General features: G+C 44.2%; 46 protein-coding genes and 2 pseudogenes (1 of these 48 cut by a window edge). 21 read left to right on the forward strand and 27 right to left on the reverse strand.

Annotated elements, in window-relative coordinates; genetic code table 11:
* Together AB4517_RS07505 and AB4517_RS07510 are read right to left on the reverse strand one after the other, a co-directional pair.
* On the reverse strand, positions 1–105 hold the 5' end (the start) of the coding sequence (locus AB4517_RS07505) for a hypothetical protein (RefSeq protein ID WP_017061753.1). 504 nt of this gene lie to the left of the window's left edge; only the first 105 of its 609 coding nucleotides appear in the window; the start codon lies at positions 103–105; the stop codon falls past the left edge of the window.
* Positions 98–931 carry an SURF1 family protein gene (locus AB4517_RS07510; protein WP_372148138.1) on the reverse strand — a complete coding sequence of 278 codons (834 nt, stop codon included), beginning with the start codon at positions 929–931 and terminating at the stop codon, positions 98–100. Before AB4517_RS07510 ends, AB4517_RS07505 begins: the two co-directional genes overlap by 8 nt.
* A 1-nt stretch (position 932) precedes the next feature.
* Between AB4517_RS07510 and AB4517_RS07515 the strand changes: the two genes are divergently transcribed.
* Positions 933–1163 carry a DUF2909 family protein gene (locus AB4517_RS07515; RefSeq protein WP_017066085.1) on the forward strand — a complete coding sequence of 77 codons (231 nt, stop codon included), beginning with the start codon at positions 933–935 and terminating at the stop codon, positions 1161–1163.
* Positions 1164–1182: 19 nt separating this feature from the next.
* Here the strand turns inward: AB4517_RS07515 and AB4517_RS07520 are convergent, their stop codons facing one another.
* From AB4517_RS07520 to coxB, 4 genes are read right to left on the reverse strand one after another with little or no spacing between them, the layout of a single operon-like run.
* Entirely contained in the window at positions 1183–2067 is an 885-nt protein-coding gene (locus AB4517_RS07520; RefSeq protein ID WP_009845661.1) for a cytochrome c oxidase subunit 3, read from the reverse strand.
* A 38-nt stretch (positions 2068–2105) separates the two neighbouring features.
* Positions 2106–2735, reverse strand: a complete 630-nt coding sequence (locus AB4517_RS07525) for a cytochrome c oxidase assembly protein (RefSeq protein ID WP_017064839.1) — start codon at positions 2733–2735, stop codon at positions 2106–2108.
* A gap of 11 nt (positions 2736–2746) precedes the next feature.
* Entirely contained in the window at positions 2747–4408 is a 1662-nt protein-coding gene (gene ctaD, locus AB4517_RS07530) for a cytochrome c oxidase subunit I (RefSeq protein WP_017061756.1), read from the reverse strand.
* The gene (gene coxB / locus AB4517_RS07535) at positions 4405–5607 is read right to left on the reverse strand and encodes a cytochrome c oxidase subunit II (RefSeq protein ID WP_372148139.1); all 1203 of its coding nucleotides are present in this window, start codon (positions 5605–5607) and stop codon (positions 4405–4407) included. The genes ctaD and coxB overlap by 4 nt, the downstream gene beginning before the upstream one ends.
* Before the next feature lie 454 nt (positions 5608–6061).
* On the opposite strand from coxB, the gene AB4517_RS07540 reads away from it, so the two are divergent.
* Entirely contained in the window at positions 6062–7768 is a 1707-nt protein-coding gene (locus AB4517_RS07540; protein ID WP_372148140.1) for a phospho-sugar mutase, read from the forward strand.
* 107 nt (positions 7769–7875) lie between these two features.
* Here the strand turns inward: AB4517_RS07540 and AB4517_RS07545 are convergent, their stop codons facing one another.
* The 4 genes from AB4517_RS07545 to yegD all read right to left on the reverse strand — a co-directional run bounded on the left by AB4517_RS07545 (position 7876) and on the right by yegD (position 12543).
* The gene (locus AB4517_RS07545; protein ID WP_136978026.1) at positions 7876–8508 is read right to left on the reverse strand and encodes a LysE family translocator; all 633 of its coding nucleotides are present in this window, start codon (positions 8506–8508) and stop codon (positions 7876–7878) included.
* A gap of 150 nt (positions 8509–8658) precedes the next feature.
* Positions 8659–9291, reverse strand: a complete 633-nt coding sequence (locus AB4517_RS07550; RefSeq protein ID WP_065585012.1) for a fumarylacetoacetate hydrolase family protein — start codon at positions 9289–9291, stop codon at positions 8659–8661.
* Positions 9292–9639: 348 nt separating this feature from the next.
* Positions 9640–10698 carry a porin gene (locus tag AB4517_RS07555; RefSeq protein ID WP_372148141.1) on the reverse strand — a complete coding sequence of 353 codons (1059 nt, stop codon included), beginning with the start codon at positions 10696–10698 and terminating at the stop codon, positions 9640–9642.
* A gap of 492 nt (positions 10699–11190) precedes the next feature.
* Entirely contained in the window at positions 11191–12543 is a 1353-nt protein-coding gene (gene yegD / locus AB4517_RS07560) for a molecular chaperone (protein ID WP_136973813.1), read from the reverse strand.
* Positions 12544–12703: 160 nt separating this feature from the next.
* Here yegD and AB4517_RS07565 point away from each other — a divergent pair, with 160 nt between their 5' ends.
* Positions 12704–13012, forward strand: coding sequence for a DUF1289 domain-containing protein (locus AB4517_RS07565; RefSeq protein WP_080582242.1), 309 nt, complete (start codon positions 12704–12706; stop codon positions 13010–13012).
* Positions 13013–13146: 134 nt separating this feature from the next.
* On the opposite strand, the gene AB4517_RS07570 is transcribed toward AB4517_RS07565, so the two are convergent.
* Positions 13147–13497, reverse strand: a complete 351-nt coding sequence (locus tag AB4517_RS07570) for a HopJ type III effector protein (protein WP_102397945.1) — start codon at positions 13495–13497, stop codon at positions 13147–13149.
* 194 nt (positions 13498–13691) lie between these two features.
* Here AB4517_RS07570 and AB4517_RS07575 point away from each other — a divergent pair, with 194 nt between their 5' ends.
* Positions 13692–14351: a PilZ domain-containing protein gene (locus tag AB4517_RS07575; RefSeq protein ID WP_017066093.1), complete on the forward strand. Its 660-nt coding sequence runs from the start codon at positions 13692–13694 to the stop codon at positions 14349–14351.
* Between the two features lie 59 nt (positions 14352–14410).
* Here the strand turns inward: AB4517_RS07575 and luxQ are convergent, their stop codons facing one another.
* From luxQ to AB4517_RS07600, 5 genes are all read right to left on the reverse strand, one after another.
* The gene (luxQ, locus tag AB4517_RS07580; protein ID WP_136973814.1) at positions 14411–16984 is read right to left on the reverse strand and encodes a quorum-sensing autoinducer 2 sensor kinase/phosphatase LuxQ; all 2574 of its coding nucleotides are present in this window, start codon (positions 16982–16984) and stop codon (positions 14411–14413) included.
* The gene (locus tag AB4517_RS07585) at positions 16984–18078 is read right to left on the reverse strand and encodes an autoinducer 2-binding periplasmic protein LuxP (RefSeq protein WP_372148142.1); all 1095 of its coding nucleotides are present in this window, start codon (positions 18076–18078) and stop codon (positions 16984–16986) included. Before AB4517_RS07585 ends, luxQ begins: the two co-directional genes overlap by 1 nt.
* Before the next feature lie 308 nt (positions 18079–18386).
* Complete coding sequence (locus AB4517_RS07590) at positions 18387–18701, reverse strand: GIY-YIG nuclease family protein (protein ID WP_136978689.1); 315 nt, start codon at positions 18699–18701, stop codon at positions 18387–18389.
* The gene (locus tag AB4517_RS07595; protein WP_017061769.1) at positions 18702–19358 is read right to left on the reverse strand and encodes a YceH family protein; all 657 of its coding nucleotides are present in this window, start codon (positions 19356–19358) and stop codon (positions 18702–18704) included.
* 56 nt (positions 19359–19414) lie between these two features.
* Positions 19415–19615 carry a hypothetical protein gene (locus AB4517_RS07600; protein ID WP_017068647.1) on the reverse strand — a complete coding sequence of 67 codons (201 nt, stop codon included), beginning with the start codon at positions 19613–19615 and terminating at the stop codon, positions 19415–19417.
* A gap of 195 nt (positions 19616–19810) precedes the next feature.
* Here AB4517_RS07600 and AB4517_RS07605 point away from each other — a divergent pair, with 195 nt between their 5' ends.
* The 3 genes from AB4517_RS07605 to AB4517_RS07615 all read left to right on the forward strand — a co-directional run bounded on the left by AB4517_RS07605 (position 19811) and on the right by AB4517_RS07615 (position 21352).
* Positions 19811–20125, forward strand: coding sequence for a DUF496 family protein (locus AB4517_RS07605; RefSeq protein WP_004742367.1), 315 nt, complete (start codon positions 19811–19813; stop codon positions 20123–20125).
* 197 nt (positions 20126–20322) lie between these two features.
* Positions 20323–20949: a D-Ala-D-Ala carboxypeptidase family metallohydrolase gene (locus AB4517_RS07610; RefSeq protein WP_017066096.1), complete on the forward strand. Its 627-nt coding sequence runs from the start codon at positions 20323–20325 to the stop codon at positions 20947–20949.
* 166 nt (positions 20950–21115) lie between these two features.
* Positions 21116–21352 (forward strand): hypothetical protein, encoded by a 237-nt coding sequence (locus tag AB4517_RS07615; RefSeq protein WP_017061772.1) that lies wholly within the window; start codon positions 21116–21118, stop codon positions 21350–21352.
* 31 nt (positions 21353–21383) lie between these two features.
* Here the strand turns inward: AB4517_RS07615 and AB4517_RS07620 are convergent, their stop codons facing one another.
* Positions 21384–23948, reverse strand: coding sequence for an ATP-binding protein (locus tag AB4517_RS07620; RefSeq protein WP_372148148.1), 2565 nt, complete (start codon positions 23946–23948; stop codon positions 21384–21386).
* An 893-nt stretch (positions 23949–24841) separates the two neighbouring features.
* On the opposite strand from AB4517_RS07620, the gene AB4517_RS07625 reads away from it, so the two are divergent.
* Positions 24842–26278, forward strand: coding sequence for a glyceraldehyde-3-phosphate dehydrogenase (locus AB4517_RS07625; protein WP_017061774.1), 1437 nt, complete (start codon positions 24842–24844; stop codon positions 26276–26278).
* Positions 26279–26517: 239 nt separating this feature from the next.
* Here AB4517_RS07625 and AB4517_RS07630 read toward each other — a convergent pair whose 3' ends face one another.
* Both AB4517_RS07630 and hcp read right to left on the reverse strand, forming a co-directional pair.
* The gene (locus AB4517_RS07630) at positions 26518–27579 is read right to left on the reverse strand and encodes a hybrid-cluster NAD(P)-dependent oxidoreductase (protein WP_017071646.1); all 1062 of its coding nucleotides are present in this window, start codon (positions 27577–27579) and stop codon (positions 26518–26520) included.
* 101 nt (positions 27580–27680) lie between these two features.
* Positions 27681–29342: a hydroxylamine reductase gene (gene hcp / locus AB4517_RS07635; protein ID WP_017068651.1), complete on the reverse strand. Its 1662-nt coding sequence runs from the start codon at positions 29340–29342 to the stop codon at positions 27681–27683.
* A 273-nt stretch (positions 29343–29615) separates the two neighbouring features.
* Here hcp and AB4517_RS07640 point away from each other — a divergent pair, with 273 nt between their 5' ends.
* Positions 29616–29846: a hypothetical protein gene (locus AB4517_RS07640; protein WP_017061777.1), complete on the forward strand. Its 231-nt coding sequence runs from the start codon at positions 29616–29618 to the stop codon at positions 29844–29846.
* Positions 29847–29899: 53 nt separating this feature from the next.
* Entirely contained in the window at positions 29900–31063 is a 1164-nt protein-coding gene (locus AB4517_RS07645) for a carboxylesterase (protein WP_017061778.1), read from the forward strand.
* Positions 31064–31167: 104 nt separating this feature from the next.
* Here AB4517_RS07645 and AB4517_RS07650 read toward each other — a convergent pair whose 3' ends face one another.
* From AB4517_RS07650 to AB4517_RS07660, 3 genes are all read right to left on the reverse strand, one after another.
* Complete coding sequence (locus AB4517_RS07650) at positions 31168–31782, reverse strand: LysE family translocator (RefSeq protein ID WP_017061779.1); 615 nt, start codon at positions 31780–31782, stop codon at positions 31168–31170.
* 127 nt (positions 31783–31909) lie between these two features.
* Positions 31910–32830, reverse strand: coding sequence for a LysR family transcriptional regulator (locus AB4517_RS07655; RefSeq protein WP_017061780.1), 921 nt, complete (start codon positions 32828–32830; stop codon positions 31910–31912).
* Complete coding sequence (locus AB4517_RS07660) at positions 32824–33285, reverse strand: Lrp/AsnC family transcriptional regulator (RefSeq protein WP_017061781.1); 462 nt, start codon at positions 33283–33285, stop codon at positions 32824–32826. Before AB4517_RS07660 ends, AB4517_RS07655 begins: the two co-directional genes overlap by 7 nt.
* A 254-nt stretch (positions 33286–33539) precedes the next feature.
* Between AB4517_RS07660 and yjeH the strand changes: the two genes are divergently transcribed.
* On the forward strand, positions 33540–34811 hold the full coding sequence (yjeH, locus tag AB4517_RS07665; protein ID WP_017066490.1) for an L-methionine/branched-chain amino acid transporter: 1272 nt from the start codon (positions 33540–33542) through the stop codon (positions 34809–34811).
* A gap of 46 nt (positions 34812–34857) precedes the next feature.
* Here the strand turns inward: yjeH and AB4517_RS07670 are convergent, their stop codons facing one another.
* A complete protein-coding gene (locus tag AB4517_RS07670) occupies positions 34858–36315 on the reverse strand; it encodes a PLP-dependent aminotransferase family protein (protein WP_372148143.1) in 1458 nt (485 codons plus the stop codon).
* A gap of 90 nt (positions 36316–36405) precedes the next feature.
* Between AB4517_RS07670 and AB4517_RS07675 the strand changes: the two genes are divergently transcribed.
* On the forward strand, positions 36406–37065 hold the full coding sequence (locus tag AB4517_RS07675) for a pyridoxamine 5'-phosphate oxidase family protein (protein WP_372148144.1): 660 nt from the start codon (positions 36406–36408) through the stop codon (positions 37063–37065).
* Positions 37066–37147: 82 nt separating this feature from the next.
* On the forward strand, positions 37148–38080 hold the full coding sequence (locus AB4517_RS07680; RefSeq protein WP_017064860.1) for an urea transporter: 933 nt from the start codon (positions 37148–37150) through the stop codon (positions 38078–38080).
* Positions 38081–38090: 10 nt separating this feature from the next.
* Here the strand turns inward: AB4517_RS07680 and AB4517_RS07685 are convergent.
* Positions 38091–38921, reverse strand: a pseudogene (locus tag AB4517_RS07685) (helix-turn-helix domain-containing protein); the annotation flags it as partial.
* Between AB4517_RS07685 and AB4517_RS07690 the strand changes: the two are divergent.
* From AB4517_RS07690 to AB4517_RS07710, 5 genes are all read left to right on the forward strand, one after another.
* Entirely contained in the window at positions 38920–39972 is a 1053-nt protein-coding gene (locus AB4517_RS07690) for an HlyD family secretion protein (protein ID WP_372148145.1), read from the forward strand. The pseudogene AB4517_RS07685 and the gene AB4517_RS07690 sit on opposite strands and share 2 nt — an antisense overlap.
* Positions 39973–40652: 680 nt before the next feature.
* On the forward strand, positions 40653–41891 hold the full coding sequence (codB, locus tag AB4517_RS07695; protein WP_032545811.1) for a cytosine permease: 1239 nt from the start codon (positions 40653–40655) through the stop codon (positions 41889–41891).
* A gap of 9 nt (positions 41892–41900) precedes the next feature.
* Complete coding sequence (locus tag AB4517_RS07700) at positions 41901–43178, forward strand: cytosine deaminase (RefSeq protein ID WP_372148146.1); 1278 nt, start codon at positions 41901–41903, stop codon at positions 43176–43178.
* Between the two features lie 359 nt (positions 43179–43537).
* Positions 43538–43750 carry a cold-shock protein gene (locus AB4517_RS07705; RefSeq protein WP_004740083.1) on the forward strand — a complete coding sequence of 71 codons (213 nt, stop codon included), beginning with the start codon at positions 43538–43540 and terminating at the stop codon, positions 43748–43750.
* A 457-nt stretch (positions 43751–44207) separates the two neighbouring features.
* Positions 44208–45224, forward strand: coding sequence for a GGDEF domain-containing protein (locus AB4517_RS07710; protein ID WP_017060611.1), 1017 nt, complete (start codon positions 44208–44210; stop codon positions 45222–45224).
* A gap of 131 nt (positions 45225–45355) precedes the next feature.
* Here the strand turns inward: AB4517_RS07710 and AB4517_RS07715 are convergent, their stop codons facing one another.
* Entirely contained in the window at positions 45356–45952 is a 597-nt protein-coding gene (locus AB4517_RS07715) for a malate synthase (RefSeq protein ID WP_048608941.1), read from the reverse strand.
* A gap of 169 nt (positions 45953–46121) precedes the next feature.
* Here AB4517_RS07715 and AB4517_RS07720 point away from each other — a divergent pair, with 169 nt between their 5' ends.
* A complete protein-coding gene (locus AB4517_RS07720) occupies positions 46122–47651 on the forward strand; it encodes a DUF3612 domain-containing protein (RefSeq protein WP_082153947.1) in 1530 nt (509 codons plus the stop codon).
* A 551-nt stretch (positions 47652–48202) separates the two neighbouring features.
* On the opposite strand, the gene AB4517_RS07725 is transcribed toward AB4517_RS07720, so the two are convergent.
* Entirely contained in the window at positions 48203–49843 is a 1641-nt protein-coding gene (locus AB4517_RS07725; protein ID WP_102428774.1) for a DEAD/DEAH box helicase, read from the reverse strand.
* 163 nt (positions 49844–50006) lie between these two features.
* Positions 50007–51362: a diguanylate cyclase gene (locus AB4517_RS07730; RefSeq protein ID WP_372148147.1), complete on the reverse strand. Its 1356-nt coding sequence runs from the start codon at positions 51360–51362 to the stop codon at positions 50007–50009.
* A 283-nt stretch (positions 51363–51645) separates the two neighbouring features.
* Between AB4517_RS07730 and AB4517_RS07735 the strand changes: the two genes are divergently transcribed.
* Both AB4517_RS07735 and AB4517_RS07740 read left to right on the forward strand, forming a co-directional pair.
* The gene (locus AB4517_RS07735) at positions 51646–52788 is read left to right on the forward strand and encodes a DUF3541 domain-containing protein (protein WP_017060606.1); all 1143 of its coding nucleotides are present in this window, start codon (positions 51646–51648) and stop codon (positions 52786–52788) included.
* Between the two features lie 98 nt (positions 52789–52886).
* Positions 52887–52977 (forward strand): annotated as a pseudogene (locus AB4517_RS07740) (helix-turn-helix domain-containing protein); the annotation flags it as partial.

Here is a 52977-nt window from a genome sequence, read left to right on the forward strand (position 1 = left end):
AACGAGTCCGATTAATACCAAGCGTCCTTTAGTACGACGGCTTCTGAGCTCAGCCATGTTTGCCTCGGTAATTTCCCTGTTCACTTGTGCTTGAGATTTATCCATCCTTATTCCTCGTGATAGGTGTTGCTTTTAGGTACCGATAGCTAATCAACAACATCAAAAACAAAAGTACCGCAGCCATAACAAACCATTGAAATGAGTAACCAAAATGCTTCTCAGACCTCATCGCCGTTGGACGCCATAACATTTCATAGGGCCATGAATCTAAACTCTGAGGTTGGAAGACAAAGGGCAGCACTTCTTGTCCTGTATACTGTGATAAAGCTGCTATGTTTAGGTTTTGGATTCTATTCGGTGTCGTATTTTCTAAACCCAACTCATGACTTAAAGGATTAATTGAGCGTGTATACAAGCGCCCTGACATTTTGGTTGGTACAGTGATACTTCCTAATTGCGGTAGTTCTCTTCTGTCATTACTTGCCGGAACAAACCCAAGATCGATCAATAACTGCTTTTCGTGTAAAAGCTGGTTGCCTTGCTCTTTAGATTGAACCTCACCCAACATGTAAATCACATACCCCACCGTTCCTTGGTTAATCTGATTGTCTAACAAGACCACCAAACCACTTGGTGTTTCCAATTCAACATCAACCTTCAAACCATTTAAAAACTGCTGTTCAGATGTACCTTGGGCTTGTGTACGCGAGCCCTTCCATTCAGAGATAACCGTGTCCAATGACCTAAACGATTGCTGCGCTCTTTCTGATAGTTGCTGTTCATAGCGTAATTTCTCGTTACCTCGATCTAACTGCCACAAACCTAACTTGATTAAAGCGCCGACTGAAACCACAGTTAAAACAACCGCTATCCAAAAACCTTTACTGCGGAACTTGTGTTCATCATCAATCAATCGGTTTGGAGTTATCACTATGGCGTCATCTACCTTTGTTCTGTTATTTAAAGTCGTCTTGGTCGCTTTGCTGTTTTTTATCGCTTTCAATTTGATGAAAGGCCTAATCCAAATCGCCTCGGGCAAACACAATGGAAAAAGACTCAGTTACTTCTTGGGGCGTCGTGTCATGTGGTCAGCCGTTGTCGTGCTACTTTTATTACTTGCTCTGGGATCAGGAGTGATAACTCCCAACCCTCGCCCCTATTAATCCCCTATAGGCTCAATCGTTAAAGTACATAAACAAACACAAACAGGCCCAACCAAACCACATCAACAAAGTGCCAATACCAACTGCCCGCTTGGAACGCAAAGTGGTCTTTCGGAGTGAAGTGGTCTTTCGCAACCCTTGCCAGCAACACAATCAAAAAGATCGTCCCTAAACAGACATGTAAGCCATGAAACCCAGTCAGCAAAAAGAAGGTATTACCGTAGATGCCAGACTGAAGTGTCAGCCCCATCTCTTGATAAGCGTGAAGATACTCTTCAACTTGGAAGAACAGGAAGAAGCCAGCCAGAACAATGGTTATCTCCAACCACACGATCAAAGCCATACGCTTATTTTGTTCAAGACTGATATGTGCCATGTGCAGCGTCACAGAGGAAAGCAGCAGAATAATGGTGTTCTTAAGCGGGATACCTTGCCAAGGCATGGCTTGTGTCGTTACGCCATCAGGGGTCGTCGTTAGTGGCCAAATTGATTGGAACATCGGCCACAATACTTCATGGGTCATTTCATTATTGCCCGCACCACCAATCCAAGGCACAGAAATCATTCGAGCATAGAAAAGCGCGCCAAAGAAAGCGCCAAAGAACATGATTTCGGAAAAGATGAACCAACTCATTCCTTGTCTAAAAGAACGAGAAATCTGCTCAGAATAGAGACCACTCAATGATTCTGTGATCACATTGCTAAACCAACCTGCGAGCATGTAAAGCAGCACAGCAAACCCGACTAACAACACCGCTTTGCCAAACACACCACCTGCGGCGTCGGTACCCATGTTTTGCACCGTCAAGCCAGCGCCAACCGCGACCAAAAACAGTGCTACAGCACCCACCAATGGCCAGTGGCTTTGATGTGGAACGAAATAAACTTCCTTTTTAGAACTCATCGCTCAACTCCTTATGTTGATACTGGTTCTGTAAATTCCTAGTTACTTGCGAGTACGTTAGGCTCAGATTTATTGGCCGCAGCACCCACCTCATTCGTGATATTGAATAATGTGTAAGAGAGCGTCAGCGTATGTATCGATTCTGGAATATCTGGCTCAATGTAAAATATCAAACCCATTTCTGCGCTCTTGTGCCCGTCCAATGGCTGCTGATTAAAGCAAAAGCATTCCATCTTATTGAAGTAGGTTGCCCCCATACCTGGAGAAACCGACGGTACGGCTTGGCCAACCAATGAGGCTCCAGAAAGGTTTTTGGCAATGTAGTTAGTTTGAACCACCTCACCAGGATGAACCTCTAACACTCGAACTTCAGGCGAAAACTGCCATGGCATATCTGGCTTGATGTGGGACATGAATTCGACTCGAACCGTACGAGAGTAGTCTGGCTGCATTCCCTGAGGTTGCACCGCTGAAACAGTATTAGTTTTGCCATTGATGCCTAAGGCCTCACACATGACATCGTAGAGCGGCACCAAAGCGAAACCGAAGCAAAACATCGCAACCACGCTCAACACCAAGTAGCCCGTCAGCTTTTTGGTCGATCGCTTATTAGACAGGCGCTTAGGTTGTTTTTTATCTTGATTGGGATCGCTTTGCTTATCACTCATGGTTCTGCCCTCTAATCCACTTTCGGCGGATGGGTAAAGGTGTGGTGAGGCGCAGGGCTTGGTACTGTCCATTCAAGACCTTCAGCTCTATCCCAAGGCTTACTTGGCGCAGGCTCTCCCCCTCTTACGCACTTAATCGCTAGCCATAAGAAAATTAGCTGAGACAACCCAAACGCAAAACCACCAATCGACACGACTTGGTTAACGTCAGCAAACTGAATCGCATAATCAGGAATACGACGCGGCATACCCGCTAACCCTAAAAAGTGCATCGGGAAAAACAGTACATTAACTGAAATCACCGACGTCCAGAAATGCCACAGGCTGAGCTTGTGGTCGTACATATGTCCGGTCCACTTAGGCAGCCAATAATAGGCAGCAGCCATAATCGAGAACACGGCACCGGTTACCAGAACATAATGGAAGTGAGCCACAACAAAATAAGTATCGTGGTATTGGAAATCAGCTGGCACGATAGCGAGCATCAATCCAGATAACCCGCCAATCGTAAACAAAACAATGAAGGCAATCGCAAACAGCATTGGTGTTTCAAAGGTCAAAGCACCGCGCCACATGGTCGCCACCCAGTTGAAGACTTTCACACCGGTCGGCACCGCTATCAACATGGTGCAATACATGAAGAACAGTTCGGCAAATACTGGCATACCCGTGGTGAACATGTGGTGTGCCCAAACCAAAAATGACAACAGTGCGATACTACAGGTCGCATAAACCATCGAGTGATAACCAAACAGGCGCTTACCACTGAATGCAGGGATGATGGCTGAGACAATACCAAAAGACGGCAAGATCATGATGTACACTTCGGGGTGCCCAAAGAACCAGAATATGTGCTGGAACATGACGGGATCACCACCACCAGCGGCATCAAAGAAACTAGTCCCAAAATATTTGTCAGTCAGTACCATGGTCACCGCACCCGCGAGCACGGGCATCACGGCTATCAGCAAGAAAGCGGTAATTAACCAAGTCCATACGAACATCGGTAGCTTGAACCAAGTCATGCCCGGTGCGCGCATGTTCACTATGGTTACGATGACGTTAATCGCCCCCATGATCGAACTGATCCCCATAATATGAACTGAGAATACGAATAGCGCGGTACTGTCTGGGCCATAAGTTGTCGAGAGTGGCGCGTAGAAGGTCCAACCAAAGCTCGGGCCGCCACCCTCTGTAAACAAAGATCCGATTAAGATTAGAAACGCAAAAGGCAAGATCCAGAAACTGAGGTTGTTCATTCTCGGCAGCGCCATATCTGGAGCACCGATCATCATCGGAATCATCCAGTTAGCCAAACCCGTAAATGCAGGCATTACGGCACCGAATACCATGATTAAACCATGGACTGTAGTCATCTGATTGAAGAAATCTGGCTCAACGAGTTGCAAACCCGGTTGGAACAGCTCCGCACGGATCACCATCGCCATTGCGCCGCCCGTTAAGAACATTGCAAAGCTGAACCACAAATAAAGTGTACCAATGTCTTTATGATTGGTTGAATACAGCCAACGAGCCCAGCCTTTAGGTGCCGCATGTGAATCGTGATCATCAACAGGCAAATCATTATTGCCCAAGGTGCCTTCCGCAGAATGGCTCAGTACTTGATCTTCTGCTGGAGCCGATTTCACCGGCTTATTGATTGGTGAACTCATAACTGATCCTTAGCATCATTTTGTGCATCATCCGTTGAGCTTTCAGAACTGCCTTCTTGCTTCGCCTTATAAGCGTTGATATCTGAGGCCTGAACAATATCGCCGGTATCATTACCCCAAGCGTTTCGTTGATAAGTTACTACCGCTGCGATCTCTTTCTCGGTTAACTGATTATCGAATGCTTGCATCGCCGTACCGCCACGACCATAAACAATTGTGTCGATATGAACATCCACATCACCAAGGGCAATAGGACTTCCTTTGATGGCAGGGAATGCTCCAGGAATGCCCTCACCGTTTGCTTGGTGACAAACCGCACATCGAGTTTTGTAAACCTCTTCACCGATGGTATTCAACTCCGCCAAGGAAAGTGACGCACCTAATGCATCTTTTGCGGCTTGTTGTTCGGCTATCGCTAACTCTTTCTGCTCCGCTAGCCATGCGTCAAACTCATCTTCTTCCATGGCATGCACCACGATCGGCATGAAACCATGGGCACGACCACACAACTCTGCACACTGCCCTCGGTAAAAACCAGGCTCATCTATCTTAGTCCAAGCCTCATTAATAAAGCCCGGAATGGTATCTTTCTTAACGGCGAATGCTGGCACCCACCATGAGTGAATCACATCATCGGAAGTCATCAAGAAACGGACTTTACGGTCAACAGGCAGTACCAGCGGCTTATCAACTTCTAGCAGGTAATGCGCGCCTTTCACTTCGAGGCCTTCAATCTCTTTGTCACTGGTCGCTAGAAGGCTGTAAAACTCGACGTCTTCACCAAAATAGCTGTAATGCCATTTCCATTGTGACCCGGTGATTTTAACGGTCAGATCTGATTGGGAGGTATCTTCCATCGCTATTAAGGTTTTGGTGGCGGGTATCGCCATAGCGATGAGAATGATGATAGGGATGATGGTCCAAAGAATTTCGACTTTCGTGCTTTCGTGAAAATGGGCAGCAACTGCGCCCTTCGATTTCCTGTGCCTCAAAATCGAATAAAACATCACACCAAAAACAACAAAGGCAATCGCACAACAGATGTAGAAGATCAGCATATGAAGTTCATACACCTTACCACTGATCTCAGTGACGCCTTGAGTCATGTTGTAATCACTGCTAGCGTGCACTAAAGGCGATACTAAAAGCACAACAAAACTCTTCAAAAGCCACGCTAGCCTAACCAGTAATCTTTTCAAAAGATCTCTCCTTGTCCTTCCTAATTGGATACTTGCGACCTAAATGTCGTTGCGAACTGGACAACATTCATTGTTATTCCGGCTACACATGAAAAGGCTGAATCTCAATCTACAACTCACATGGAACTAGCCTGTGAGCAGGCTACTGACCTCATATAAACCCAAGAACTAATACGGTTAAAAAGCGTTGGAGGTTTCCATGAAAGATTCAAAAACGGCGAATTTGTTAAATTTTGTTATATTTATGTAAAAGGCTAGTTAGTGATATCCAATTATTCAAGGTAAGTTTACTTACTAAACAGTCAATTATTTGAAGTGGCTTAATCTACGTGCCCTCTTGCCGTTGGAATTTATTTTATATCGAGTTTTACGATTGCCTCCATGGAAATGAGAATCAATATCACTTAAATTAAATCAACGGTAAGTCATACAGACATTAATAGGTTTAGTGATTATGCAAGATGCAATGAATTGGTTAGCGAGAGACCCAGATCCAAGAACTCGTGAAGAACTTCAACACCTCATCGATGAGGGAATGCACGACGAACTTGAAGACCGCTTTACTCAACGATTAGAGTTCGGAACGGCAGGACTTAGAGGCAAAGTTGGATGCGGCCCAAATCGAATGAACCGTTTAGTCATACAGGAAACAGCAACCGGGCTCGGCCACTACTTAATCGAACATGTCGCTAATGCGACCATTCGCGGTGTGGTCGTCGGTTATGACGGCCGTTTAGATTCAAAGCAGTTCGCGATTGATACCGCTTCCGTACTCACGGCTTTAGGCATTAAGGTTTATCTAACCTCGAACGTCGCGGCGACCCCTATCGTTGCCTTTGGTATTGAGCACTTCAACGCCGCAGCTGCCGTTGTGGTGACGGCCAGCCACAACCCACCAGAATACAATGGTTTCAAAGTGTACTGGGAGAATGGCGCTCAAATCATTCCTCCTCACGACGCGGGTATTGCCGCTGAAATCGATATCGCATCAACCAAGCCGCTCCCTTTAATGAGCCTAAGTGACGCTGAAACGCAAGGTAAGTTGGTGTGGTTAACTGAAGGCTATTATCAAACGTACCGCGCTGCGATCAATCAGAGCCCATACGTGAGTGACGAGATCGAATCGGCGAACACCACCATCACCTATACCGCAATGCATGGTGTCGGCGCACAAATGGCCGAGGATCTACTTCACGATTCTGGTTTCCATAAGGTGTTCAGCGTCGCCGAGCAAAGAGAGCCCGATGGTAACTTCCCGACCGTCAACTTCCCGAATCCGGAAGAAAAAGGCGCGATGGATCTGGTGGTTAACTTAGCAAAAAGTGTCGATGCCGACATTGCTTGTGCCAACGATCCAGATGCAGACCGATTTGCGGTTGCAGTGAGAACAGATGATGGCTCATACAAAATGCTAACAGGTGACCAAGTCGGCGTGCTATTCGCTCATTATCTACTCTCAAAGCCGCATACCAAAAGCCAATTAGTTGGTAACAGTATCGTATCTTCAACATTGCTTGAAAAAGTAGCTCAATCCCACGGGGCGACTTATTTCCAAACACTGACAGGCTTTAAATGGTTAGCGAATATTGGCATGCAATTGGAAAATGATCAGAACGACTTCTTGTTCGCCTATGAAGAAGCATTAGGCTACACAATTGGTACTCAAGTACGAGACAAAGATGGGCTGTCTGCTATTGTCGTGTTTGCTCAATTGGTTGAGGAGTTAAAATCTCAAGGTCGAACAGTTTGGGATCTTCTCGCTCAAATTTCATTTGAACATGGGGTTCATACCAACGCTCAGCGAAGTATTGCTTTAGACCCAGACTCACCATCGATTGGTTCTAAGCTCCGCTCGGCACAGCCTAAAGCAATCAACGGTGTCGCTATCTCTGTAATTGAAGATTTGCAGTCTTCTTTACGCTTCGTCATTGGAGGCAATACTGAAGCCATTAACCTGCCTGCAAGTGACGTACTCATCTATCATCTCGAAGATGGTTCACGCATTATCGTAAGACCTTCCGGTACTGAGCCAAAAGTTAAGGTCTACTATGAGACGGTGACAAAATTTGAAGGGACAGAAACCTACGAAGACACTCGCCTGCGCGGTGAGAAGTACATGGAGAAACTGATTGAACAACACCAACAAGAGTTGAATTCATAGCGATTTAGCGCGTTCAACATGTAACGGTTAAATATAAAAAATGGACGCTCGTAGCGTCCATTTTTGTCTCAGCGGCTAACCACGAGAAGATGTCTGATTTGATTCGTCTACGAAGTAAAGAAAGAAGACAACATCCAAGCCGCCAATACGATGAATACACCGCCCATCACTTTCTGCTGATAAGTGCGAAACTTAGCATTTTCGACTAGAGACTTACCAATCGTACCGACCAACGCTACTAGTAAGAAATTGAACGTTAAACCTAAGACATTCAGTAGCAAACCAAGCACTAACATTTGCTCGCCCGAAGTCGCTTCAATATTCGTTGATACAAACTGAGGTAAAAACATCACGAAAAATACCAAGGCTTTAGGGTTAAGCAGGTTGCTGATCAGCGCTCGTTGATAATAGGCTTTTGCAGCAAAATTATCGTTTAACTCCGGCGCATTACCCTGCTCTGTTCGCAGGCAATCCCAACCCATCTTCAACAAGTACGCGCCGCCTAACAAATGTAGAGCTTTAAGCGCTATTGGGCTCATTGCGATCAACGCTGATACACCCATAGCCGCTAATACTGTCAGAATGATTCCAGAAGTCGCATTACCTAGGCTTGCAAACACGCCGACCTTACGGCCATAGCTCATGCTTGAACTCGCAATCAGTAACATATCAGGGCCAGGTAAAAGAAGAAGTGCAACAACGGCAGTCAGGTAGACAGGTAAAATGGTTAAGTCGATCATGAGGGTCAGCATTGATAAAAACGGAGGCGGATTTTATATCAATTACCAACACCCTTCCAGATGCAATCAGTTGTTCGACGTTTATTTAATCGAATTAAAAACCAACATTAAGCGACAAAGCCAATTTATTAACTAAATAGAAAAGACTAATTAACTTGCTACCCATTCGATCTCAATCAATGTCGTATCGCCACACTTTAGGCGACCAAGGAAGATATCGCCTCGATGTACGGCCCCAACACCTTTTGGCGTACCTGTCATCACAACATCGCCGTCTAGTAAGGTGGTATAAGAAGACAGCTCTTCTAGGATAGTTTTTGGAGAGTAAAGCATCTGCTCAACATGTCCTTTCTGAACACGAACACAGTTAATAAACAACTCTAGGTTTAAGTCTGCAAGGTCTAAGTTATCAATTGGAACAAAGCGACTAAATACGGCTGAGCCATCAAAAGCTTTGGCGCGTTCCCAAGGTAAGCCTTTCGCTTTTAAGCTACTTTGCAACTCACGCTTGGTGAGGTCTAACCCTAAGCCCACGGCTGAGTATTGGCCATTTTCAACGATAAAGCAGATTTCAGCTTCATAGTGCAGTGCTTCTTGATGAAACGAAGAAAGAGAGGAAGTCACGCTGGTGCTTGGTTTATTAAACACCACCATAGAGTCAGGAATCGCATTGTTAAGTTCTTCAATGTGATCGACATAGTTACGCCCAACACACAGTACTTTTGTTGGGGTTGCTGTTCGTTTCGACTTCATCAATTGTTTCTGATCTACAACGCTGCTCATAGTTTATCCCTGAACTATTTTTAGAGAGCAGAGTTTAGCGCATCATAAAATGAGAGTCTTCGACAAGATGATTACCGATCTCTAAATTCTGATCTTGAGCTCAATTCATTGATTTGAATACTTTTAGGTAAATATCGGTGTATACCTCGACCGACCCAGCAGGAATAGAGTCATCGGCTTACATAAATTAGAGAAAATGAAACTAAAGTAGGCAGTTAAATTTGAAGAGCATTAAAACGAAAGAAGCCCTCTCAAACCAAAGGCTTGAGAGGGCTTAGCATGGTGTCTAGGACAGTATCCTAAAAGGTAAACTTAAGGAGTAAACACTATGCTAAATAAGTCTGCGACTTATAGGTAGTAACGAGCACCAAGTAGCCACTGGTCATCAGCTTTTTCTTTGTACACGCCAGAACCTTGTAGGTCGAACTGGTAACCAGCAAAGCCTACGAACTGAGATGTGAAGTTGTATTCAGCTTGTAGAGCTGAAGTGCTGTATACAGTTTCGCTGTTCTTGTCGTCTTCTACCGCTTCGTAGTTAACGCTTAAGTTCAGACTGTTAGAAAGTGCGTAAGAAGCAAGTAATTCAACTGCAACTGTCTCTTCTAAAGCAACACCAGAGCTTGAGTTCATGTAGTTATTCATAGCATAAACACCAGCTAAGAATAGACCTTCAGAACCGTAAGAACCGTAAGTAGCACTCACTACGTTAGAATCAGCAGTTTTAGAACCACCGCCAATGTTACCAAATGTAACGTCACCAGTGTTGTATGCGTAGTTTGCTGTGAAATCAGCAATTGCGTAGTTCAATGCAATTTGAGCACGGTTACCGTATTTGTTTGTGTTTGTATCTGAAACTTTATCAGTCTTGCGGCCTTGCCATGCAACACCTACGTTTAGAGAACCAGCGTTACCGAAGTCGATAGCGTTGCCGTAGCTAACCATCTCTTCGCCACGACCAGTACCTAGATTACCGTGATCTTCGTAGATGAAGTCATTCGCAAATGCGATTGGCATATCTGCTACACCAGCAACGTTGTAGTAAGGTGCCCATTGAGTACCTACTGCTGCACGACCGTAATCATCGTGAGAAAGGCCAACGTAACCAAGACGAGTTGTGAATGACTGATCACCACCGTCTAGCATGTTTAGCGCCCATTCACCTTTAGCATCAGCAGTAAAGCCGTTACCAAGTTCATGAGTTGCACCGAAGTTGATACGTGGAGAAACAGTTTCTACACCGATGTCGTCGCTGTTAAGGCGGTCTTCGCTGTTTACATCACCAACTGCAACTGAAACGTGGCCGCCAACAGAGAATGTTGTGCCGTCTTCGTTGTAAAGTTCTACTGCGACTGCCTGTGTACCAAATACTGCACCAGAAATTGCTAGCGCTAAAAGTTTCTTATTCATTTGTCATGTCCATTATGTAACTGGGTGAGTTATTCACTAACAACCTCGTGCTTACGGAGAAGTTGTTACCTGCATTTAACAAGTAGGCAAACCCTAATATACGAATGACAAGAAAGTTGCATTAAAATATATAAAATAAAAAAAATCGCACTATAAAAAACAAAAATACCTTTTAAAACAGTTGATTAACACGACAATCGCTGGGATCTCCTTTCATTCTTTGAGATAAATACTTTGATTATTTTTGATTTTATAATCACTAAAAAAGCATTAAAAATCTAAACCCAAGGTAACTCATCAGACCATCGAGAGGCTCGCCTTTGCCTTTGAAACATTTTGTAACACGTAGAGCTCAGCTGAAATATTTAGCTTTGTGAAACAAATCCCAATATGAGCTAGGAAAAATCGTTCAATAGAAAGTTCATTAGAGAAAAACAAAAAAAGGGCAACCAATCAGCGACTGGTTGCCCTTCATAACTCATCATTGAACTCTTATTTGAAGCAAACCTCAGCCCAACGAGCTAAACCTGCAGTTACTGAACCGAAGTAATTACCACTCACAATCGGTACATTCGGCACAGCTTGTTGTACGGCTTCACGAAGTATCGGTGAACGAGCGGAACCACCCGTCATGTAGATTACGTCTGGCTTTTTCTGGCCTTGTTGAATCGCTTCTTTAACCAACTCAATCATCTTAGACTTTGGTGTTTCAATCGCTTCAACCATCTGTTCGACTGAGATATCTACCTCGACCAGTTCAGAGGCAACATTAATCGCAGCACGATATTGAGGGGATTCTGCCAGCGCAATCTTGGCCTCTTCCGCTCTACGCACAATACCGTAACCCAAAGTGTCGTGATAAACCTTCATCAAACGTTCTAGCTTTTGAGGCTCTGACGCTTCTTTACGAAGTAATTTTAATGCCGCTAGGTTTTCTCTTGAATAGAAGTTCTTTTGAGCTTCAACATTATTAATCGCAATTGGGTTCCAGAATTGAGTCAGTGGCATATCAATACCCGAAATGCCTTTGCTGCCCATACCAAAAGGTGACATCAGTTGTTTGAATGCAAGATAGATATCGAGGTCATTCCCCCCTACCCTTTGCCCACTGTGTGCCAACAAGCTCTGGGTACGATCCGCTTTACCAGACCACGTTGGTCCCATTTCTAATAATGAGCAATCGGTGGTACCACCGCCAATATCAACAACCAATACTGTTTGGTTTTCAGTTAATGTGCTTTCGTAATCAAGGCCTGCGGCTACGGGCTCAAATTGAAAAGCGATATCAAGGAAACCGGCACGCTTAGCTGCGCGAGACAGTATGTCTTCAGCTTGTCTGTTCGCCTCTTCACCACCTCGACCGTGGAAGTTAATTGGTCGGCCGATAACAGCTTGCTTGATCTGCTCTTGAGTCGTGAGTTCGGCTTGATTCTTGATATTTGCCATCATGGCGCACACTAAATCTTCGAAAAAGCTCACCTGCACATCATGCAGTCCACTCGCGCCAAGGAAAGATTTAGGGGACTTAACATAATAAACATCGCGAGGGTCTTCTAAATATAAGTCCAACGCAGCCTGACCAAATGCCATGTCTTCTGGCACTAAGTCGATACTCTCTTCTCTGTTCAGCGCAATCGCACGTCGTAGTACTTGCTCACCGATCGCATCACTCGGCTTGATATTCAAGTGGCGGAATAGATGTTCAGAAACACTCTCACGAGTAGGCGCAAACACGGTTGAGGGAATATAGTGGTTGTTACCTTCTAGCGGTAACAGGCTTGGATCTCCATTAACCATCGCCGCGACAGAACAGTTCGCTGTTCCATAATCAAATCCAATAAACATAATATCCCCCCACTCAACAAAAGGGGCGAGATGCTACATGAAAAGCCTAAAAATTACGAGGTCATTTCTAAATTTAACTGAGTAATTTCTTAGCTTAACGGCTCTTCAAGAAGAAACAAATATGCTACATTTCAGCCCAAATGAATCACAGGTTAGAGAAATGAAAACACCTTGCCGAGCGGCTTGTAAAAATAATGGCGGAATGTGTAGTGGCTGCTTTCGAACAATGGATGAAATTATAGGTTGGAAAGGCTTATCTGAAGAAGAGCAAACGTCGGTTATGGATAATCTTAGTGGCGCGAGTTCGACTCACCAATGTCCACAGTGTAATGAGCCAGCTCAATGCGATATCAGTGCGGGCAAAGAGACGTGTTGGTGTTTTGAGTTAGAAAAACGAGATACTAGCGATATTCCAAAGGCTGGAGTTTGTATGTGTCGTAAGTGCTTGTCTGCCCTGCCCGTTCAGTAGTTTAGAGCCCATTTAGTAAGTTACTGGATAGCAAGTTACTAGCCAGTTCAACATAGACAAAAAAAGCGAGAGGTTGTTTTCTCGCTTCAAAATACTGAGATCAAATTTCGACCTAATCGTTACCTGGTTAGTGTCTACTTCGCTTTTGCAACCAGCGCAGGCTGAGAAAACTGGATACCATTCCAGCCATGAACCATAAAGTTACGAATATTTTGATGGTCGCTGTTCTCAGGAAAACCTAGCACGTCGTTACGATAAAATTGACCAAAACAAGCAAGTGTTTGCTCTGCTGATAGGCCTTGCTCTAAACCAAAAGCAAAAATCTTACACGAACCATTATTCTGCCCTGCAGCGTTCACTACCTCACCATTGCGAAATTCGCGCTCAGAAAAATCATAGTGAGCTTCGATCACTTGCATTGTATCTTCAAATTGCACGGCCTCTGGGGTTTCAGCCAGAGTATTCAATAAGGTTTCCAGTTCCATTTACTATTTCTCCATCAAGTATATATCTGTCAGCAGTGTATCTTGTTTTACGACAAGAGTAAGCCGTTGTTTACTTGAGATAGCGATTCACTTTTTTGTTGTACGCTGCTAATTACTTCAATGAAACTAATGACATAGTTTTATCAGGGCGTTATATTATTTTATCAAACGATTAACATTGTTCAGTAACGAATATGCATAAAGATAAAAACTTAGAACTGTTCAGATACCTAAAGCCAGGTACAAAAACAGCAGGTGTATTGGAATTTGGCCCAGACGACTCAATCCAGATCAGTACACTTTATATCGGACACAAAGAAGATCAGTACCTCATCCTAGAGCTTACGCAAAAAGCGACAGAAGCACTGACGCTGAGAAAGCTCACAAACGTTGATATTATTGTTCGTGCGATTACCGACACCGAACTTGGGCACATTGTCGCGTTCAAAACCAATGTACTGGCTCATATCACCTCTCCAGCACATCTAATCTTCCTTCGCCCACCCTCAAACTTTGCAACCAAGCCTATTCGTGAACACGAAAGGTATAAAGTACGTCTCAGCTGTGAAGTCACTTTTGATACCTTGTCGCTGGATGCCACACTAGTCGACTTTTCAGCGTCAGGGTGCGGTATCTATCTTACCCAGCAATCAGATATTGATGTCGGCTGGAAGATAAAAGTTAATTCTGACTTAAATGAGTACTTAGATGACGATCTTGTCTACAAGGTGGTAAGTAAGAAAAGGCAAAGACAAGGCTGGCTGCTAGGTATCCAATTCCCTGAACACCTAGATATGAGTGATGAGTTGAAAACGCTGCTATTGGAACAAGCCTTTGTCGCTGGCTCGATATAAAGGCAGAAAATTAGTTACTTCTCTTCAACAGACTCCATTAAAGAGCACTAAGTTAAAGCCTAGTGCTCTGTGTCATTCCAGTATGAGTTTTTGAAATGAACAAACGCTTGGTGGAGCGACTCTTCTTTAATCGGCTTTACAATCACGTAATTCGCCCCTGCGGCCATAAAGCTGTCTCTAGTTGACTCTTGAGCATCAGCGGTACACGCATAAATAGGGGCTGACACACCAATCTCACCTCTTAGCTGCTGAGTGGTTTCAACACCACCGAGATTAGGGAGTTGGTTATCCATCAAGATCAAGTCATAGGTAATCGTCTTAGCCATCTCAATCGCTTCTAAGCCATCTTTTACCCAGGTGACGACCATGCCATATTTCTTACAGAAAGCCTGAGCAATAAAGGCGTTGGTGTGATTGTCTTCCACCAGCAACACATTCAAAGGTCGACTAAACAACGCCTCTGGCTCAACCTCAGCTTGTTGCTTAGCATCGACTAATAGCGGCTTGGCGTGTACGACTACAGGAATTTCTATCGTAAACTCTGAGCCTTGACCTATCACGCTGCGGACTTGAATGTCCCCTTCCAGCATATCGACCAGATTTTTTACAATTGTAAGTCCTAAACCAGTGCCACCATATTCACGAGTGGTGGTCTCTTCGGCTTGAACAAAGGGTTCAAAAACAGCATCAATTTTGCTTTCATCAATACCAATGCCAGAATCTTTCACTCGAACGATCAAGCTGGCGTGATCGGAGTTAAAGATACTCTCGAGCTCAAAGCTGACGGAGATACCGCCTTGATGAGTGAATTTAAAAGCATTACTCAACAGATTAAACATGATCTGATTGAGACGTACTTGGTCGGTATTGATTTCAATGTCATCAACCAAGTGATTCACAATGGTAAATTCGACGGATTTATCTTCACACAGCGGTCGATAGATGCTGTCTAAGGTATTAACTAACTCCCCTAAACGGAAGTCTTTCTTTTGAATATTAAACTGCCCTTGCTCAATCTTTGAGAAGTCCAAGATATCGTTAAGTACCGCCAGTAAATGTTCCGCACTATTACACAGTACATCCACCTGCTCGCGATTATCTTCATTGTGCATAGAGCGCTTGAGCAGCTGAGACACACCGAGAATACCGTTGAGCGGCGTGCGAATCTCATGACTCATCTTAGCTAAGAAGTCTGCTCGCACATTCGCAAGATGCTCAGCTTCTTCTCTTGCTCGATCAGCCTGTCTTTCCGCCTCGATTAGCTTAGTAATATCTTGCCCTTGTACCACCACTCCTGTGATGCCGTGTTCCACGCGAATAGCAGACATGTTCCAACGAAACACCTTTTCACCAATGGGTACGTTAATACCCGTCAGTTTAGAACCCTGAACCACCATTTGAATATTAGGCAGCATTCGCTGCTCAAACTCTTGGGCAATTGGACCATAATTGTCATCAGCATCGAACAACGCCATGCGAGCGGCGGGGTTCATCTGAATCAAATCGCCTTTTTCAGACCAAACTAAGATAGGCGAATGAGCAAAGTTAAAGAGATCTTGGAATTTTTGATTCTGTTCAGATAAGCGCTCAAAGGTGTCTTCAAGAGTACAACCAATATGATGAAATTCGAAAATGTTAGAGCCATCGAACTTGTTGTACTCTTCGCTAGCACTTGCCGAACGAGTAAAGTCCATTAGCTTATCAAGCTCGGCTGAGACTCTCTTTTGAATCCAAGTTCGAGCAAAAAAAGACATCAATATGATCACCACAATCACCACGATGATCGCACGCTGATAATTCTCTTCTAACGCAATGAAATTATTATTTTTTTGAACAGCTCGAATGATTAAAGGAGTTTCAACAGCATTAATCTTTATGGTTGCGATGGTAACGAAATGACGCGGCAACTGTTCGTACATTTGGTAATTGAGGATGTCAGTAATGGTGTAGCTTTCATCACCACTGAATGTCGATGTCACCGGTGTACCGTGCGCTTCAATCACGATATTTTCGCTATTACTGCCCTGTTGGATTGACTCAGCCAAAGAGAAGTTGTTGTCAAGCACAATGGCGATATAGAGTTGACCAAGGACTTCCCCAGTAGCGTTATCAACAATAGGGGTACGGCGAGCCAACAAGTGACGCTTACCTATATCTGTCCTCAGTTTAATAAAATGCCAATTACTGCTGAACGAAACCTCATCAGAAATATGCTTTAAGTTGGACTCATCCAAACCATAAAATTGACTGTTGCCGTCTTCCCAAGCCAAACCATCGTGGGTTGAGACAAAGCGTAAATCTGGTGCATGATCCGGTTCACCTTGGTCAACACCAAAGAAAAAGTAGCTCAGAGTCTCGTCATTACCCGTATCAAAGTACTCTCTGAGAGTTTCACTGTGTGAGCTACTGTCTTGATGGATTTGCAGCACCGACAAACGATAATCAAACATGTTTTGGATCAGGCTTGAGGTTTGCTGTACCGTTCGATTCGTCTCTTGCTGTACGATATTACTGCTGGTTTCATAATTATGAATAAGCACGCCAAGTGCCATCACGCCTATCACCAAAATAACGATACGCGTAATGAGTCTAGCTAAAGTGTTTCTAGGTGTACTGGCGTAACTTTTCTTCATTAGTGACCTGAGTACCTAAATGCTCGCTGTTTAAGTTCTGAAATACGTTCTGGGGAATCTTCCTTGGTGACAATTTCAAATTCACCAGAGTAAACGGTAGGCACTTCCAAACCGGCTAGATCCCACTTGATCGCCTCTGCCATTGCAATGCCTGTATCGTCGTTCATACGCATGACAGTAACATCTAGGTCGCCCCTTGCAATGGCTTCAAGTTCAGCAGAGCCGCCTCCCCAACCATTCACTAAGATGTCTTGGCCCGATTCACGAATCGCTTCCATTGCACCGAGAGCGACATCCGTTGAACATGCATAGATAAAGTCTAGATCCTTATCGTTCTCTATGCTGATTTTAGCCGCTTGGTAGCCACTGTCTTTGTTTGATTTTGTGTAAAACGAAGACTTAAGGGTAAAGTTGGTATCCGTATTCACTTCATGGATAAAAGTATCTCCACGCGCATCACTGATATAGCCTTGTGAGTAATACAAAACAGAATACTTACTGTCTGGCGGACTTACTTGTTTAAAATAGTCCGCCAGTTTTAAACTGCCTGTCGCATGGTCAAAACCCACATACATAAATGGCTGTCTATCTGCCCAAGATCGCACTGGCGTCGTGATATTTTGAAGAATCAGTTTGGTGTCTGTAGAGGTCAACACGTGCTCGATAAACTTGCGGTGGCGCGTGGTATCTAGCGTGAAAATCAAATAATCCGTCTTGTTTTCAATCGCTTCTTGCAACGAAATACTCTGCTGCGCGAGATCGGCATTAATACGGGTAAACACTTGATTTATTTGATAGCGGATCTTCAGCCTATCGAGACGCTTCTCAAAAGCTTGAATATTGCGAACCCAGTAATCCGAGATCTGTTGGCCCGGATACACCACGGAAATAGTAATTGGTTTGTCTTGGATTCTTCTCAGTGGCACAGGGTGATTTTGTACAGCCTCGACCATTTTATCGGTCAATGCTCTTTGTTCTGGAAAAGTGGAAAGATAATCTTGGTATTCCCAGTACCCATTGAGGACATGAGTACCATGGGAGAGAGCGGACGCAGAAAATACGGCAAGTCCAAACAACATCAGTAAACGTTTCATATTTTTCTCGTTTTATATGAGCTACTTTGGCTCATTTTTTAACCTAGCATGACACCATCTCTTTGTATGGCTAATGGATATTATGTAGGACAACGATGATAAATGATAGCGTCTAACACTAATTAGAACGACATTCTAAATGAGCAATATGTTAATTTGGAATGGAGATTAAGAACAACGAGTTAAATTATGATTTCAGCCCATTCACGGTAAGAGTAATTACCATTTAAATTCATAAGCTTAGCTAGAGCTATTATAGCCCCTTACACTATTAAGATTTAATCAATAACAAACATTTTAGCTATGAATTATGAGACTTCGATATATTGAATTTGCTCTTCTTGCCACTCAATGATTAGTTTGAGTGATACCAGTTTTTCTTTGCGGGATTTGGGCAACTGCTTGATCGCGTATTCGGTTTTCAACGCCTCACTTTTTGAGCCAACACCAAAGCTCCAAACCAGCTTAAGTGGGCCTTTACCTTTTAAAGCTTTGGCGCCTTTACCGGTTTGATGTTGTTCAAATCGACGTTCTAGATTGTTCGTCACGCCACAATAAAGGGCATTGTGACGATTGCGGATCAAGTACACTACCCAATCCGCATTTTTATCAGCATCTGACATTTAAAGCAGTGATTCAACCAGAGCCTTAAGCTCTGCCACTTCTGCTCGTAGGCTTGCAACTTCAGACTCAAGCTCTTCAAACTTTTCACTCGTTGCAGAGGGGGCAGCCGCGCTTACTGATGCCATCGCAAACGCTTCAACGTCCACTTCACCGCTCAACAAATGCTGGTAGCGTGATTCACGTTTACCCGCTTCGCGTGGCAGCTTCACAACCAAGGCACCTGCTTCTCTTGCAGCGAGTTTGTCTAATGTTGCTTCTACTTCTTTCACATCACTAAAGTTTGCAAGGCGACCCGTTCGAGTACGAAGTTCACCGGGTGTTTGCGCACCGCGCAGTAACATACAGCAGATGATTGCACGCTCTTGCTCTGTAAATTGCAGATCGCCGAACTCAGTGTTGCAGAAACGATGCTGATACTTATTAACACGGCTATTGAAGCTGCTCTCATCACTCACCATGCGACGTCCGATTAAACCATCAACTGCATCTAAAACATCTGACTCAGAAAGAGAGAGAACAGGTTCACGGTTACTCTTTTGATTACATGCCGTGGTTAAACTGTTCAGTGTCAGTGGGTAATGATCGGGAGTAGTGACTTCTTTCTCGATCAAACAACCGATAATTCTCGCTTCAATTGGGGAAAGTACTGTGTTCATCGTTTTTCCTTTTTATTATTTTGATAATTCCATCTCAACACCTAACAATGCAGTAACTAGTGTTCAGACAAAATTGGTACTCGTTTCTTTCTGCCCTGTTCATCAATCATTATGATCTTAGAACGGTTTAGCTCTATTTCCACGACTTCCAAATAAGTACGCTCTTGTACATACGCATCACGAAGCTTGTTTTGTTCTGCTGAAGATTCAGTGACATTGTCGTCCAATTCTTCGTTTTCCAATTGTTGTTGATTCATTTCACATTTCGTATCAATGCAGTATCTACATGGGATACTAACTTGAACGGTAAGATAAAAACAATCACACATCAGCGAGAGTGACGAATAATTAAACAACCTTACTTTTGCTTTGATCTAAAGACTGTTACATCATCAATTGATGTGCTTTAATCAGAAGCAGACAACGTATTTGACGAATAGGAAAAGGAATCTATGAGCAGCGTATTTGAAATTGTTAACCAAGCACGACGTAAGAACAAACTTAAGCGTGAACTTTTAGACAACGAAAAGAAAGTTCGTGACAACCGTAAGCGTGTCGACCTTCTTGATAACCTACTTGATTACATCAAGCCAGAGATGACTCACGACGAGATCCTAGGCATTATCAAAAATATGAAAGCTGACTACGAAGACCGTGTTGATGACCACATCATCAAGAGCGCTGAGATTTCTAAAGCTCGCCGTGACATCAGCCGTCGCATTCGTGAACTGACAGAAGAAGACAAGCAAATCCAAGGTAAGAAGTAATCTAACCTCGCTAATTTACTTGTAACAATGTTAGTAACCCACTCTTAGTAGTGGGTTTTTTTTACCTAAACTCCAGCGTCTATACTTAAGCATCTAAACCTAACCGTCTAGGCTTAAGCGTACCTAAGCAAAATGAATGAAACTCAACAGCAGTATCAAACTAAATAACAAGTGTACACTAGCGATGGAGAGACTTTATGTACGGAAGTATTCTGATTACCTTGGCGTTATCAACGACACAACCTTACCCTGAAAAATTTGAGAAACTTTATACCGAAGAAACCGAAATCACTTATGACGATCTCGTGGTCGATGTTCATGGCTACAAGGTTCCGACCCGATCAGCATTTCGAGGTTGGATGCTCCTCAATCACGCTCAAGACCAAGTGAGAGCAATCGGACAACAACTCAAGGACAATGGCGTTACTCAGAGCATGCCTCTGCATCTCGTTCTATTGCAAGGGACGGATTGGGCAATGAGTAATACAACCTTGTTTACCCTCCCAAATAAGAAACATGTGCCAAACATGATCAATACCCTGAAGTACATACAACAATATATTGAGCCTGAAATCGGTGTTGTTATACCAGTATCTGGAGAGCGAACCGATATCTACAATCAACAAGCTGGTGGTGCACTGCGAAGTAAGCACTTAGAGTTTTGTGCCTTAGACCTAGTGCCTGCAAATGACATTACGCGCGAAGATCTACACGTGAAACTTAAAAAGATTCATTCGGAATTCGGGCAAAAAAATAATGTTGGGCTTGGTTTATATTCAGGTGTTCGATTCCACATCGATACTTGTGGGTTTAGACAATGGTAAAGAAATACGATCAAGTCATAAAGACCTGCAATTCGCACGTGTCACTTAGACTCTAAAAACAAGCGAAATTACATAAGATTATGATTTTAAATGTAAATTAAAACTGGAACGCTAATTGATATTAATAACAAGTATCATAATTATTAATAGCAATTAGGAATTCAATATGAAGACGATGACTCAACGCTTTCAAACTCTGCTTTCTGTTTCAAACTTCAGTCTAGCTATCACAACCTTGCTTATGCTTCTCAGTATTATTGTTGCTTATCCAATGGCCGATCACTTCTCACTGCCAATTCAAATCGTCGCCCACATCAGCACCATCTTAGTCGCAGCCTTGCTGAACATCAGCTATGTCGGTCGTTGCCTTGCACAATACAACCTTGGATTGGAAGTTCGTTAAGTAGCGCCGCGCTAGCCTTGATACGGGAGCCCTAGACAATATCAAGGCTACTGAAAAGATCGTACAGCTGGTGAGATTTATAGGGTTTAGGTAAGTAGGCGTTCATACCGGCTTCAAAACAATCTTTGATGTCTTCTTCTAGAACACTGGCGGTTAAAGCTATGATGGGTAATGGTGTGACTTGTTGATCGGCTTCCCACTGACGTATCGCACGAGTCGCCGTTATGCCATCCATAACAGGCATCATGCAGTCCATTAAGACTGCATCAAACTGAGCACCCTGGGTGATGACATCCACCGCTTCTTGGCCATTACTGGCAATCAAATATTCATAACCCGCTTGCTCAAGGAAGAAGCTCGCTATTTTTTGATTCATCAGATTGTCTTCAACGATCAAAATGCGTCGATTCAGAGAGCGAACTTCTTCATCTTTTGCTTCCACTTGAGGCGTTTGCTCTTCGCCCACATCGAGAGATTGTAAGCTGGTTAAGAAACGTCGGCCCAAGAATGGCAAGGTATGAGTCGAGTGGACCGTTTCTCTGATTAGGTTGGTTTTAAATAGGTGATGCTGACAAACGATGACGCGAGCAAGAGGATATATCACCTTCAACGTCGCAAGATCTTTTTCCATAGAGTGGTGCAAGGTATGACAATAAAGTATGAAGTCACTTTCTTTTACACTTTCACTAAGGGCAGCAATGGATGACACCACATTGGCTCGAACATTCAAACGCTCACACTCTTTAACGAGCTGATCGAGGTAATTGAAAGAGTTCGAGATGATGGTCGCTCGGCTCAGGTTATCGAAAGTTTGAACAGGCGCTTCTACAACATCGACATACAAACAAAAAGTGAATGTAGAGCCCTCTCCTTTCACTGAACGCGCGGTAATGTAACCACCCATCAAATCAACAAGCTGTCGACAAATCGCAAGCCCTAACCCCGTACCGCCAAATTGACGGGTAATGCTGCCATCTTCTTGAGTGAAAGGTTCAAATATGGACTCTAACTTCTCGGGCTCAATCCCAATCCCGGTATCAGACACGCTGCATTCAAGCTTGCCCCTGCCCATAGACATAGGTGTATAAGCAATGTCAGTTGTAATTGTGCCCTTAGACGTAAATTTGATGGCATTAGAAAGCAGATTGGTCAGCACCTGTCTCACGCGGTACTCATCGAAAAACAGTTGTGACGGCGTTTGATAATCGATATTGATGTCGAGCTCAATATCCTTACTTATCGCTTTCGACTGAATCACACTCACAGAGTCATAAACCGCTTCTCGCAAATCAGCATTGTGTGGTGACAACATCAAGTTACCCGACTCGATTTTAGACAGGTCGAGTATGTCATTCAGCAGCACCAGTAAAGAGTGAGAGGACGATTCGATATCCCCCAGTACTTCTTGTTGATTTGGGCTCAGTTGGCTTTGAGATAAGATCTCAGCCATGCCAATGATCCCGTTAAGTGGCGTGCGTATTTCATGTGACATATTTGCTAAGAATGCGCTTTTGGCTTTGTTAGCCGAAATCGCGTCTTCTTTTGCTGTTATCAACTCTTTGTTGTGCAGATAGTTGCGTTCCATCACTCGATTTAGGGTTTCAGTGAACTCGGCAAGCTCATCGTTCCCTTGGATACGAATCACCTTTGGCTGGCCGTAGCTATCAGCGCATTCCGACACACCTTTCAAGATAATCGACAGGTTTCTGTTTAAGCGCAGAGATGTCGCAACCCCAAGCCACATCAAAACACCAGAAGCGATGAGTATAAGCAACGTCATGACCAAGGTTTGCCTTTTCTGCAACGCGATATTCTTGGTCAGTTCAAACTGTATTTGATTGGTGTAAGCGCCAATCGCGTTTGAAATAGCCCGTTTTTTAACCTCTAAGCTTTTCAAGTGTTGATATATTTCGGGTGATGAAAAGTCCCCTTTGAGGATTCGAGATATAAATTTGTCTTGAAAATCATCTTTGGCGACCGCGTTTAGCAGTTGCCTAATTTCAGGTGAACGAGTATCAGAGCGGAAAAATGTATCAAGCAACTGTTGCTGCCTCTCTAGCGCACCTACATAGCTCAATAAATATTGATTTCTTAGCTCGGGCGAGCGATACAAACTGAAGCTTAACCACGCTTCTCTCTGAGTCCAAAACACATAATGCGTAAGACTGATAAACATCGCTTCCGCTTGACCAATATTGCCATCGACTAAAGCCATGCGATATTCGGACAGCTCCATCAGCACGTCTTTTAACAAGTCGAAAGCGCGCTCTGTCAATTTTCTGCTGTCTGTCGTTTCAGGTGTACTAGCTAGGATCATCAACAACTTTTTCAATTCAGCTAACTGAGGGTCAATACTCCAATTGCTGTCGAACCGTTGAAGTCGCATTCCATACTGAGTCAGTCTATCCAGTTCTGATTGCAGTGTTAAAAGCAACTGACCTTTCTCAGGGGAATCATTAGACAGCACCAACCATCGATAAGCATCACTTGAAACCGTATTAAAAGATTGAAGCGCTTCGACCTTAATACGCGTTGTTTCAAGGTGATTCATCTTCTCATCGTTCTTAAGCACTTCATTCACTGTAAACCCGAACATAATGAGTACAGAAACCGTGGAAAGAAAAATAAGACGCCATCTAATTGACATGTTTATCATTTTTATAACGACTCCCTTCCCGAAAGTAATTTACCTAACCCAAATTAAGAATAGGACATTAACAGAGGGTTATTGATCAAATTGGATATGAACAAACGATACTCTGAGCCCAGAACGAAAAATTAAAGCCAACTGGTATCCAGAAAAGTGCTTTAAAGCGGAAAGGCGTGCTTTTATTAAGACTGGTTTAAACAAGCGAGGTTTCAGTGAGCAAAAGGTAAACAAAAGACGTTTTCTCCAGTTATTATCACCGGCATAACAAGTACACATCCACATTCTGCGGCTCAACTAGACTGTGAATAATGACTCTGCGTGCTAACAAAGTGGATAGTTAGGTTAAAATTGTGACATCCAATCGTTTACGTGATGCACTTTTCACACTCAAGCTAGGCTTATTCAAAGGTCAAACATCAATACTCGTTAATTCCCTTATTTATCGTTTACTGTTTACGTGTAACTTGAGTTAGCGATCACACCTTTAATGTTCAATATAACCTGTATTACATATTATCCTTTGAATTGAGTATTTTTTGACGAAAAATAAGTGCTACAGATTATTAAAGTCAATAGTCTTTATCTACGTTCAAATCTTGATTTATGGCTAATATAAAGCCAATTTATAGATATTTTGTCTGCATTTATTTTTCCTAGCAGAATAACCCGTCGCACCTTACAATCCTGCCACATAAAAATTACAAGTTACACACAAGGCATATCAGCACATTTAAGTGGCAATAGAGACCACAGACTGATGCCTCAAATCCCCTATGCTGATTGGCTTCCCTACAACCGCCATGAATGCAGAAACTTAACGTGAAAGGTCCCGAGTAAAGATGAGTCCCGAAAAGCACCTCCTAGATTGGCAAACTAGTCAAACCATTGCTGAATCCATCGCTCCAACTTTAGGTCAGTTATACCGTCAAAAAGGCGTAGAAGTTATCCTCTTTGGTAAGACCTTAGTTAACGCGACAACTATCGACATCATCAAAGCTCACCGCATCGCAAAACGTTACACTGGTTCTCCTCTTACAGCAGAACAGACTCAACCTATCATTCAACACCTTCTCTCTATGGACTTATCTCCATGTCGTATTGATGTTGGTCGCCTTGCGCATTCATTCTGGCAAGATCGCGAACACACACATGGGTTGGATGATTTCCTACAAACTGCACTTATCGAATCGCTTGAAGGCGATGCAATGACAGAACCTCGTGACGTTGTATTGTACGGTTTTGGTCGTATTGGCCGACTGCTAACTCGTCTGTTGATCGAGAAAAGTGGCCCGGGGTACCCACTGCGTTTACGTGCAATCGTTGTACGCGGCGGCAAAGATGGCGACCTAGAAAAACGTGCAAGCCTGCTTCGTCGTGACTCTGTACACGGCCAATTCAACGGCAGCATTGTTGTAGACCAAGAACGCAAAGCGATCATCGTTAACGGTAACTTCATCCAAGTTATCTACGCAAACAAACCAGAAGAAGTGGATTACACGGCTTACGGTGTTGAAAATGCACTTGTGGTTGATAACACAGGCGTATGGCGTGACGCGGAAGGCCTGAGCCAACACGTTGCGTGTAACGGTGCGAAGAAAGTGCTACTGACTGCACCTGGTAAAGGCGACATCAAGAACGTGGTATTTGGTGTGAATGAAAATGTTATTCAGCCAGAAGACACCATCATCTCTGCAGCAAGCTGTACTACTAACGCAATCACGCCAGTATTGAAAGCGGTTCACGACAAGTTTGGCGTGCTGTCTGGTCACATCGAAACGGTGCACTCATTTACCAATGATCAAAACCTAATCGATAACTTCCACTCGGGTGATCGTCGTGGTCGTGCTGCATCATTGAACATGGTACTGACATCGACTGGCGCTGCTAAAGCAGTATCAAAAGCGATGCCGGAAATGGAAGGTAAGCTAACAGGTAATGCGATTCGCGTTCCTACGCCAAACGTTTCAATGGCAGTTGCGAACCTAAACCTTGAGAAAGGCACAAACAAAGAAGAGTTGAACGAGTACCTGCGTGAAATGGCGCTGTCTTCTGCTTTGTCTGCACAAATTGATTACACAGACTCGACTGAGATTGTATCTACCGACTTGGTTGGCTCTCGTCACCCAGGTGTGGTTGACGGTGTGGCGACTATCGCACAAGACAACCGTGCCGTGCTGTACATTTGGTACGATAACGAGTTTGGCTACAGCTGCCAAGTTGTTCACTGTATGGAACAGATGATGGGTGTACGCTACAAGACATACCCAGAAGTTTAATTAACTTCGCTCTTGTAGATACGTCCATCGCAACAAGCTCCACAACATAATAACTATATCTGCGAAGTCTGTATGGACTTCGCAACCCCTTTTGTTTTACTCCCCCGTATAAACAAGAGGGTTGCCACTTAGATCTGCTCTCTCTAACTGATCTAGGTGGCCTTTTTACATCTAGCGCCCTAACTTTTATCGCTATAATAAGATCTTGTCTTCATCACTCTTGCACAGCTTTACGTCTGTTATAACTCAACCTCAACATCTGACTGAATCGAGCTTGAACATGCAAGCACGTAGCCCTGTTCAATCTGCTCTGGCGTCAATGTTTCTTGGCTGCTTGATTCCACAGATCCTTTGGTCACTTTGCATTTACACGAACCACAAATCCCACTACGACAAGCGATAATAATTGGAACGCCTGCTTTTTCTAATGAATCCGCCAATGGTGTGCCAGTTTCCGCTTCAACTTCAGCGCCGAACGCAGGCACAAATACCTTAACAGCACTATTCGTATCGTCAGCAATTTCGGCGTTTGACGCTTCTGATTGAGCATCCTGAGTAGCAGGAGTAAAGCTTTCTTGATAGAAGTTATCCATGTTGAACTCAAGCTCTTTCAGATAACTCTCAATATCTTGCATGAAGCCGACAGGCCCACACAGGTAAACCGTTCTATCTAAGATATCTGGGCTCAGTTTCACCAACCAGTTTTTATCTAAACGACCTTGAGGGGCGGTTGTTCCTTCGTTGTCTTTTAACAGCAGTTTTAAGTTGAAATTCGCATGTGATTCATCGAGCTGATGAAGTTCTTGAAAGTAGATAGTCTCAAGCTTGTTGCGTGCCATGTGGACGAAATCAATCTCAATGTCACTGTCACTGTCTTGAGACAGCCAATATTTTACCATCGCTATGACTGGTGTAATGCCACAGCCAGCACTCACTAGCGTTACTTTCTTTGTCGCCGTTGGCATGCAATCAATACAGTTAAACGCGCCTGCCGGCTTCAACACAGAAACCTCGTCACCTTCATCAAGCTCATCGACAATAAAGTTCGAAACCAAGCCACCTTCCACACGCTTGACTGTCAACTTCAGGCGGTTATCTTCGGGGCAAGAAGCCACTGAATAAGCACGGTAATCCGTTTTCGTCGGCATATCTAAACCCAAGGTGATGAACTGACCGGGCTTAAAATTGAAATGTAAGTCTTGTGGAATACTGCCAAGCTCAAAGCTGACCGTATCTGGCGTCTCGTGCCATTTCTTTAAACACACTAAATTGATTGAATCGCTATTCGACCATGCATACATAGTTCACACACCTTACTGATACTAAAGAATTAAATCTAGAAAGCCCCGCCGCTGCACGTTCCTAGAGAACAGCAACAACGGGGCTTGGGAGTGGGCTTAGATTAAGCCGCTAAGATTGTTTTAAGATCTTGCTCTGGCGTTGAGATAGAACGCATGTCGAACTCGTCTTGAATAATCTTTAGTAGGTTTTCAGTTAGGAATGCAGGCGCTGTTGGGCCTGTGTAGATACCTTTCACACCCAGTGCGAACAGAGTAAGCAGGATAACGATCGCTTTTTGCTCGAACCAAGAAAGAACAAGTGTTAGTGGTAGTTCGTTGATGCCACAATCAAACTCTTGAGATAGCGCAAGAGCAAGCTGAATCGCTGAGTATGCATCGTTACATTGGCCAACATCGAGCAGACGTGGAATACCGTTAATGTCGCCGAATTGGTTTTTGTTGAAACGGAATTTACCACATGCCAATGTCAGGATTACTGAATCTTCTGGCGCTTGAGCTGTGAAATCTGTGTAGTAGCTACGTTCAGATTTATCGCCGTCACAACCACCCACTAGGAAGAAGTGTTTGATGTTGCCTTCTTTCACTTGTTCAACAACCGCAGGCGCTGCTTCCATCAAGGCGTTACGACCAAAACCGACAGTGATCATTTGCTCGATCTCGTCATGCTTAAAGCCTTCTTGCGCAAGAGCACAATCGATCACTGCACTGAAATCGTCACCTTCAAGGTGAGCAACACCCGGCCAGCCTACGATGCTACGCGTAAATAGGCGGTCAGCGTACGAGCCCACATCTGGGTTAAGCAGACAGTTAGATGTCATTACGATCGCACCTGGGAAGTTCGCAAATTCTTTTTGCTGGTTCTGCCAAGCGCTGCCGTAGTTACCCGCAAGGTGTGGGTACTTGTTTAGTTCAGGGTAGCCGTGTGCAGGTAGCATCTCACCGTTGGTGTAAACGTTAATGCCCTTGCCTTCCGTTTGTTGAAGGATCTTTTCTAGATCATGCAGGTCGTGACCAGAAACAAGGATACAGTGACCTCGCTTCGTCTTCACATTCACGGTTGTTGGTTGAGGGTGACCGAAGGTATCTGTCTCGCCTTTATCCAACATTTCCATGACCTTGTAGTTCATTAAGCCGATCTGCATAGACGTATCTAACAGTTGTTTTAGGTCTGATGGATCTGTACCTAGGAACGCCATGATTTCATGGTATTCAGCGAAAATAGCATTATCAGTTTGACCAAGAACACGTGCGTGCTCCATGTAAGCTGCTGCACCTTTTAGACCGTATAGGCAAAGAAGGCGAAGACCAATCACATCTTCGTGTTGAGAGTCGTGACCACGGTTTACCGCCGCTTGAGGGGCAAGCGCCAATAGCTCTGAAGAGTCCGTTGGAAGGTCGAATTGAGCAGCAGCAGAAAGCGCTGGGATCTCAAAACCAATCAATGTCGCTGCCGCGCGAACCTGTTGCTCTAAACGCTGCTTGAATTCATGGGACTGTTGTGCGAATTCGATGATACGAGCAGGGTCGAAGTTAACGTTGGTTAGTGTTGCGAAAAACGCTTTTGGCGCCCACTCGTCGATTTCAGTATCAATAACATCACACGCACGGCCCAAATTGGCCCAAAAAGAAACACCTTGAAGAGAATGCACCAACACGTCTTGAAGGTCGGATACTTCCGAAGTTTTACCACACATACCTTGTGCGAAAGAACAGCCTTTTACGGTTGGGGTTTGAATTGTTTGTTCACATTGAATACAGAACATATAAGGGCTCCAGTAATTTTTATTAACTGTAAGTACTTTGCTTACAGTGACTTATTCCAACCCCTATAGAGCATCAAGCGTGCCAACTTTTAACATATTGATTTTATTAAACTTAGTTTTATTCCATGTTTTTAGTGCGTGATTATGACTACATATAAACTCCCTAACAGCACACATCCGTGTCATAGTGACTCTCAGAGATTTATTAACGGCGTTCATGTTTCGTTCAGAATAGAAGCGATAAAGTAACAACATAGAAAAAGAGGAATGAATATGAAAAATATATTAGTTACGATTGTTGCATTGTTTACTGGCCTTTTGGCGTTATTCACAAGCTTGATCCTTGCTATTCCTTTAGCTATTGCAGCTTTAATTACTGGCAAGCGCATTCAGAATCAAATGAAGAAACAAGGTTTCGCAGCTCATATGAACACTCGTCAGTCATCAACCAATGATGCCGGTGTTATTGAAGGTGAATACGAAGACCTTTCAAGCAAAAAGTAACCTAAACTTTAGTTTCAGACATAGTGAAAGCACAACAGAGACAAGATTACATAATGCAAAGAAAGCCCCTCCTAGCACTGCTGGCCTTAACGACTTTAAGTCTCGTTGGTTGTTCCAACGAGACACCGATACCCGCTTACGAAACATCTCCAGACTTGCCTAGCTATCAGCAAGACAGCTTTGATGCCTACGTCAATGACACACAAGATTGGTTATTGAAAAACCGCGTGTTCATGACGGAAGACAAGCAACTCGAGATCCAACTCAATTCACCAACCGAGTATCAACCAACCTCGCCAAACGGCAAGGCGGTATTATTGGTTCATGGATTAGGCGACTCACCTTACTCATTTAAAGACATCGCTACCCATTTGGCAGAGCAAGGTTACTTAGTGAGAACCGTATTACTTCCGGGTCACGGCAGTCGCGTGGGTGATTTAATGCAGCCGAGCCTAGAAGATTGGCAAGGTGTGGTGGCTCATCATACGAAGTTACTTGAGCAAGAGTATGATTCTGTTTGGCTAGGCGGCTATTCAACCGGCGCGAACCTCGTGACTTCACAGGCGATGAACGATCCAAAGATCTCTGGGTTACTGCTGTTCTCACCTGCGTTTCAACCGAGCTCGTCTGCCGTTCAATACGCGGGACTAGCAAGCTACTTTGTCACTTGGGCGGATCAAGATCCTGAAGACAATGTGTTGCGTTACAACTCGTTGCCAATGAATGGTGCATCGGTTTACTACGAGACATCAGAAGTCGTACGTGGTGACTTACAAGATAAACACTTCGATAAACCAGTTTTTATTATGATGAGTGAAGGCGACAGCGTGATTGACACCAACTACGTTCAGCAAGCCTTTACTGAATCTATGCCGAATCCAAACAATGTGTTGGTTTGGCAAGGAGAGACGACTCTCGAGGATCCTCGCGCTGTTCAGTACAGCATGAAGATCCCAGAGCAACGCATCTCGAACGGCTCTCACATGGGCTTACTGTTCTCACCAAACAACCCTTATTACGGAATCAATGGTAGCGAGAAGATTTGCTCCAATGGTCAGGCAGAAGGGTTTGAAGAACAATGCAATGCAACCAGTGAGGTTTGGTACTCAGCTTGGGGCTATCGTGAAGAAGGGAAGAACCATGCGCGTTTGACCTACAACCCCTACTTCTCAGACTCGATGGCGAAGCTAGATGCCGTACTGAACTCTGAAGGCTAATAAGCTCAAGTCTTCCAAAAGCTAATCCAGAGAAATCAAAAAGGCTCACTAGATAACGTCTAGTGAGCCTTTTTTAATGAGTTACTTATTCTTATCGTTTACTGCTATATCGTCCACACCACGCGAACAGCAAGCAGGATCAGCACCACGCCAGATAGTCGATCAATCAACTGAGCTTTCGAGCGAATACGTTCAACAATCAACGGGCTAGACAGTACCAAGGTGATAAAGGTGTACCAAAGGCCGTCGACAATCAGCGGCGTTGAGACAATAATCACTTGATTGGTCAGTTCATTACCTAGCGCTACAAATTGGCTAAACAGAGCGATGAAGAACAATGCGATCTTTGGGCTCAAGATAGAGATCAAGAAAGCCTCACGAGCAGACTGCATGTAACTCATCTTTTCACCCGCTTCTAATTTCGCGGCAACACCACCTTTCGAACGTAACGCATTAACGCCAAGATAAAGCAGATAAGCAGCCCCCGCTAAGCTAATACCTTTAAATAACATTGGGGATTGCTCAAGCACAACGGCTAAACCAACAATGGTTGCGAACGCATAAATACCGATACCAGCAGCGTGTGACCAAGCTGCGATAAGCCCGTTCATACGGCCACCAGCCAAACTGTGTTTAGCGATCATCGCCAAGCTTGGGCCCGGAGACATTGCACCCAACAAGCAAATCGCTAATAAAGAAAACCAAATTGTTACTGTCATCATTCCATTCCTAATAAAATAAAGCGTTCCAGCTGAACGCTCTACGCTTAATACTCAATACTTGGCACTTACCATAATTCGCAGGAGGTATTATTTGAAATCAAAGATTATCATCACACCTATGATTTCAAGTCATACTGATATTGTAACTCGACTTTTGCATGGCTTGGAATGCTTTTTCTCGCGCCCATTTGTGGGCAGAGTCGTTGTCATATTTAGGATGCCACATTAACCAATAGGTATGCATTTCCGTATCAAATGGCAACGAAAAGTAGGTAGTATCGAGGTGTCGACCTAGGTTATAGGCGATATGTTCTGGCACGATCATCAGATAGTCGTCTTGCAATAACACAGTACCAGCAGATGAAAAGAACGGAACCTGTAAAGCCACTCTTCGCTTCAGCCCTTGCTTCTTCAATGCTATGTCCGCGTAACTGTCTTTATCTCCACCACCCGTCACTTTGATGTGAGAGTAGTGAACAATATCTTCTGCACTCAAAACCGCTTGTTGAGCCAGCGGGTGCGACTTTCGCATCAAACACACCGACTTATCTTCACCAAGTTTGATACTTGAGACATGTTCTGGCTTTGTGGGAAACATACTGGAAGCCAAATGAATCCCAGACTCGTTCAGTGCTTCAAGGTAGTTTGGCTGCCACAATCGATAAGCCAAATTAATGTTCGGCGCTTCAGCAGACACCTCTGCCACAATCACAGGAAGAATATACTGAGCGACATAATCACTCGAAGACAACACCAATTCACCCTGCCAGTCTTGCGGCTCGAAGGGTTTATCATCTAACAGGTGGTCAAACTCGCCAAGCAGGTCGTCGAGTTTACCTTTGAGTAGCAATGCACGGTTGGTCGGCACCAGTTTGTTGCCGTCACGGACCAGCAAAGGGTCGCCACACAAATCACGTAACTGGCTGAGCTGACGGCTCACCGCGGATTGTGTGATATGCAAACGTTGGGCGGCACGGCTCACATGACACTCTTCAAGAAGTACATGCAGTGAACGCAGTAGGTTTAAGTTGATATTGCCTAACATGAATGCACCGTCGCATTCTGTTTGTTGAAAAACTCGGTCAAAACCGTATGAGTCATTAAGTGGCGAAGATCCGGGTAACTTTGCAGCTGATCGCGAACTCGGTTCAAGCTCTCCATGCTTTCCACTTCCACGTACAACATCATATCTGTCTCACCGCTAATAGAGTGGCACCATTGCACCTCATCAATACTCTGGATTTGTTTCGCGTAAGACTCACAACTATGGTCACTACTCGACATGTCGAACTTCAACAAGATATAAGCGCACACATTCTTCGTTTGGTTGGGTTCTGCCACTTGAGCGCAGTAGCCCGTAATCACTTTGTCGCTTTCCAGTTTCTTGATTCTGGCGTTCACCGCTGAGCGCGAGAGGCTGACATCTCGGGCGATATCGCTCACTGAGCATCGTGCATTGGTTTTGAGAATATCCAAAATCTGGCGATCAAATTTATCCATGCTTCTGATTCTTTTCATTTATTGTTCTATTTATAACGCCTAATTTGACACAACTTTCCTACTTATAACAGCCATTCTGACAGCCGACACTTTCACACTGAATCGGATTAATACCGTTAAAATGACGGTGTCTTACGACGTTTCGCTAGCTGTATTATTGATGTCAACAATGTATGCTCTCAATCATAACTTCTCACACACCAGAAGAAAGTTACTGGAAGACCGTGACCAGAATCAAATAGCTAGGAGAGCGAATGACACAACTCAAACAAGAAATCACGCTTATTTCAGGAATCGGACAACTCTCGACGACCTTGCTAGGCACTGGATTATTTATGATCCCTGCGATCGCAGCAGGCATTGCAGGACAGTTGTCTCTTCTCGCTTGGTTAATCCTGTTTATCGCTATTTGCCCGATTGCACTGACCTTCGCATCATTAGGAAAACGCTACCCGAATGCAGGTGGTACTGCCTATTTTGTGCGCCAGGCGTTTAGCGAGCGATTAGAAACAAGCGTGGCGTGGTTGTTTGTGAGTGTTATTCCTGTCGGTATTCCAGCGGCCATTGCACTGGCTGGTGGTTTTGCTCAACAATTGTTACCCGCACCTCTCGATACACCACTTGGTGCTCAATCCTTTACCGTCGCCCTGCTTATTGCCGTCAATTTGATGGGCAGTAAATCTTCTGGCCGACTGCAAACCGTGATCGCATTGTCGATTTTTGCCTTAGTCAGCGCTTTTGTTTGGAAAGCCGACATCACGGCAACCGATGTTGCTCTTCCTGCCATCTCATCCAATTCAATGTGGTCTATCGGCGCTGCTTTAGCTGTCATGTTTTGGTGCTTTGTCGGAATAGAAGCTTTTGCTCACATGGGAGAGGAATTCAAAAATCCACAACGTGACTTCCCAATCGCCATCATTGCAGGCTGTTTTGTTGCGGGGCTAGTGTACTGGGCTTGTTCAGTAGTGATTCTTAAGCTGGGTGCTTTCGGTTCATCTGAATTCGATGCCGCATCCATCCCTTGGGTAACAGAACAACTGTTTGGTAATGGCTTCAAAACCGTCATCAGCGTGCTGGGGTTCTTTGCTTGCTTTGCCAGCCTAAACCTTTACACACAAAGCCTGTCTCGGATGATCTGGGCTCAGGCCCGCCAACACAGCCCTGCAAGTCGAATGGCTCAACTGAACAGCCGCGGCGTACCGCTCTACCCAACGTTAGCAATTGGCTTTGTCGTGCTTATTTCGTGTGTGATTGGTGAGCTGTCTAATTTAGACCTTGAGTTCTTTCTCAAGCTCGCCAACGGTATTTTTGTTCTGGTTTATCTGCTCGCAATGTTAGCCGCTTGCCGATTACTAACAGGCGCATCTAGATACACTGCCATGCTTTCATTGGTCATCTGTACCTTGGTGTTTATCTGTTTAAGTTGGTCGATGCTCTATGCTGTGACTGTTTTTGTGACATTGTCACTCCCTTGGCGGAAGTGGCTAGGTAAAGGTAAACCCACCGTCTCTATCGATAAGTTGTAACTCGATAAATGATGAATCGACAAGCTGTAAACGATACCTACCAATATCACTGATAAAAAAGCCGAGCGATCTGTTTGATCTTCGGCTTTATCTCAGCCAGACGGATATTTCCAAACCCTAGCACCGCCCCACTCCAATCACGAGCATCACTCGAACCGTACTCATAAAAATCAAACGGACGAATGATGATATTTTGAAGATCAGCTCGTCGGCTCCACTCATGTTCAGATATACCTTGATACCACTTCACGGTCACATGTAGCCCTGCCGCCTGACTGATCACTTCAAGATCACCGTTAAACTCGCTTTCAATCGCTTCTATCATGGCTTCATACTTGAGTTTGTATGACCGACGCATCTTTCTAATATGACGCAGCAAGTCGCCTTCTCGAACAAAATCCGCCAAAGCTTCCTGTGTGTGGGACGCCGTGTCTCCAGTGAGCGCGTCTTTGATCTCAAGACACTTCGCCACCAGACTTTCTGGCACCACTAAGTAACCTAAGCGGAGTCCGTTGAACATGACTTTACTCAGCGAACCAACATAAATGATTCGTTCATCAAACCCGAGTTTACCCGCTAAGCCTTGCATACTGGTGTAAGGGCGATGAGCAAACTGGAACTCACTGTCGTAGTCATCTTCAATGATCCATGACTGATGTTTGTTAGCCCAATCGATCAACTTGAGGCGTTGCTCAGTATTGAGGGTCGTGCCCATTGGGTATTGATTACTCGGCGTGACATAGAGAGCTTTAGCATTACTGGACAACACTTTTTCAATATCTAACCCAACCTTTTCACGCACACTCACACCATCCAGCTCTAGCCTCAACAGATCGATAATTTTATGCACTTGTCGATAGCCCGGCTCTTCCACAAGGATTTTGTCGCCCATCGCTAACGTCGCCATCAAACCAATTGATATGGCTTGCTGCGCACCAGCGGTGATGATAATTCTATCGGCACTGCAGTGAACCGAGCGACTACTCGCAAGATATCCGCTCAATGCTTCCCTCAAGGCTGAGCTTCCCTGAACCTCTTGATTGCCCGCAATGTTCTGACGTGTAGAGTGACGTTGCAGCAACCTCTGCCATTTCGCAAAAGGGAACGCATCTAAGTCAGGAACTCCTGGGGCAAAGCTGCGGTTATTGTCGTTAGGTGTCGCTATGTTTGTACTCGGTTTACTGACTGTTTGTTTGACCTTCGGATCCTGAACACTGTTTGGCTTATACAAACTTAGAAAGTGTTCTGGTTGTTCAACCGAGACATAAAACCCTGAGCCTTGCTTACTCTCGATATAGCCTTCAGTAACCAGTTGTTCGTACGCATAAATCACCGTATTTCGACTCACCGATAACTCGACAGCCAACTTACGTGTTGAAGGTAACTTACTGCCCTTGCTCCATAAATCTTGAACGATCTTCTCTCTTATCGCGTGGAACAAGGCGGTTTGACGCGTGCCGTGTTGTTCGTCTAACTGTAGATCACCGACATCGATAGGCTGCATAACTGGATCCAAATAGTGTTTAAAAGTGGCTCTATTTAATAGACCAGTTAATCGCTACATTAATCAAAAGGCAATGATTAAGGAGCGATTATGTTATCTAACACGAAAAGAACCACGATTAAAAAAGGGGCTCACAAAGCCGTATTTGAACAAGAGAAACTGCACCAAATTATTGATGAGAGCTTAATCGCACACATTGCATTGCAGGGCGAACAAGGACCAATGGTCATCCCGATGCCCGCGTGGCGAGTGGGTGATATAGTCTACATTCATGGAGCTAAAAACAGTCGCCTACTAAAAGGACTAAAAAAGGGAGAACCAACCTGTTTAACGTTCACCTTGTTCGATGGTTGGGTGCTGGCTCGTTCGGCATTTCATCATAGTGCGCATTATCGTTCTGCTGTGGTATTGGGGTCATTTTCAGTCATCGATGACAATCAAGAAAAGGATCGCTTGTTGAATATCTTTATTGAGCAAATCGCACCGGGCAGAACCGATGAAGTGAGGCTCAGTAATGAAAAAGAACTCACTGCGACCGAGTTGTTGGCGATACCTTTAACAGAAGCTTCCGTGAAGATTGGTAAACATGGAGTGAATGATGATAAAGCCGATATGGACATTCCAGTTTGGGCTGGCGTATTACCCTATAGAACTGTTGTTGGGCCGTTAGAAACCGTTCCAGAACAAGAAGGCATCATTGAAACACCAGATTACCAACAAGCTTATGGTGAACGATGGTATCAGAATTAACACTCGAAGATGGTGAACTTGATAAAATTGTATACAATCTGAATTACAAAAATTTAACATGACTCAATAATGTAATCAGACGATGAAAACGAACAAGGATATTCTGCCGTTTCAAGGCTTGCTCAATGGCATTGGGCAAGTCTATTTCACACCGTCTATCATGACGTCGACTTTGCTGTTGCTTGCCATTTCTATTGAGTCACTGGCGCTGGCTTTTCTTACCTTACTTGGCGCCAGTTGCAGCTATGCATTAGCTTTCTATGGCTATATGTACACCAACACCAACACCAACACCAACAAGTCAGTTGACGACATTGATAGTGGAATGTACGCGCTAAATGGCGCTTTGATTGGTTTATTTATCGGTAACTTTTTTGGTGTGACACCATTATTGGCTTTAGTGACTGCGTTAGGTGCATTACTCACGGTGCCGATTGCCCACATCGTATTCAGTTTTGAGAAATATCGCGGTTACACTAGCGCCTTTATCCTCACCACTTGGCTGATTTATATTATCCAATCAACCTTTGAGCTGTCAGCGTTTTCTGCACCTGATTCCGCACTGATGCCACTCATCAGTATTGAGGCTAACTCGTGGTTCAACCTGCCGACAGTGGTGATCCCGTTGTTAAAAGGGATAAGCCAAGTCAGCTTCATCGAAAATGCGTTGTCGGGGCTCGTTATCTTAGTCGCCATCGCACTCAACAATATCAAGCATGCCATTTGGGTTATGCTCGCAGTAATAATTAGCACCGTATTTAGCGGGTTGATTGGCGCTTCTAACGAACTGGTAGCCCAAGGTCTTTACGGGTACAACGCCATTCTTGCCACTTTAGCACTTGTGCCCTATCCGCGAATCCGTTGGCCGTTAATCCTATTAGGCATGCTGTTAAGCTGTCTCATCACACTTGGTTTTCATGAACTGTCACTGTTACCACTCACCGCCCCTTTCATTTTGAGTACTTGGGGGATGGTTTACTTGTCCAGCCTGATCCATAAACGAACCATAAGTTAGCTCTGAATAGTTACAGGCCAGTTTTTAGGCGCTCAACATATTGCTTGGGTGTCAAACCTCGATGTTTCTTAAACATCCGATTAAAGCTCGCGACATTGGTATAGCCGAGCCTCGTCGCGACTTTATCTATTGGCACTGAATACATCAACAACTCCACCGCCACATTACTTAACGCATAGCCCATAATGGTAGAAAAGTTGATGCCTAAGTTATGCAATCGACGTTGAAATTGCTGTTCAGATAACCCAAGCAAACTCGACACTTTATGCAGTGTTGGCAGGCCGAAATGGCGACTGTAATTGATCATCTCATAGGTCACCTTATGCTCATCCGCGGCATCAGGCATGTTGAGGTAATTATCTAAGTCATGAAAGTTCATTGCCAAGCTCATCTTGCCGCTAGAAGGGGCTTGATTGCTCGATAACCTCGACTGGCTTGGTATCCAGATTTCAGTTCGTGGCTGGCCCCACTGAATATTGCACCCAAAATACTCTTGATAGAGTTGAGTGTTCTCGCGATAACCTGCGATAGAGACGGCTGCGGGAGTAAAGTCGTCTCCCAAGTAACGCCTTAATATCTTCATCATAAAGATGGCAACTCGAATTGAGTCATGAACTTTACCCACCTCAGTATAAGCAGGATTGTCGTAGCACCATTTGATGAAATTACCGACTTGAGCGCCATATAGAAAAGCCCCGGACTGCAAACAGTGCAACCCGATGTTAACTCGGCGTATAGACGACGCCAGATCGTGCCCCGAGAAAAACCAGTTAGAGAGAGGACCTAGCCTTTCAATATCCACTCTATCAGCCAGCTTCAAGATAATATCGGGAGGCTCAGTGGCTCAGTCTCCACATATTCAGCTGCGTCCCGATTCAACTAATGTGTCGGGAAAAACTTCCAAAGTCCACATCGACCCAAACCAGGATGTGACTGAAGGACAGCTAATTTACGAAATTGATGACACTAAATATGTCATCGCAAGAGACAAAGCCAGCGTTCAACTTGAATCTGCAGAGGTCGCTTTAGACACAGCTCGTCAAGAAGTGAGCATTGCAAAAGTCAGCTATCAATCGGCGCTTGAAGACATCAAAGCTTCAGTCGCACAAATAGATTCGGCTAAAACAGACTTAGTACTGCAGTCAAAGACGCTTGATCGTTACCAGAAGCAAAACAAAGTGGTAGAACATACGATCACTGAAACTGACATCGACCAACAAACAGCAAAGGTAGACTTAGCGACGTATAACGTTACGACATTGGAATCTCAACTTAGCAAGAAAGAAGTCGATGCCGAGAATGCGAAGTTGAACATCCACAAAGCTGAAACCAATGTGAGCAAGAAGCAAACTGAGGTCGATTCAGCAAAGGCAACACTGGCACAAGCACAATGGGACTTGAACAGCACCAAAGTCACGGCACCGACTGACGGCTTTGTAACGAACTTTATTCTTCGTGAAGGTCAGCGTGTTTCAATGATGCCTCGTATCCAGATGTATACCGAAGAGAAGTACGTGCTGATGCGAGTTAACCACCAAGCGATTCGTAATATTAAGGTCGGTCAACCTGCGGAATTTGCGACAGCGGTATACCCAGGAAAAGTGTTCTCTGCAACCGTAGAAGGCATTGTAGAGGCCACTGGTGAAGCGCAAGCAAGTTTGCTGGGTATCGATGAGCAGGTTCGTGTTACCACAGGCAAAAACCTTCAGAACAAGCACCACTTTGTTCGTTTAAAAATTGATGAGGCAGAGGGTTACGATATTCCTGTTGGCTCTGTCGGATTAGCGTGGGTAAGCGGTGAGAAGCCTATCAGCTTTATGGCGTTCCTAGACGTAATACGCGGGATCATCATTAGAATGAAGTCTCAACTGTACTTCTTCTACTCCATCTAATACTTCCTATTGGTGAAACAATACCCAAGCCCGTGCGCTCTTAGATCGCACGGGCTTTTTGTTTATTTCACCATTCGTCGCCAGAAAGAACACAAACCCGAAAAACGAATAAACACTCTAAAGTTGCAAATCGCAATTGCATTTTGCAATTTGGCATTTCAAAAACGCAAATTAAACGCTCAAATACGCACCAGATTGCTATAAAACTGCCGTTTTACGTGGTTTTAAAAGTTGGCACACTAACTGCAATGTATATATTGACCCTTCTTAAGCCGAGGGTCACCTAGCCAACTGACGTTGTTAGTGAACCTATTCTTGTTCACAAAATATATAGGCCAATTGCGATTATTGCGATTGGCTATTTTTTTGCCTGCAGTTTGGCCAACCGCCCTCTTTTTCGATACAGACACCCATTCAGACGTATAATAATAAGCATTCATAGCCAACCAAGAACAGCAGATAACCAACGCATTATAGAAAACGTTTTCTATTTGTTTTTTTTAAATAAAGACAGAAAATAACACTATGTTTTACAAGATAATTACTGCAATAACTGGTTTTTATGGGCAATTATTGACAAAATTAGCATTGACTATGTGATTTATATCACCATAATGCGCAAGTTTGCCTGCAATACGGCGACCGTTAATTTTAATTTTGATCATTTGCGGAGGTAAAAAATGGCTGCTGATAATAACTACAGTCTAGGGCCGGTTCCTACATCGGCTAGGAAAGGAGTCGCTTCACTCACCATGGTAATGCTTGGACTCACTTTCTTCTCTGCAAGTATGTGGACAGGTGGTTCACTCGGGACAGGTCTTTCATTCAACGATTTCTTCCTCGCCGTTCTCATCGGTAACCTAATCCTCGGTATTTACACTTCTTTTCTTGGCTACATCGGCTCATCTACTGGCCTCTCTACCCACCTCCTTGCTCGTTTCTCTTTCGGTACTAAAGGCTCATGGCTTCCTTCTGCTTTACTTGGTGGTACACAAGTCGGTTGGTTTGGTGTGGGTGTTGCGATGTTTGCTATTCCAGTACAAAAAGCAACGGGCATTGATACCAACACCTTGATTATCGTATCTGGCTTATTGATGACGGGTACAGTGTACTTCGGCATTCAAGCGCTAATGGTGCTTTCAGCGATTGCAGTGCCTGCGATTGCGATTCTGGGTGGTTACTCAGTACTGACTGCGGTAGACAGTGTTGGTGGACTAGAGCAATTGCAACTTATTAAACCAGAGACGCCAATGGACTTTTCAATGGCTCTTGCAATGGTTGTAGGTTCGTTCGTAAGTGCGGGTACGTTAACGGCCGATTTCGTTCGCTTTGGTAAAAAGCCAGCAAGCGCAGTATTAATTACTATGGTTGCGTTCTTCATCGGTAACTCGCTGATGTTTATCTTCGGCGCAGCAGGAGCAGCAGCAACCGGTCAGGCTGATATTTCAGATGTGATGATCGCGCAAGGTCTGCTGCTTCCAGCCATCATCGTGCTTGGCTTGAATATCTGGACAACCAATGAAAATGCACTTTATGCATCCGGTTTGGGTTTATCTAACATCACTGGTCGCTCAAGTACTACAATGTCAATCATTAACGGCATTATCGGTACGATTTTCGCACTTTGGTTATACAACAACTTCGTTGGTTGGTTAACCTTCCTTTCGCTGGCGATTCCACCAATTGGTGGCGTAATCATCGCCGACTTCTTCGCGAACCGTAAACGTTACAAAGATTTTGCAAATGCAGAGTTCCAAACCGTTAACTGGGCTGGCATTATCGCGGTAGCAACAGGCGTAGCCGCTGGTCACTTCCTACCTGGCGTTGTTCCTTTGAACGCAGTGTTAGGTGGTGCAATCAGTTACCTCGTGCTTAATCCTCTATTGAACAAAAAAGCTCTGAAATCTCAGGCCGCTTAAGGACACACTATGACAACCTTATTAATCAAGAACGCGAAACTTCAAGACCAAGAAGGCTTGAAACAGATTCTGATTGAAAATGGTCAATTTTCTCGCATTCTCGATAATGGCGCGCAAATCAATCATCAAGGCGACATCCTTGATGCTGAAGGTGGCATTGCAGTTACTCCTTTCTGTGAACCGCACATCCACCTAGATACTACTCAAACTGCTGGTGAGCCTAACTGGAACATCTCTGGCACTTTGTTTGAAGGTATTGAGCGTTGGGCTGAGCGCAAAGAACTGCTATCAATCGAAGACGTAAAGTCTCGTGCCAAGCAAACACTGAAATGGCAGATAGCTAACGGTGTTCAACACGTTCGTACACACGTTGATGTGTCTGACCCAACACTCGTTGCGTTAAGAGCGATGGTTGAAGTTCGTGAAGAGATGAAAGAGTGGGTCGACATCCAGATCGTTGCATTCCCTCAAGAAGGTATTCTTTCATACCCTAACGGCAAAGAGTTGCTTGAAGAAGCAGTGAAGATCGGCGCTGACGTTATCGGTGCTATCCCTCACTTCGAATTCACTCGTGAATACGGGGTTGAATCTTTGCATTATGTGTTCGAGCTTGCACGCAAGTACGACTGTCTGATCGACGTTCACTGTGATGAAATCGACGACGAACAGTCTCGCTTTGTGGAAACATTAGCAGCCCTTGCTCATAAGTTTGAAATGGGCGAGAAAGTAACTGCTAGCCACACCACTGCAATGGGTTCGTACAACAGTGCTTACACATCTCGCCTGTTCCGTCTATTGAAGATGTCAGGTATCAACTTCGTGGCAAACCCGCTAGTGAACATTCACTTACAGGGCCGTTTCGACGATTACCCGAAACGCCGCGGTGTAACGCGCGTTAAAGAGATGCTAGCAGCAGACATCAACGTTTGTTTTGGCCACGATGATGTGTTTGACCCATGGTACCCACTGGGCACAGCGAACATGCTTCAAGTTCTGCACATGGGACTGCATGTAACACAGGTTATGGGCTACGACCAAATCAACAACTCACTTGATTTGATCAGCAAGAACTCTGCTCGCACATTGAACATTCAAGACAACTTCGGTATCGAAGAAGGTAAGCCAGGTAGCTTGCTGATTCTTCCTGCTGACAATGGCTTTGATGCAGTACGCCGCCAAGTACCAGTGCAGTACTCAATACGCCACGGTAAGGTGATTGCAGAGACTCAACCAGCGAAAACAAAAATAAATTTAGATCGAACTGAAGATATCAACTTTAAGCGTTAATATCGTCTATACTAATGATCAAAAGGAAGCTGAGATGCTTCCTTTTGTTGTGTTGGACGAAGCGACAAAACTATCACTAAATCAGTGTAAATCTTGTACATTCGCACGGTATGACAAAAAAAAGCACAAATTTCTTAAGCAATGCGTGTACATCTCAAAAGACTGTGTTAACATGCTCTCGCTCTGTTAGCCGGAGTTATTTAAGTTAGATGAATAGTAAAAAATTGACATGTAAAATCGTTACCCGTTTTTGTAAGTAGTTTTTCCTTATTTCTTAGCAATATTAAATAATTCAATTATCAGCGCATTGCATTAAATGCAATCAACAACTTAGAAAATTTATGAATAAGGGACAAATTATGTCTAACACAAATACTGGCACTGTAAAATGGTTTAACGAAGAGAAAGGTTTCGGTTTCATTTCTCAAGACAACGGCGGCGCTGACGTATTCGTACACTTCCGTGCAATCGTTTCTGAAGGCTTCAAAACTCTGAAAGAAGGCCAAAAGGTTTCTTTCGAAGTTGAAAATGGTCAAAAAGGCCTACAAGCAGCAAACGTTGTTGCTCAATAATTAGCTCTTATAGCTAAAAAGAATTTTAAAGCGCTGATTTTTATCGGCGCTTTTTTATGCCTGCTTATAAACATTTCCCCTCTCGATACAGGCTTTCCCCCGTAAACTCTGAACAAATGCAAATCACCAGCCAAGCGTCCTCAACCTAGACTTTCTCAATTAAAGCTCAACGATCAATTTACGTCACTTTTTGTATGCACTTCCCTAGACAACACTTAATTCTCAGTAATCTTTTGATACTAACTCACGCTACGCCGAAAGTTTGATAAGCCCAAATATGGTTAAAGAACAATCCATTAGATTACGCTTATGAATACGCAATCGATATTCATAATAAAAATGAGTTATTTATCCAACCCTCATCCACTAATCATATAATTTTTAAAGCAAAGACCTTCGAAATCCGCTAACCTTGTTCGCAAGTGGCTTAGTTGTTTTGGTATCTGCAGTAAAAATAATGAACAAAGACGAATTTCAGAAATCCACCGCAAATCTAAAAAAAGCGGTGCCTCTTATGATGAAGAACAGGGTGTCAACGACACCTGCAAATTACGCACTTTGGTACACCTATGTCGATAACGCTATTCCCCAGCTGACTCAAGACATGGATGGTGTTTTAGAACACTACGGTATTTGTCCTCCTGCCGTTGGTGAGCAGCTATACAACAATTATGTTGCCAGCAAATCCGAAACCAATATCAATGACCTTCGCGCTAATTTGGAACTGTTAGTTTCTGAAGTTTCCAATTCAATGAATGACACCCTGACCGACACCTCCGCTTTTTCTGACATGATCGATAAAAGCTTCGAGGACTTGGCTCGTGTTGATAATGAAAGCCTATCTATTGATGAAGTCATGTCCTTAGTTCGACAGCTGGTGTCTGAATCCCGTCATATTCGTCACTCTACTCAGTTTTTAAACTCTCAGCTAAACTCTGCAACCTCAGAGATCACCAAGCTAAAAACCCAGTTAGTAGAAGTTCAGAAAGATGCGCTTTTCGATAGTACAACCACACTCTATAACCGTCGCTCTTTCGACCGTGACATAGAAACCCTGTGTGAAGCACAACAATCTTTGTGTCTGATTCTTCTCGATATCGACCACTTTAAAAATTTCAACGACACCTATGGCCACTTGTTTGGCGATATGGTGCTTAAAGCGATCGCTCGCAAGCTGAAGTTAAGTTGCCGTGAAGGTATTTCTGCCTATCGATTTGGTGGTGAAGAGTTCGCGCTGATTGTGCCTAACAAGTCTTTGCGTATTGCTCGTCAACTCGCTGATACCAATCGTCGCTCTCTAGAAAAGCTGTCGATTAAAGATCGCCGCAGTGGTCAACAAGTCGGCAGTATCACTGCATCGTTTGGTGTCGCTGAACTTGAACCCGGCGAATCAGCTCAATCGCTGATTGAACGTGCTGATAAGCTACTTTATGAAGCGAAATCACTTGGCCGTAACCGAGTCATGCCTTTGTAAAACACACCAACAATGCTCTTATCGACATATTAGTCGGCTCGTATTGAGACTAGAAAGCCCCAAAGTTCATTATCTTCGGGGCTTTTTTTTCTTTAGTTGTATAAATTACTTTAGCTAACTAGGATTCACCGTTAGATCTGGAAGCAATAATTCAAGCAGTAGTCTTCACCACTCTTTGCTCTGAACTCTTTATCTTCACTGCATGCCTTTGGTTTACCCTTTGCGTCACCTTGAATCAAACTGATCCAGTGGCGCATCGCTGCAATGGTCTCTTCACGCATTGTGGTTGTTGCTTCCATTGGTGATTGGCCAAACGTGGTGCATGATTCCAACTGAATATCATCAATTTCTACTAGCTCAATACAACCTGTCCCTTTGTGGCAACCAAACATCACCTCTAGGTGGCTGCCACTGCCATCTCGAAACAAGATAGAGTCTGGGTCGTTCTTCTCACCCATGTACGCTACAAACTGCTTAGGGTGCTTCAGACCGCTGTGCTGACCATCTTTAAAGTAAGCCATAATATGGCGGTAATCGACTACGTAGCTGGTTACGTCTTGATGTGAGCCATTCTCTAGTGGGAATAGTCGATCAAGCAGCTGCTTTGCTTTCACTTGCTTTTCAGTTTGCTGATTGGCACTGATTGTCTCCACGGCAAAGACAGCTTCAGCGATAAATGGCTTTGATTGTTTTTGGATTTCTGTTTTATCGAATGTAAGCATATTCATAGTCTTTCCCTCTTGACCAGTCCGGTGATAACCACCGATTTCTACAGCAAAAATGTGTCCTAGAGCAATTATTCCAAACTAACGTTTAATTTATTTGTCATTTTGTGAATTGCTTAGTTTGTAGATTAGCGCTTTTTTATATACAATTTCACAACAAAAATTTTACAATGTGAATTTTACAAATATGGCCTTGTCAAAAAGTTTAGTTCGTCAGTCACATTTCCTAGGTACGAAGATACGTAACCTAAGAAAACGTAACCATTTAACGATGGAAGACCTGTCTGCGCGTTGTATTAGAATCGACCCAGAATGTGCCCCTTCCGTTTCTTACCTTTCAATGATTGAACGTGGAAAACGGGTTCCGAGCATCGATATGCTGGAAGTGATTGCACAGGTCTTTCAGAAGAATCCGACGTGGTTCCTCGACGACGAATCTGAACAACAAGCCATTGCTCCTGATAAGGGGAATCGTGGTGGGATAAGTGGCATGGCGCTCGAGCCGAGCTTCCTATTCTCAAACGACATCCTGCAAATTGCGATTCCTGAGATGCTGTCACAAACGGGCATTTCAGGCCGCCAGTTTGCGCACCTCTTGATTCGAGCACACCAAGAGAGCAACCAGAACCACTTCCCTGACCTTGAGCGCGCTGCGGAAGAGGTAGGCTTAAAACGTCTTAACCTCAGCGTAGAAGACCTGATAGACATCGCTAGAAGCCTAGGCATCAACATCCGCTGGGTGACGCGCACGCCGCAAGACGTCGTCGATGAGCTCGGAATTAACGCTAAGCAGTTAGTGACCTCCTTCTTTGAGCCTCCCGGTACTATCTTCTTAAACGAGATTCTTAAAGAATACCCTACTCGTCTGAAATACGACCTTTCGGTTTATATCGGCCATTGCATTCTGCACAGCAAAGAAGGCCTAAAGAGTGTGTTGTCGGTCGGTAACAACAACACATGGGATGACAACCAGATATCAGGCTCTTCACAGCTCAACTCCCAAGACATTCTTCAAGCATGGCGAGACTTTGAATCCAGCTTCTTTGCTGGCGCACTTCTGTGCCCGAAAGTCCCGTTTAGGCAGCTACTTGACCGCACTGGTTACGAAATCGACGTTCACAAAAGAGCAGGGGTTTCCCCCTCTGTTGCGATGCGTCGAATGACTGTAGTATCGCCCTACCCTCACTGGCACTACTTTGATGCTTATGGGCCGGGGAAACTCAAGGCGGTATATCGCGGGAACGGGATTCCACTGCCTTGGGGAAATATGAGAACGGTCGCTGACCCATGTCAACATTGGGCTGTGTTCCGTCGATTATCAGAACCTCGAGCGGGAAGCTCGGCTCAAATCTCCATTTTGAATGTGGGTGATGAGCCAAGGATCTACTGCTGTGAATCCATCAATATGACGGACCCTGCGGGTAACAATCGTGTGTTGTGTGCTGGTATAGATCTCAACCCTGCGATTGATGCTCAAGGCGGTAATTCAAGAGACATAGCAGAGCAGCTAAAAGCGTCATGCGTTAACAATGGTGGCTCTGTGGCAATTCCGCGTAACATCAAGAAAGATCTCACGACAATAGCCAAGATTCTAAATATAAATTGGATTGAACGTGGGATTGAGACAGAGGCGAGGCTTATCTGCTCCAGAGGTGGAGAATGCCCACGCCAACCAAGCTGTTACTCGAAGTGTGGTGAGTAAAAAAGTAATAACAAAAAATAGAACCTAAAATTCAGGCAAAAAAAAACCAATCACAATAAGGGTGATTGGTCATATATTTTGTGTGAACAAAAAAGGTTCACTAACAACGTCAGTTGGCTAGGTGACCCTCGGCTTAAGAAGGGTCACCATTACTAATGCAGTATGCGTGCCAACTTTTAAAACACGTATTTACTACGCATCTGGACACGTATTAGCCGTATATCCTTGTTTGTTTTGCAAACTGGAATTGCAAATTGCGAAATTAAACAAAAACGCTAGTGATTATGTTGTTATTAATAAATCATTAAAGATTCATTACCCTTCCCCAAAATGCCATATTTCCCTTAGATTCAATCACTTTAAACAGCAATAAACCTCTCCCTAGGTTACTCAACATAAACAACACCCTAAACAACGCCCAAAAAAAAACGCGAACATTGAGATCCAATATTCGCGCTTATTTGAGTTAGACAGTAAAAAGTCACTAATCAACGAGAACTCTCCTGTGAGACATTCTCGTTATTGGACCTCTATGGTCTATCTAATAGACTCTACTTCTGAGGAGCTGGCTTAGAGCGGCTTCTCGACGGTGAAGGTTTGTTGCCTGTTGGCTTATTTGACGACTTGCTTGGGCCGTAGCTACCGCCGTAACCAGACTTCTTAGGCTTGCCTGCAGGTTTACCCGCGTTATTTGGCTTACCAGTACCGTTAGATTTACCCGCACCGCTTGGTTTGCTTAGAGTGTTCTGAGCACCCGCGTTATTTGCAGCAGGTTTATTGCCCGCACTACCGCGCTTAAAGTTGCTGCCGTTGTTTCTTACTGACTTATCTTCACCTGTCGCAGCTGAATTGTTTTCAGCCGGTTTCTTTCCAGATGTTGGTTTACGCTTTGGCGCCGAACCATTGCCAGCTACATGACGCTTGTTCTTACCTGCTGGCTTGTGCCCGCGAGCGTTATCACCAGAGCGTTGACCATCAGCATGCTCACGTGGCTGTTTTGCTTTCTTCTGTTTCTTAGGCTTGATTGGACGTGAATCCAAGCGAGACTCAGGTAACTTGTTTACTGGAGAGAAACCTTCCAGTTCACGACGCTCTAGCACTTGTTGAATAAGGCGTTCAATACCGAACAGCTCACCCACTTCATCCGCACAAACCAATGAAATCGCTTTACCTACTTCACCAGCACGGCCAGTACGACCGATACGGTGTACATAGTCTTCTGATACATGAGGAAGATCGAAGTTAACTACTTGAGGCAGTTGTGGGATATCGATACCACGAGCAGCGATATCAGTTGCAACAAGTACTCGTACCTTACCTGTTTTGAAGTTCTCTAAGGCTTTAGTACGTGCACCTTGGCTCTTGTTGCCATGAATAGGTGCAGCAGTGATGTCTTGCTCTTCAAGGAAGCGAGCAAGCTTATTAGCACCGTGTTTCGTCTTGCTGAACACCAACACTTGTCGCCAATCGTTATCTTTGATTAGCTTCGCTAGCATTGCGCTTTTTTTCTTTTTGTCTACTGGGTAGATGCTTTGCTCAACCGTTTTTGCCGTCGAGTTTGCAGGGCTTACTGAAATTTCAACAGGATTGTTCACTAAGCCTTTCGCTAAGCTGCGGATATCATCAGAGAACGTCGCTGAGAACAGTAGGTTCTGACGCTTCTTAGGCAAGAAAGCCAAGATCTTACGGATATCGCGGATGAAACCCATATCTAGCATACGGTCTGCTTCATCTAACACTAGGATTTCTAGTTGGTCGAAACGCACTGCATTTTGGTTGTATAGGTCAAGTAGACGACCAGGTGTTGCCACCAACACGTCACTACCTTTACGCAGTTTTTGCATCTGAGGGTTAATCTTCACACCACCAAACACTACCGTCGAAGTCAGCGGTAAGTTAATACCGTACTTCACTACGCTGCCATTCACTTGCGCAGCAAGCTCACGAGTTGGCGTTAGCACGAGCGCACGAACTTGGTTCTGACGTACGCGAGTACCTTTCGATAACATTTCAAGAATAGGTAGCGTGAAGCCTGCAGTTTTACCTGTACCTGTTTGAGCAGCGGCCATAACATCTTTGCCCGTTAGGACAGCTGGCACGGCTTTCTCTTGTATTGGTGATGGCTTATCGTAACCTTGTGCTTCAATAGCTTTAAGGATCGGTTCAGAAAGGCCAAGGGAGGTAAAACTCATAGATTATTTTCTCAGTTGAATAACATTTAGTATGAGCAACACGTTAAAAAGTGCGTTGCTTCAGCTTTTGCTCATCAAATACATTGATACGGAGCAAAGCGCGGTATTCTGAGGCTTTTCCCCCCATTCAGCAACTAAATTCTAATCGCAGCTAAAATTCAACCTAGATAACTTGTCGCTTCTGTTCGTACATTTTTTCATCAGCGGCTTTTAAGAGCGCATCGACATCATTGTAGTTGTTATTGTGAATAACCCAACCCACACTGATTCTGAGATAAATAGAGTGCGCGTCGTACACAACTGGTGCCGAGCATATCGCCTTTCGTAGTTTAGTCACGATCGACGATACGTGTTGATCATCGATAATGCGTGGCAACAAGACCAAGAACTCATCACCGCCTATCCTTGCGACGATATCTGAAACACGCAGCTCACTTCTGATGCGGTTAGCACACTCAATCAATACCTGATCGCCTGCCGCGTGACCATAAGTGTCGTTGATTGCTTTAAACCCATCGAGGTCGATATTTACAACAGCAAAGGTTCTCGCTCTCTGTTTTTGAGTGGTTTTGAAGGCCTGCTTGAGGCTATACATGAAGTATCGACGATTCGGCAACATCGTTAACTCATCATGCATAGAGCGGCTATCTGCAATGCGGTAAAGGCGATAAATAGTAAAGAAAGCAAACGCCAGCACTAATATTATGGAGTAGCCCACCAGCCTTACCGCTTGGATGCGATACCAAGGCTCATCCATCAATACATGTTCGTTACCGGAGAGAGCAAGGTACCAACCCCCGTATGGAAAACTCACCTGTTCAGTGGCAAACGCATTATCGAACACATCCTGAGTGCCATAAAAGACAGCGCCATCTTTCCCTGAACTGTTTGCACCACGAATTGCTAATTCATACTTGTTCTCGATCTTGCCGATTCCAACATCTTCAAACAGCTCATCTAAACCGATAACAGCACTGGAGACACCCCAATAATCTTGATTAAAAGGCGGATCTCGGAAGATCGGAGTACGTGTAATGAGGGCTTGCCCACCTTGAAACAGCTCAAAAGGACCAGCAATAAAGGTGTTGCCAAAATTACGGGCTATCTCAACAGACTCCCATTGATTTGGGTGATCACGATAATTAATACCGAGAATCTGCTCATTACCTTCCATCGGGTAAACAAAATTTAGAATGTCGTCTTTGGCGAGTCCGATAAGTCGAATATGGAAGCCATCTTGAATGATATTCTCTGCAATCTTATCCCAATTTTTTACCTCTCCATCGGGGTTGATGGTCACTAAGGTCGAGAAATTATTGAGGATATACATATCTGACACGATCGCGGCTTCAATCCGAGAACGAATAATGGATAGTTGCTTTTTTGCCTCTGAATACGATTCGTTTTTAAGAAAAGTTAATTGCTTGGCATGAAAGAACTCAATTGCGCTTACTATCGCAAGGAAAAAAAGAAAAGATACTACTCTGGCAGACCACTGCTTGCTAGAACCACTTGGCATTTACGAACCTCTAACACTATTGTTCTATATACTGCCTTATAACGGCTCATTTCTGGCTTATTGCTCCAGTATGCCGCTAAGTCATTAAAAATCCATACTAACTTCGACTATCTATCAAATATTGGGTGATCTATCACTTCAAACTTCTTTACTAAACGAATGGTTTAATCAAAAAGGGTTAGTGAACCTTATAAAGCTTACATTGTATTGACTCAACGCTTACATTAAAGGATTCATCAATGTTATTTTACATAGACTAATAATCAGCTTGGTACCTCACGACATGAAGTTAAAAACTATCACACTGTGTACATTGCTATCAGCCTCGGTTGCCGTTCACGCACAAGAAAACGTTCAAGCGCCAACCGCAGTGAACGTTCAATCCCAAGCAGATTCGCTCAATTCTCAAGAACAATCTTTCAAGCAATCTGCAGACCTAATTCGCACCACCTACGAAAGCCAGCTTTACACCCTGCCTGCATTCAAAGAAGGTCACTACGGGCTGCGCATGTATCGTCAAACATTAGACGATAAGTATTCAGCGGCGGTGTGGAGCGACATGGCTCGAGTGGCAAGCAAGCTCAGCACCCTGTCGAATGACGTTCAAACCATGGAACAAATCGTACTCTACTCAGAGAAGCGAGTTGCATCTTATATTGGTGATAACGATGAGCGCAGTATTCGACGCTACAACATCACCAAGCACATGCCTGAATACCTTTACCTTGGTGTTGACCTTCTAGGCTCTATGGCTCGTGCTAACGAATACGGTTTAGAACACAAGAACGATGCCAAGCTACGCGAAATCATTCGTCGCTATGACTTCTCACGATACGTGACCAATGAAGACATGGTGAAAGCGTGGGCCGCTCAATTAGCGAATCAGGTTTACTGGTTGCGCCAACTGGGTGAGCAGGATGTCGTTGATGAGTTTGTCGATACCTTCAAAAAAGCGTATCCAGACGATAAAGACAAAAAACTCTCAAGCCAGCAATTCGGCAATAAGATCTATGGTATGACACACGTCATCTTCGGCGACTCAGAATATTACCAACATCAAGTAAGCGAACAAGACCATCAATGGATCTACGATTACTTTAGAGAAAACATCGATACGATTCTGCTGCGTGCGAAAGAAGATGTGATTGCTGAGGTTGGATTAACCTTCTTATTGGCAGGTTTAGAAGATGACCCAGTTCTAGAGAAAACTCGACTCGCGATTCAAGCTTCAATCGATGAGAAACAAGGCATGATCCCTTCAATTACTGGCGATTTTGACCTTGAGTACGGTGAACACCGCAACGTATTAGCAATCATGCTACTCGATTGGCAGCAAGTGAATGAAGCGCCGACTTATGAAGGCAACCCTAAGGTGTTTACTAACATCCCTTACGGACTCATTAAAAACCAACCACCGAAGAACTAGCAACATACCTAGCCTAGGTTCATCATAGAACCCAAAAAGCCTCATACCTTTCTGAACTGACCCCCAATAGTTGGACACCAATTATTGGGGGTCTTTTTATGTCCAAATATAGCCGTGAGCTAAAATGTATCATTGCTAAGCAATACTTAGATGGCACGTCATCTCTCTATTTAGCAAAACAATATTCAA

This window comes from Vibrio sp. 10N.222.52.C3, assembly GCF_041474195.1.
Lineage (GTDB): Bacteria > Pseudomonadota > Gammaproteobacteria > Enterobacterales > Vibrionaceae > Vibrio > Vibrio crassostreae_C.

Coding starts and splice junctions, on each gene's coding strand:
- AB4517_RS07515 (WP_017066085.1), top strand. CDS start 933: ATGGCGTCATCTACCTTTGTTCTGTTATTTAAAGTCGTCTTGGTCGCT.
- AB4517_RS07520 (WP_009845661.1), bottom strand. CDS start 2,067: ATGAGTTCTAAAAAGGAAGTTTATTTCGTTCCACATCAAAGCCACTGG.
- AB4517_RS07525 (WP_017064839.1), bottom strand. CDS start 2,735: ATGAGTGATAAGCAAAGCGATCCCAATCAAGATAAAAAACAACCTAAG.
- ctaD (WP_017061756.1), bottom strand. CDS start 4,408: ATGAGTTCACCAATCAATAAGCCGGTGAAATCGGCTCCAGCAGAAGAT.
- AB4517_RS07540 (WP_372148140.1), top strand. CDS start 6,062: ATGCAAGATGCAATGAATTGGTTAGCGAGAGACCCAGATCCAAGAACT.
- AB4517_RS07545 (WP_136978026.1), bottom strand. CDS start 8,508: ATGATCGACTTAACCATTTTACCTGTCTACCTGACTGCCGTTGTTGCA.
- AB4517_RS07550 (WP_065585012.1), bottom strand. CDS start 9,291: ATGAGCAGCGTTGTAGATCAGAAACAATTGATGAAGTCGAAACGAACA.
- AB4517_RS07555 (WP_372148141.1), bottom strand. CDS start 10,698: ATGAATAAGAAACTTTTAGCGCTAGCAATTTCTGGTGCAGTATTTGGT.
- yegD (WP_136973813.1), bottom strand. CDS start 12,543: ATGTTTATTGGATTTGATTATGGAACAGCGAACTGTTCTGTCGCGGCG.
- AB4517_RS07565 (WP_080582242.1), top strand. CDS start 12,704: ATGAAAACACCTTGCCGAGCGGCTTGTAAAAATAATGGCGGAATGTGT.
- AB4517_RS07570 (WP_102397945.1), bottom strand. CDS start 13,497: ATGGAACTGGAAACCTTATTGAATACTCTGGCTGAAACCCCAGAGGCC.
- AB4517_RS07575 (WP_017066093.1), top strand. CDS start 13,692: ATGCATAAAGATAAAAACTTAGAACTGTTCAGATACCTAAAGCCAGGT.
- luxQ (WP_136973814.1), bottom strand. CDS start 16,984: ATGAAGAAAAGTTACGCCAGTACACCTAGAAACACTTTAGCTAGACTC.
- AB4517_RS07585 (WP_372148142.1), bottom strand. CDS start 18,078: ATGAAACGTTTACTGATGTTGTTTGGACTTGCCGTATTTTCTGCGTCC.
- AB4517_RS07590 (WP_136978689.1), bottom strand. CDS start 18,701: ATGTCAGATGCTGATAAAAATGCGGATTGGGTAGTGTACTTGATCCGC.
- AB4517_RS07595 (WP_017061769.1), bottom strand. CDS start 19,358: ATGAACACAGTACTTTCCCCAATTGAAGCGAGAATTATCGGTTGTTTG.
- AB4517_RS07600 (WP_017068647.1), bottom strand. CDS start 19,615: ATGAATCAACAACAATTGGAAAACGAAGAATTGGACGACAATGTCACT.
- AB4517_RS07605 (WP_004742367.1), top strand. CDS start 19,811: ATGAGCAGCGTATTTGAAATTGTTAACCAAGCACGACGTAAGAACAAA.
- AB4517_RS07610 (WP_017066096.1), top strand. CDS start 20,323: ATGTACGGAAGTATTCTGATTACCTTGGCGTTATCAACGACACAACCT.
- AB4517_RS07615 (WP_017061772.1), top strand. CDS start 21,116: ATGAAGACGATGACTCAACGCTTTCAAACTCTGCTTTCTGTTTCAAAC.
- AB4517_RS07620 (WP_372148148.1), bottom strand. CDS start 23,948: ATGTTCGGGTTTACAGTGAATGAAGTGCTTAAGAACGATGAGAAGATG.
- AB4517_RS07625 (WP_017061774.1), top strand. CDS start 24,842: ATGAGTCCCGAAAAGCACCTCCTAGATTGGCAAACTAGTCAAACCATT.
- AB4517_RS07630 (WP_017071646.1), bottom strand. CDS start 27,579: ATGTATGCATGGTCGAATAGCGATTCAATCAATTTAGTGTGTTTAAAG.
- hcp (WP_017068651.1), bottom strand. CDS start 29,342: ATGTTCTGTATTCAATGTGAACAAACAATTCAAACCCCAACCGTAAAA.
- AB4517_RS07640 (WP_017061777.1), top strand. CDS start 29,616: ATGAAAAATATATTAGTTACGATTGTTGCATTGTTTACTGGCCTTTTG.
- AB4517_RS07645 (WP_017061778.1), top strand. CDS start 29,900: ATGCAAAGAAAGCCCCTCCTAGCACTGCTGGCCTTAACGACTTTAAGT.
- AB4517_RS07650 (WP_017061779.1), bottom strand. CDS start 31,782: ATGACAGTAACAATTTGGTTTTCTTTATTAGCGATTTGCTTGTTGGGT.
- AB4517_RS07655 (WP_017061780.1), bottom strand. CDS start 32,830: ATGTTAGGCAATATCAACTTAAACCTACTGCGTTCACTGCATGTACTT.
- AB4517_RS07660 (WP_017061781.1), bottom strand. CDS start 33,285: ATGGATAAATTTGATCGCCAGATTTTGGATATTCTCAAAACCAATGCA.
- yjeH (WP_017066490.1), top strand. CDS start 33,540: ATGACACAACTCAAACAAGAAATCACGCTTATTTCAGGAATCGGACAA.
- AB4517_RS07670 (WP_372148143.1), bottom strand. CDS start 36,315: ATGCAGCCTATCGATGTCGGTGATCTACAGTTAGACGAACAACACGGC.
- AB4517_RS07675 (WP_372148144.1), top strand. CDS start 36,406: ATGTTATCTAACACGAAAAGAACCACGATTAAAAAAGGGGCTCACAAA.
- AB4517_RS07680 (WP_017064860.1), top strand. CDS start 37,148: ATGAAAACGAACAAGGATATTCTGCCGTTTCAAGGCTTGCTCAATGGC.
- codB (WP_032545811.1), top strand. CDS start 40,653: ATGGCTGCTGATAATAACTACAGTCTAGGGCCGGTTCCTACATCGGCT.
- AB4517_RS07700 (WP_372148146.1), top strand. CDS start 41,901: ATGACAACCTTATTAATCAAGAACGCGAAACTTCAAGACCAAGAAGGC.
- AB4517_RS07705 (WP_004740083.1), top strand. CDS start 43,538: ATGTCTAACACAAATACTGGCACTGTAAAATGGTTTAACGAAGAGAAA.
- AB4517_RS07710 (WP_017060611.1), top strand. CDS start 44,208: ATGAACAAAGACGAATTTCAGAAATCCACCGCAAATCTAAAAAAAGCG.
- AB4517_RS07715 (WP_048608941.1), bottom strand. CDS start 45,952: ATGAATATGCTTACATTCGATAAAACAGAAATCCAAAAACAATCAAAG.
- AB4517_RS07725 (WP_102428774.1), bottom strand. CDS start 49,843: ATGAGTTTTACCTCCCTTGGCCTTTCTGAACCGATCCTTAAAGCTATT.
- AB4517_RS07730 (WP_372148147.1), bottom strand. CDS start 51,362: ATGCCAAGTGGTTCTAGCAAGCAGTGGTCTGCCAGAGTAGTATCTTTT.
- AB4517_RS07735 (WP_017060606.1), top strand. CDS start 51,646: ATGAAGTTAAAAACTATCACACTGTGTACATTGCTATCAGCCTCGGTT.